The sequence below is a fragment of the Pseudomonas sp. BCRC 81390 genome, assembly GCF_030341915.1.
Taxonomy (GTDB): Bacteria; Pseudomonadota; Gammaproteobacteria; order Pseudomonadales; family Pseudomonadaceae; genus Aquipseudomonas.
The window spans coordinates 56,504-114,174 of the sequence record NZ_JATAAG010000083.1 but is presented as its reverse complement, the minus strand read 5'-3'; the positions used below and the strand labels follow the sequence as shown (position 1 = coordinate 114,174).

General features: G+C 64.3%; 42 protein-coding genes (1 of these 42 cut by a window edge). 26 read left to right on the top strand and 16 right to left on the bottom strand.

The window, feature by feature from the left end; genetic code table 11:
* Nucleotides 1-143: the 5' portion of a transcriptional regulator GnuR gene (gene gnuR, locus QSV36_RS23660; RefSeq protein WP_289135079.1), read on the bottom strand. 877 nt of this gene lie to the left of the window's left edge; the window shows 143 of its 1,020 coding nt (coding positions 1-143); the start codon lies at nt 141-143; its stop codon lies off the left edge, out of view.
* A gap of 205 nt (nt 144-348) precedes the next feature.
* On the opposite strand from gnuR, the gene QSV36_RS23655 reads away from it, so the two are divergent.
* From QSV36_RS23655 to QSV36_RS23645, 3 genes are all read left to right on the top strand, one after another.
* A complete protein-coding gene (locus tag QSV36_RS23655; protein ID WP_289135076.1) occupies nt 349-888 on the top strand; it encodes a gluconokinase in 540 nt (179 codons plus the stop codon).
* 108 nt (nt 889-996) lie between these two features.
* The gene (locus QSV36_RS23650; RefSeq protein WP_170030110.1) at nt 997-2,349 is read left to right on the top strand and encodes a GntP family permease; all 1,353 of its coding nucleotides are present in this window, start codon (nt 997-999) and stop codon (nt 2,347-2,349) included.
* Between the two features lie 84 nt (nt 2,350-2,433).
* Nucleotides 2,434-2,727 carry a hypothetical protein gene (locus tag QSV36_RS23645; protein ID WP_289135072.1) on the top strand — a complete coding sequence of 98 codons (294 nt, stop codon included), beginning with the start codon at nt 2,434-2,436 and terminating at the stop codon, nt 2,725-2,727.
* 38 nt (nt 2,728-2,765) lie between these two features.
* Here QSV36_RS23645 and QSV36_RS23640 read toward each other — a convergent pair whose 3' ends face one another.
* From QSV36_RS23640 to QSV36_RS23625, 4 genes are all read right to left on the bottom strand, one after another.
* The gene (locus QSV36_RS23640; protein ID WP_289135070.1) at nt 2,766-4,193 is read right to left on the bottom strand and encodes a sigma-54-dependent transcriptional regulator; all 1,428 of its coding nucleotides are present in this window, start codon (nt 4,191-4,193) and stop codon (nt 2,766-2,768) included.
* Nucleotides 4,162-5,655, bottom strand: a complete 1,494-nt coding sequence (locus QSV36_RS23635; RefSeq protein WP_289135067.1) for a sensor histidine kinase — start codon at nt 5,653-5,655, stop codon at nt 4,162-4,164. The genes QSV36_RS23640 and QSV36_RS23635 overlap by 32 nt, the downstream gene beginning before the upstream one ends.
* A 201-nt stretch (nt 5,656-5,856) precedes the next feature.
* The gene (locus QSV36_RS23630; protein ID WP_289135064.1) at nt 5,857-7,338 is read right to left on the bottom strand and encodes a sensor histidine kinase; all 1,482 of its coding nucleotides are present in this window, start codon (nt 7,336-7,338) and stop codon (nt 5,857-5,859) included.
* A gap of 144 nt (nt 7,339-7,482) precedes the next feature.
* Nucleotides 7,483-8,073: a lytic transglycosylase domain-containing protein gene (locus tag QSV36_RS23625; RefSeq protein ID WP_289135062.1), complete on the bottom strand. Its 591-nt coding sequence runs from the start codon at nt 8,071-8,073 to the stop codon at nt 7,483-7,485.
* Between the two features lie 186 nt (nt 8,074-8,259).
* Here QSV36_RS23625 and gspG point away from each other — a divergent pair, with 186 nt between their 5' ends.
* From gspG to QSV36_RS23590, 7 genes are all read left to right on the top strand, one after another.
* Complete coding sequence (gene gspG / locus QSV36_RS23620) at nt 8,260-8,685, top strand: type II secretion system major pseudopilin GspG (RefSeq protein ID WP_289135059.1); 426 nt, start codon at nt 8,260-8,262, stop codon at nt 8,683-8,685.
* Nucleotides 8,686-8,696: 11 nt separating this feature from the next.
* Nucleotides 8,697-9,887 (top strand): type II secretion system F family protein, encoded by a 1,191-nt coding sequence (locus QSV36_RS23615; protein WP_289135056.1) that lies wholly within the window; start codon nt 8,697-8,699, stop codon nt 9,885-9,887.
* A 191-nt stretch (nt 9,888-10,078) separates the two neighbouring features.
* The gene (gene mexE, locus QSV36_RS23610; RefSeq protein ID WP_289135053.1) at nt 10,079-11,320 is read left to right on the top strand and encodes a multidrug efflux RND transporter periplasmic adaptor subunit MexE; all 1,242 of its coding nucleotides are present in this window, start codon (nt 10,079-10,081) and stop codon (nt 11,318-11,320) included.
* 12 nt (nt 11,321-11,332) lie between these two features.
* Nucleotides 11,333-14,512 (top strand): efflux RND transporter permease subunit, encoded by a 3,180-nt coding sequence (locus QSV36_RS23605; RefSeq protein ID WP_289135051.1) that lies wholly within the window; start codon nt 11,333-11,335, stop codon nt 14,510-14,512.
* Complete coding sequence (locus tag QSV36_RS23600) at nt 14,509-15,924, top strand: efflux transporter outer membrane subunit (RefSeq protein WP_289135048.1); 1,416 nt, start codon at nt 14,509-14,511, stop codon at nt 15,922-15,924. Before QSV36_RS23605 ends, QSV36_RS23600 begins: the two co-directional genes overlap by 4 nt.
* 251 nt (nt 15,925-16,175) lie before the next feature.
* Nucleotides 16,176-17,231, top strand: a complete 1,056-nt coding sequence (locus QSV36_RS23595) for a tetratricopeptide repeat protein (RefSeq protein ID WP_289135045.1) — start codon at nt 16,176-16,178, stop codon at nt 17,229-17,231.
* Nucleotides 17,232-17,310: 79 nt separating this feature from the next.
* Nucleotides 17,311-18,927: a response regulator gene (locus tag QSV36_RS23590; protein ID WP_289135737.1), complete on the top strand. Its 1,617-nt coding sequence runs from the start codon at nt 17,311-17,313 to the stop codon at nt 18,925-18,927.
* Nucleotides 18,928-18,932: 5 nt separating this feature from the next.
* Here QSV36_RS23590 and QSV36_RS23585 read toward each other — a convergent pair whose 3' ends face one another.
* A complete protein-coding gene (locus QSV36_RS23585; protein WP_353853265.1) occupies nt 18,933-20,999 on the bottom strand; it encodes an ATP-binding protein in 2,067 nt (688 codons plus the stop codon).
* Nucleotides 21,000-21,194: 195 nt separating this feature from the next.
* On the opposite strand from QSV36_RS23585, the gene QSV36_RS23580 reads away from it, so the two are divergent.
* Both QSV36_RS23580 and QSV36_RS23575 read left to right on the top strand, forming a co-directional pair.
* Nucleotides 21,195-21,881 (top strand): type 1 glutamine amidotransferase domain-containing protein, encoded by a 687-nt coding sequence (locus QSV36_RS23580; protein ID WP_289135038.1) that lies wholly within the window; start codon nt 21,195-21,197, stop codon nt 21,879-21,881.
* Between the two features lie 132 nt (nt 21,882-22,013).
* Entirely contained in the window at nt 22,014-22,820 is an 807-nt protein-coding gene (locus QSV36_RS23575; RefSeq protein ID WP_289135035.1) for a CSS-motif domain-containing protein, read from the top strand.
* A gap of 19 nt (nt 22,821-22,839) precedes the next feature.
* Here the strand turns inward: QSV36_RS23575 and hppD are convergent, their stop codons facing one another.
* Complete coding sequence (hppD, locus tag QSV36_RS23570; RefSeq protein ID WP_289135033.1) at nt 22,840-23,916, bottom strand: 4-hydroxyphenylpyruvate dioxygenase; 1,077 nt, start codon at nt 23,914-23,916, stop codon at nt 22,840-22,842.
* 298 nt (nt 23,917-24,214) lie between these two features.
* Here hppD and QSV36_RS23565 point away from each other — a divergent pair, with 298 nt between their 5' ends.
* On the top strand, nt 24,215-25,801 hold the full coding sequence (locus QSV36_RS23565) for an EAL domain-containing protein (protein WP_289135030.1): 1,587 nt from the start codon (nt 24,215-24,217) through the stop codon (nt 25,799-25,801).
* A gap of 31 nt (nt 25,802-25,832) precedes the next feature.
* Nucleotides 25,833-26,720, top strand: a complete 888-nt coding sequence (rarD, locus tag QSV36_RS23560; RefSeq protein ID WP_289135027.1) for an EamA family transporter RarD — start codon at nt 25,833-25,835, stop codon at nt 26,718-26,720.
* On the opposite strand, the gene QSV36_RS23555 is transcribed toward rarD, so the two are convergent.
* Complete coding sequence (locus QSV36_RS23555) at nt 26,683-28,254, bottom strand: TerC family protein (RefSeq protein WP_289135025.1); 1,572 nt, start codon at nt 28,252-28,254, stop codon at nt 26,683-26,685. The two genes, rarD and QSV36_RS23555, sit on opposite strands and share 38 nt — an antisense overlap.
* A 279-nt stretch (nt 28,255-28,533) precedes the next feature.
* On the opposite strand from QSV36_RS23555, the gene QSV36_RS23550 reads away from it, so the two are divergent.
* Entirely contained in the window at nt 28,534-29,142 is a 609-nt protein-coding gene (locus tag QSV36_RS23550; protein ID WP_289135022.1) for a LysE family translocator, read from the top strand.
* Here the strand turns inward: QSV36_RS23550 and QSV36_RS23545 are convergent.
* The 3 genes from QSV36_RS23545 to QSV36_RS23535 form a co-directional block, all read right to left on the bottom strand.
* Nucleotides 29,118-29,906, bottom strand: coding sequence for an AraC family transcriptional regulator (locus tag QSV36_RS23545; protein ID WP_289135020.1), 789 nt, complete (start codon nt 29,904-29,906; stop codon nt 29,118-29,120). The genes QSV36_RS23550 and QSV36_RS23545 overlap by 25 nt on opposite strands.
* A 36-nt stretch (nt 29,907-29,942) precedes the next feature.
* Entirely contained in the window at nt 29,943-31,070 is a 1,128-nt protein-coding gene (locus tag QSV36_RS23540; RefSeq protein ID WP_289135017.1) for a glycosyltransferase family 61 protein, read from the bottom strand.
* Nucleotides 31,071-31,142: 72 nt separating this feature from the next.
* Nucleotides 31,143-32,297 carry a GNAT family N-acetyltransferase gene (locus QSV36_RS23535; protein WP_289135015.1) on the bottom strand — a complete coding sequence of 385 codons (1,155 nt, stop codon included), beginning with the start codon at nt 32,295-32,297 and terminating at the stop codon, nt 31,143-31,145.
* Nucleotides 32,298-32,602: 305 nt separating this feature from the next.
* Between QSV36_RS23535 and QSV36_RS23530 the strand changes: the two genes are divergently transcribed.
* From QSV36_RS23530 to QSV36_RS23515, 4 genes are all read left to right on the top strand, one after another.
* The gene (locus QSV36_RS23530; protein ID WP_289135013.1) at nt 32,603-36,430 is read left to right on the top strand and encodes a dermonecrotic toxin domain-containing protein; all 3,828 of its coding nucleotides are present in this window, start codon (nt 32,603-32,605) and stop codon (nt 36,428-36,430) included.
* A gap of 147 nt (nt 36,431-36,577) precedes the next feature.
* Nucleotides 36,578-38,197: an NADP-dependent glyceraldehyde-3-phosphate dehydrogenase gene (locus QSV36_RS23525; RefSeq protein WP_289135012.1), complete on the top strand. Its 1,620-nt coding sequence runs from the start codon at nt 36,578-36,580 to the stop codon at nt 38,195-38,197.
* Between the two features lie 111 nt (nt 38,198-38,308).
* Complete coding sequence (locus QSV36_RS23520; protein ID WP_289135009.1) at nt 38,309-38,776, top strand: VOC family protein; 468 nt, start codon at nt 38,309-38,311, stop codon at nt 38,774-38,776.
* 63 nt (nt 38,777-38,839) lie between these two features.
* Complete coding sequence (locus QSV36_RS23515; RefSeq protein WP_289135006.1) at nt 38,840-40,024, top strand: DUF8534 domain-containing protein; 1,185 nt, start codon at nt 38,840-38,842, stop codon at nt 40,022-40,024.
* A 180-nt stretch (nt 40,025-40,204) separates the two neighbouring features.
* Here QSV36_RS23515 and ilvA read toward each other — a convergent pair whose 3' ends face one another.
* Nucleotides 40,205-41,767, bottom strand: coding sequence for a threonine ammonia-lyase, biosynthetic (gene ilvA, locus QSV36_RS23510; protein WP_289135003.1), 1,563 nt, complete (start codon nt 41,765-41,767; stop codon nt 40,205-40,207).
* Between the two features lie 185 nt (nt 41,768-41,952).
* On the bottom strand, nt 41,953-42,384 hold the full coding sequence (locus QSV36_RS23505; RefSeq protein WP_225777614.1) for a PACE efflux transporter: 432 nt from the start codon (nt 42,382-42,384) through the stop codon (nt 41,953-41,955).
* 193 nt (nt 42,385-42,577) lie between these two features.
* Between QSV36_RS23505 and nfrB the strand changes: the two genes are divergently transcribed.
* The 4 genes from nfrB to QSV36_RS23485 are packed head-to-tail and all read left to right on the top strand — an operon-like array spanning nt 42,578 to nt 49,714.
* Complete coding sequence (nfrB, locus tag QSV36_RS23500; RefSeq protein ID WP_289135001.1) at nt 42,578-44,752, top strand: cyclic di-3',5'-guanylate-activated glycosyltransferase NfrB; 2,175 nt, start codon at nt 42,578-42,580, stop codon at nt 44,750-44,752.
* Nucleotides 44,749-47,754, top strand: a complete 3,006-nt coding sequence (locus QSV36_RS23495) for a phage receptor (protein ID WP_289134998.1) — start codon at nt 44,749-44,751, stop codon at nt 47,752-47,754. Before nfrB ends, QSV36_RS23495 begins: the two co-directional genes overlap by 4 nt.
* Nucleotides 47,754-48,593 (top strand): DUF4434 family protein, encoded by an 840-nt coding sequence (locus QSV36_RS23490; RefSeq protein WP_289134995.1) that lies wholly within the window; start codon nt 47,754-47,756, stop codon nt 48,591-48,593. Before QSV36_RS23495 ends, QSV36_RS23490 begins: the two co-directional genes overlap by 1 nt.
* Nucleotides 48,594-48,622: 29 nt before the next feature.
* Nucleotides 48,623-49,714 carry a GGDEF domain-containing protein gene (locus QSV36_RS23485; protein WP_289134993.1) on the top strand — a complete coding sequence of 364 codons (1,092 nt, stop codon included), beginning with the start codon at nt 48,623-48,625 and terminating at the stop codon, nt 49,712-49,714.
* 16 nt (nt 49,715-49,730) lie between these two features.
* On the opposite strand, the gene QSV36_RS23480 is transcribed toward QSV36_RS23485, so the two are convergent.
* On the bottom strand, nt 49,731-51,029 hold the full coding sequence (locus QSV36_RS23480; RefSeq protein ID WP_289134989.1) for an ATP-binding protein: 1,299 nt from the start codon (nt 51,027-51,029) through the stop codon (nt 49,731-49,733).
* Nucleotides 51,030-51,035: 6 nt separating this feature from the next.
* Nucleotides 51,036-51,737: a response regulator gene (locus tag QSV36_RS23475; RefSeq protein ID WP_225777608.1), complete on the bottom strand. Its 702-nt coding sequence runs from the start codon at nt 51,735-51,737 to the stop codon at nt 51,036-51,038.
* A 209-nt stretch (nt 51,738-51,946) separates the two neighbouring features.
* On the opposite strand from QSV36_RS23475, the gene QSV36_RS23470 reads away from it, so the two are divergent.
* Complete coding sequence (locus QSV36_RS23470) at nt 51,947-53,122, top strand: efflux RND transporter periplasmic adaptor subunit (protein ID WP_289134986.1); 1,176 nt, start codon at nt 51,947-51,949, stop codon at nt 53,120-53,122.
* 11 nt (nt 53,123-53,133) lie between these two features.
* Nucleotides 53,134-56,259: a multidrug efflux RND transporter permease subunit gene (locus QSV36_RS23465; protein ID WP_289134983.1), complete on the top strand. Its 3,126-nt coding sequence runs from the start codon at nt 53,134-53,136 to the stop codon at nt 56,257-56,259.
* A 76-nt stretch (nt 56,260-56,335) separates the two neighbouring features.
* Here the strand turns inward: QSV36_RS23465 and QSV36_RS23460 are convergent, their stop codons facing one another.
* Nucleotides 56,336-56,677 (bottom strand): HU family DNA-binding protein, encoded by a 342-nt coding sequence (locus QSV36_RS23460; protein WP_502945766.1) that lies wholly within the window; start codon nt 56,675-56,677, stop codon nt 56,336-56,338.
* 157 nt (nt 56,678-56,834) lie between these two features.
* Between QSV36_RS23460 and mobA the strand changes: the two genes are divergently transcribed.
* The gene (gene mobA, locus QSV36_RS23455; RefSeq protein WP_289134977.1) at nt 56,835-57,410 is read left to right on the top strand and encodes a molybdenum cofactor guanylyltransferase MobA; all 576 of its coding nucleotides are present in this window, start codon (nt 56,835-56,837) and stop codon (nt 57,408-57,410) included.
* The last annotated feature ends 261 nt before the right edge of the window (nt 57,411-57,671 follow it).

The window sequence follows — 57,671 nt, the reverse complement described above, 5'->3', positions numbered from 1 at the left end:
GCAACGACCTTTTCGACCAGTGCCGGGGCAACGGTGCTGACACCACGCAAGGCGCGCGATGCGGTGATCGGGGAAACCCCGGAATGCCTGGCAACTTCAGCCAGGGTAGGACGACCTGTGGTGCGCGAGCCGGTGCGGGACATGGATGTTGTAATTTTACTACTTGCAAGGAAGGGGAACGGCCACTAAGGTAGCGCTGTCTCAGGACGCAGGCAATGTAATCTTTGGTCGCAGCCACCGCCGGCTCGCCGCCGAGCGTCCATACTGCGTATGACAAGATCAATAACACCGGGGAGGTGACTGTTCGTCGACGACGAGACAGCGCTATCTCACCCGCAGGAGGTACAGATGAATTCTCCCCTGTCTGCCATCGTGGTGATGGGCGTGGCCGGTTGCGGCAAAAGCTGCATCGGCGCTGCCATCGCCGCCCGAAGCGGTGGCCGCCTGATCGAAGGTGACGCGTTCCACCCTGCCGAGAACATCCGCAAGATGAGCGCTGGCATCCCCCTGGACGACAGCGACCGCGCCGGCTGGCTGGTGCGCCTCGGCCAGGAATTGCAGGCAACCACCCAGGCCGGGGAGCGCCCGATCCTCACCTGCTCGGCACTCAAGCGGCGCTACCGCGAAACCCTGCGCGAGGCCATGCCCGGGCTGGTATTCGTGTTCCTCGAACTGTCGCCCGCCGAGGCGGTAAAACGCGTGCTGGCCCGTCCCGGGCATTTCATGCCGGCGAGCCTCATCGACAGCCAGTTCGCTGCGCTGGAATCGCCGCGTGGCGAACCCCTGACCCTGCCACTGGATGCTACCCAACCCATCGACGCGCTTGCCGAAGCGGTAGACAGCTGGCTAAAGCAGCGTGGTGAGCGGAGCCTGGCCCAAACCGCCTGACCCGGCGGCTTCATCGGCCTGGCAAAGACAGCGCTACCCGACCCGTACCTGCGGGCAAAGTTTCAAACATCTACGCCAAAACAACGATAAGACCGAGGCCTTCAAACCATGTTCGGACTGGCTACTGATACCTTCCTGCTGCTCGACGCGCTGGTTACCATCGTCGGGCTGATCCTGCTGATCACCCACTTCAAAGTCCACCCCTTCGTCGCCCTGACTCTCGCGGCCGGCTTCCTTGGCCTGACCTCCGGCATGCCGGTGGCCAAGGTAATGAAATCGTTCCAGGACGGCTTCGGTGGCGTACTGGGCTTTGTCGGCATCGTGCTCGCCCTAGGCACCATGCTCGGCAAGCTGATGGCCGACTCCGGTGGCGCCGACCAGATCGCACAAACGCTGATTCGCGCCTTCGGCAAGAAGAACGTGCACTGGGCAATGATGTTCGCCGCCTTCCTGGTGGGTATCCCGCTGTTCTTCGAGATCGGCTTCGTGCTGCTGATACCGCTGGTGTTCATCGTCGCCCGGCGCTCCGGCGTGTCGTTGATCAAGATCGGCATTCCGCTGCTGGCCGGGCTGTCGGTGGTGCACGGCCTGGTCCCGCCGCACCCGGGCCCGCTGCTGGCCATCGGCATCTTCCATGCCGACATCGGCAAGACCATCTTCTATGGCCTGATCGTGGCCCTGCCGACCGCCATCATCGCCGGCCCGCTGTTCGGTAACTTCATCTCCCGCTACATCCCCGGCAGCCCCTCGCAGGAGCTGATGGACCAGATCGCCAAGGAGTCCGACCAGGGCAACCTGCCGAGCTTCACCATCACCCTGGTCACCGTGCTGCTGCCAGTGGTACTGATGCTGCTGAAGACCTTCGCCGACGTGGTACTGCCCGCCGAGCACATCGTGCGCCAGTGGATGGACCTGATCGGCCACCCCATCACCGCGCTGCTCGCGGCCCTGCTGCTGGCTTTCTACACCTTCGGCGCGGCCCGTGGCTTCAACCGCCAGCAGATCATGAAAATGCTCGACCAGAGCCTGGCACCGACCGCCGCGATCGTGCTGATCGTCGGCGCCGGCGGTGGCTTCAAGCAGATGCTGGTGGACACCGGCGTGGGTAACGTGATCGGGCAGATGGCGGTGCAGGCCGAGATCTCGCCGATTCTGCTGGCCTGGCTGGTGGCCGCGGTGATCCGCATCGCCACCGGTTCCGCCACGGTCGCCACCATTACTGGCGCGGGCATCGTCGCGCCGGTGATTGACCTGGTTCCGGGGGTGAACCGTGAGCTGCTGGTACTGGCCACCGGTGCCGGCTCGCTGATCCTGTCGCATGTCAACGATGCCGGTTTCTGGCTGGTGAAGCAGTACTTCAACATGACCGTGGCGGAAACCTTCAAGACCTGGAGCATGATGGAGACCATCCTGTCGATCGTCGGCATCATCTTCATCCTGTTGCTGTCACTGGTGGTGTGACCGTTGATCGGGGTGATGGCACCCAGCAGCGCCGGGTGGGGCCGAAAGGAAGTATCAGCCCTACCCGAAGCCAAGGAGCCTGCCATGCCCCGTTCAAGCATCCTGCTGATCACCCTGTTCGCTGCGCCGCTGGCCCTGGCCGCCGGTACTGGCCCCACCTACCCCGACGACCCGCACAACCCGGCGCCCAAGCCGGGCGTGGACAGCACCCTCAACCCTATCGAGCAGCCCATGCCACGCGATACCGACCCGCGGATCAAGGGCAACGACCCCGACAGCCCGCCGGCCAAGCAAGATGACAACCGGGACTTGCCGGGAATGGATGGCAGCGGCTCGGAAGGAACCGGGCGCCAGGGTGGCGCCGACAACCAGCGTTGAGCCACAACCGGAAGCTGCCATCTACCTGTGGCAGCGCATCACCACTGGCGCTTGTCCGGCCTGGTCAGCCCCAGCTTCTCGATGCGGTAGCGCAGCATGTCCCGCGACAGGCCGAGCATGCGCGCAGACTTGGTCACGTTCCAGTCCGTGCGGTCCAGGGTCCTGCACACCAGGTCGCGCTCCATGTCCGGCAGGCTGGTCCCCGGCTCGGGCTCATGCCGGGGGATGTCGAACATCGCAGGTGCCGGTTGCTGCACCATTGGCTCGTCAATCAAGGTCAGGCACAGGTTCAGCTGGTGTGCCTGCACCACGTCGTTCGGAGCCAGCAGCACGGTCTGCTCCAGCATGTTGCGCAGTTCACGTACATTGCCCGGCCAGCTGTAGCCGAGCATCAGGTTTTCCGCTTCGGCGGAAAAGCGCAGGTTCGGTTTGCCATAACGCCTGCCATGGTGGGCCAGGAAGTGCCTCGCCAGCAGCAGCACATCCTGGCCACGGGCATACAGGCGCGGTACTTTCAGGGCGATGATGCGCAGGCGGAAGAACAGGTCGCGACGGAACTTGCCCTGCTGCACCATCTGTTCCAGGTTGCAGTTGGTGGCGCTGATCACCCGCAGGTCGACCTTGCGCTCCTTCACCGCACCAATGCGGCGGATGCTGCGGTCCTCCAGCAACTTGAGCAGCTTGGCCTGCAAGGTCAGGTCCATTTCGCCAATCTCGTCGAGGAACAGGGTGCCGCCATCGGCCGCCTCCACCAAGCCCACCCGGCGCTCCTTGGCATCGGTAAAAGCGCCCTTCTCGTGGCCGAACAGCTCCGCTTCCAGCAGGTTGGCCGGGATCGAGGCGCAGTTGAACTCGATGAACGGCCCTTTGCTGCGTGAACCGTCGAAATGCAGGGCCCGCGCCACCAGTTCCTTGCCGGTGCCGGTCTCGCCTTCGATCAGCACCGGCGGCAAGTCGTTGCTGGTCATGCGCCGCTCGGCGTCCAGCAGCTGGCGCAAAGTATGCTTGAGGGTCAGCATGCACGGCGATTCGCCGATCAACGCCTGCAAGCCGGACTTCTGCGCCTCGCGCTCCTGGTAGAACGACAACGTGCGCTCCATGCGTTCGGTGGCCAGGGCCTTGTCCAGGGTCAGCTTGAGTTCGGCCAGTACCACCGGCTTGGTCAGGTAATGGAACGCCCCCTCCTTCATGGCCTGTACCGCATCTTCGACATTGCCGTAACCGGTCATCATGATCACTTTCAGGTCCGGCACCTGTGCCACCAGGGTGCGCAGCAGGTCGTGCCCGCTCATGCCCGGCAGCGAGTTGTCGGTCAGCACTGCATCGGGTAGGGCCCGCTTGATGTGCTCCAGCGCCTGTTCCGCGCTGTCGCACAGGGTGACCTCGAAGCCCTTGAGGCTGAGGTAGGTACGGATGTTGTCGGCGAGGACTTCATCATCCTCGACGACCAGAATGCTGTGCTCCATGGGCCCCTCCCGCTGCAATGTTGAATGTGAGGCTGACGCGGGTTCCTTCCTGTTCACGGCTGCTCAGGCTGACCGAACCGCCAAAACGCTCCATGATGCGCTTGACCAGGGCCAGGCCTACGCCAAGGCCGCCCTGCTTGGTGGTGTAGAACGGCTTGAACACCATGCGTTCCTGTTGCTGGCTCATGCCCTTGCCGGTGTCGACCAGGACCAACTCGGCGCGCTGGCCATCCTGCACGCTGACCTGGGCGCACAGCAGGCCGCCCTCAGGCATGGCTTCCAGGGCATTGGAAAACAGGCTGTTGAGAATCTGCGTGAGCTGCAGCGGCTGGCTGTTCACCCACTGCAGAGCGGGGCCTTCGTAGCGGAAGCGTATGCCGTTGCGCTCGATCTGCTGGGCGAAAGCCAGCCGGGTATCCTCGATGGCCGCCACCAGGTCCACGGCTTCGGCCTCGTCGCTGGTGGGGCGCAGCGACACCAGAAAATCGCGTACCCAGCGCGACATGCGGTCGACCTGGCTGATGATGTCAGCGATGTTCTTTTGCGCCGCAGGGGCGGCGATTTCCTGAGCCAGCTCGGCGCTGGAGCGGATGTTCGCCAGCGGGTTGCGCAGGCTGTGCGCCACCGCAGATGACATCTCGCCCAAGGCGACATAGGTTTCATTGGCCACCAGCCGGTCCTGCTGCAGGTGCAGCAGCTGCGCGGCACGCCGCACGATCCAGAACAGGCCGAAGTAGATCAGCGCCCCACCCACCAAAGTCGAGGCCCAGATCAACACGTAGCCGCGCTGGATGCGCCGGGCCAGGTCCTGGGGCTCCTTGTAGATTTCAACCATGGCCAGCACCTGTTCGCCTTGGCTGTCGAACAGCGGAATGTAGTTTTCAATGAACAGCGAACGCGGTTCACGCTGGAACTTCTGCTCTTCGCGGTCATCGTTGGCCTGGTGGTAGCTGGCCGAGACAGCCTTGCGCGAGTGGAAAGCGCGGTCGAGGTCGCCATCGGCCTCGATGCGCTCGCCGATCAGCGCCGGGTTGGTTGACCAGATGATGGTGCGATCGCGGGCATAGACGTTGGCCAGCAATATGTCCGGCAGGTGCGCGACATGGTCGAGGAATTCCACCCGGGTCGATTCGGCAAGCGCCGGACTGAACTGCAAGTGCTGCTGGTCCAGGCGGGGATCGAGCAGCTCGCCCATGGTGCTGCCCGGCGGTAATTGCGAATGGCGCACCTCGGCTAGAGCGATGGCCTGGATGAACTGTGCGGTCAGCATGGCGTCGCGCTCGACACTGTCGCGCACCACGAAACGTGTCGACACATAACCCAGCCCACCCGCCACGGCGGTAATGATCAGCAGGCTGATCAGTGAGAACCAGCGCAGCAGGTTGAACTCGAGCATTGGCATGGCCAGACCGCGAGCGGTCGTAGTGGCCTTGCCTTGAACGTCGTTCTGCAACATCTGCATGTGCATCCACCCCGGCAGCCGCAGCTGCATACATTGTCGCGCTTCACCTAGCGGGCAGCAAAAATCCGGCCAGCCATTAAAAACACCTAACAATCTTTACGAATCAAGGAGTTAGCAAATTTTGTTAAGCCCCAGTAGAGGAAAAATCCCCACATTTGGGGCATTTCACCCAAATCACGCATTTCCTTTAGAAACAGCAGGTTATGAACGTTTTCTAATTTTTTCAGAAGCATTGAACAGACGAAAAGCTAACGAAACCCGGGTGCCAAGACCTTCGCGGCTGCTAAGCCGGACCGTGCCACCGAAGCGTTCCATGATGCGTTTCACCAGCACCAGCCCCACACCCAGCCCACCCTGCTTGGTGGTGAAGAAGGGCCGGAAGGCCATGCGCTGCTGCGCTTCGCTCATGCCCTTGCCGTTGTCGCAGAGGCGCAGGATCAGGCTCCGCCGGTCATGCCGTACCACCTCGACACGCAGCCGCCCACCCTGCTCCATCGCCTCCAGGGCGTTGGCGATCAGGCTGCTGAAAACCTGCCGCAGTAGCGCCGGGTGCCCCAGTATCTGCACTGCCGGCAATGCCTGCAGATCCAGGCTCACCCCGCCGCGCGCCAGCGGTACCGCATAGGCCTGCAGGCTATCCTGCAGCGCCTGCGGCAGGTCCACCGCCACCGCCTCATCGTCGATCGGGCGCAGCGATTGCAACATCTGGCGAATCCACTGCGACATGCGGTCGACCTGGCTGATGATTTCGTTGACGTTGCGCTGCGCCGGGCCATCGTCGAAGGCCTGCGCCAGTTCGGCGCTGGAGCGGATGTTGGCCAGTGGGTTACGCAGGCTGTGGGCCACCGCCGAAGACACCTCGCCCAGCGCCACATAGGTTTCGTTGTTGACCAGGCGTTTCTGCTGCACCGCCAGCAGCCGCGCGGCGCGGTGCATGATGCCGTACAGGCCGAAATAGACCAGGCCGGCGCCGACAGCGATCGCCAGCCAGATCAGGACTAGCCCACGCTCGATGCGCCCGATCAGGTCATGGGGCTCCTTGTAGATCTCGACCATCGCCGTGACCTGCTCACCATCAGCAGTGAACAGCGGAATGTAGTTCTCGATGAACAGCTGCTCGGGCGGGGCGACAAACTTCCGTTCGGCACGCACCTGGTCGACGCCCTGATAGCTGGCCGCGACCCGCATCCTGTAGTCGAAGGCCCGCTCCAGGTCAGCATCGCCTTCGATCAGCTTGCCGACCAGCGCCGGGTTGGTGGACCAGATCACCGTTCGGTCGGGCGCATAGATATTGACCAGCAGCATGTCGGGCAGGTGGGCGATATGGTCGAGGAACTCGCCCCGTGCCCTGCGCCGGGCGTCCGGGTCGAGGTCGAGCAGGTTGTTGCCATCATTGCGCGGGTCGAGAAGCTCACCCATGGTGCGCACATTGGGGATCGACACATGACGCACTTCGGCGTCGGCGATGGAGGTAATGAACTGAGCGGTGAGCAAGGCATCGCGCTCGACGCTTTCGTCGATGATGAAACGGCTGGATATCAGCCCCAGCCCGGCCGCCACCGAAACAATGATCGCCAGGCTGACCCAGGCGTACCAGCGCAGCAGGTCGAACGGTCTGCGCGAGGTGGCCAGCTCGCTACAGGCAGGCACTTCGATAGTGTCGGAACGAGGGGGGATGTCCATGGCGGACTCCACGGCTGGGCACCTTCAGAAGGTTAGCCCAGAGTCGGGGAAGCCATCGCTTCGGCCCGATGCTATCCGCCGAAGGGTATTGCCTGGTCCCGGCTGCCAGCGCGCGCCCGGTGGGCCTCGGCGCCTGCTGGTCGGTCACGGCCTGCTGTCTGTCAGGCCTTGCAACCTGCGGTATTCCCGCAACACATCGGGCACATAGCGCCGGGTCTCGGCGAACGGCGGTACCGCGCCGCGGCGTAGCACCGCCTCGGGGCCGGCGTTGTAGGCGGCTACCGCGAGGGTGATGTCGTTGTCGAACAGGTCGAGCATGCGCTTGAGGTAGCGCGCCCCACCCTGCACGTTGTCTTCCGGGTCCAGGCGGTCTTGCACGCCCATTTCACGGGCGGTGTCCGGCATCAGCTGCATCAACCCTACCGCGCCCGCCGGTGACCGCGCCTTGGGGTTGTAACCGGACTCGGTCTTGATCACCGCATGCAGCAGCGCCGGTGGAACATTGTGGGTGCGCGCTGCGGCGGCCACCAGCCTGGCGTAGGGGCGCCCGGTGATCAGCTGCGCGTTGGCCGGCCCGGCCTGGCCCTGCGGCTCGCTGATCACGGTTTCGTAAAGGCGCCCGGGCCGATGGACGTTGGTCAGTATGTAGCTGCCTTTGGCATCAATGGACACGTACACATCGGCCTGGGCAGCGCCTGCGGCGAGCCAGACCAAACCGAGAATGAGTCCACGCATGTCGGTCGCCTCTTCGTCGTGCCCCCAAACTGGGGGGAAATGCCCCGGAAAACCCAAGGTCGATGAGCACGACGCAAGCACTGTGCCGCTTCCGTTGCGGCATGGCGCAAGGCCCTGAGGCAGACGTGCACGGCTGTTGCATGGTGCCTGCACAACACGAGTCCCGATGCAGCGGAGGGCTTCACCATGCAGCGCAGAACCAACCCCCAGTGTGGCTTCACCCTGCTCGAACTGTTGGTCGTGCTGGTGGTGCTCGGCCTGTTGGCCGGCATCGTTGCGCCCAAGTACTTCAGCCAGCTCGGCCGTTCCGAAGCCAAGGTCGCGCGGGCGCAGATAGAGGGGCTGAGCAAGGCCCTGGATCTGTACCGGCTCGAAGTCGGCCATTACCCCAACAGTGAGCAAGGCCTGCAGGCACTGGTGGTCGCGCCCAGCGGCGAAACGCGCTGGACCGGCCCGTACCTGCAGAAGGCCGTGCCGCAAGACCCATGGGGCCGGCCGTACATCTACCGGCAACCCGGCGAGAACGGCGCTGAATACGACCTGCTGTCGATGGGCAAGGACGGCCAGCCGGGTGGCGACGGCGAGAACGCCGAAGTCACCAGCTGGCAGTAGGCAGCGCGGCCATGCGCTATGTCCTCAAGGCCCTGGGCAGGCAGGGCGTGGTGCAGCTGCAGATCGACGCCGAGGACCCCGAGCAGGCCCGCCGGCAGGCCAAGGACCAGGGCCTGCGTGTGCTCAGCCTGCATGGCCAGGGTGGCGCCCTGTGGCAGCTGGCCAGGCGCCGCCAGGCCAGCTTCGAGCTGGTGCTGTTCAGCCAGGAGCTGGCGACCCTGCTCGGCGCCGGCCTGCCGCTGATCGACGCGCTGGAAAGCCTGGCGGAAAAGTCCCCGGCAGGCGCGACGCGCAAGGTATTGAACGAGTTGGTCCGCCAGTTGTACGAGGGCCGTTCGCTGTCCCAGGCCCTGGCCGCGCAACCACGGGCGTTCCCGCCGCTTTACGTGGCGCTGGTGCAGTCCAGCGAGCGCACCGGTGCGCTGGCTGACGCCCTCACCCGCTACATCGGCTACCGCCAGCGCCTGGACCTGGTACGGCAGAAGCTGCTGGGCGCTTCGGTCTACCCCTTGCTGCTGTTGCTGGTTGGCGGTGGCGTAGTGTTGTTCCTGCTGGGCTACGTGGTGCCGCGTTTCAGCCAAGTGTTCGAGGGCATGGGCAGTGAGTTGCCCTGGCTTTCCCGCGGCCTCATGCAGGTCGGCCTGTTCCTGCACGCCTGGCAACTGCCGCTGGCACTGGGCGGCATCGGCTTGCTCACGCTGCTGTGGCTGCTACGCCGCCGGCCACGGGTGCGGCGCTGGGCCGCCCGCCAGTTGCGGCGTGTGCCGGCGCTGCACCAGCGCTTGCTGATGTACGAACTGGCACGCTTCTACCGCTCGCTGGGCATCCTCCTGCAGGGCGGCATTCCGGTCCTCAGCGCCATGGGCATGGCTCACGGACTCCTCGGCAGCGTCGCGGCCCAAGGCCTGGAGCAGGCCTGTCAGCGGGTCGGCGAGGGCCTGCCGCTGTCCGAAGCGCTGCAGGCCGGGCAACTGGTGACGCCGGTCTCGCTGCGCCTGCTGCGGGCCGGTGAGCAGTCCGGTAACCTCGGCGAGATGCTGGAGCGCTGCGCCGATTTTCACGACCAGGAGATCGGCCGCTGGGTGGAATGGTTCGTCAAACTGTTCGAACCGCTGCTGATGACGTTCATCGGCCTGCTGATCGGCCTGATCGTGGTCCTGATGTACATGCCGATCTTCGAGCTGGCGTCGAGCATTCACTAAGGCGTGGGCACCTGCGCCTGTACGCCGCGCGGCGCTCTGCAATGCGCCCCGACCGGCAAACCGAGGTTGGCGTCGATGATCGCTCCGCAGATATCATTCGGCGTGATAATGACCTTCGTCCCGTTCGATTCGTGCCTTGCGCGCAAGACACTCACACTCCGCCCACTACTCATATTCTGGCGGAGTTCTCCATGGAACAATCACTCAAACCCTTGCGCTTTCCCCTCGCTGCCCTGGCAGTGGTGGTGATCAGCGCTTGCGGCCGAACCCCCGACGCAGTGCAGGCTCCCACCGCGCCGAAGGTCAGTGTGGCCAAGGTAATCGAGCAACCGATCAATGAATGGGACGAGTTCACCGGCCGCCTCGAGGCCCCGGAAACCGTCGAAGTACGCCCGCGGGTGTCCGGCCAGATCGACCTGGTGGCATTCACCGAAGGCGCCCAGGTCAAGAAAGGCGACCTGCTGTTCCAGATCGACCCACGCCCGTTCCAGGCCGAGGTCCGCCGCCTCGAAGCGCAACTGCAGCAGGCCAAGGCCACTGCCATCCGCAGCGCCAACGAAGCGCGCCGCGGCGAACGCCTGCGTGACAGCAACGCAATCTCCGCAGAACTGGCCGAATCGCGCAGCAGCGCCGCCGCCGAAGCCCGCGCCGGGGTTGACGCGATCCAGGCCCAGCTTGACCTGGCCCGCCTCAACCTCAGCTTCACCCGTGTCACCGCGCCGATCAGCGGCCGGGTCAGCCGTGCCCAGTTCACTGCCGGCAACATCGTGACTGCCGATGTCACCCCGCTGACCAGCGTGGTGTCTACCGACAAGGTGTACGCCTACTTCGACGCCGACGAGCGCGTGTACCTCAAGTACACCCAGCTGGCCCGCGAAGGCCAGCGTGGCCAGAGCACCCCCGTGTACCTGGGCCTGACCAACGAAACCGGCAACCCGCACCTGGGGCAGATGAACTTCGTCGACAACCAGGTCAACCCGCGCACCGGCACCATCCGTGGCCGGGCGGTATTCGACAACAGCGACGGCCAGTTCACCCCCGGCCTGTACGCCCGCCTGAAGCTGGTCGGCAGCGCCCAGTACCACGCCGTGCTGATCAACGACGAAGCGGTGGGCACCGACCTGGGCAAGAAGTTCGTGCTGGTGATGGACAAGGACAACAAGGCCACTTACCGCGCCGTCGAACTGGGGCCGAAGCTGGAAGGCCTGCGCATCGTGCGCAGCGGCCTGGGCAAGGACGACCGCATCGTGGTCAAGGGCCTGCAGCGTGTACGCCCGGGTTCGCCGGTCACGCCGGAAGAGACCCCGATGGCCAGTGAACAGACCCTCGCCGCCCTCGCCCAGCAGCGCCAGGCCCTGGAGGCCAGCAACCCGGCGCCGAAGGTGGCGGGCAATAACGTGAAAGTCGCCAGCGCCCCGGCGCCACGCGGTTAAGGGACCCCACCGATGAACTTCTCGAAATTCTTCATTACCCGGCCGATCTTCGCCGCAGTGCTGTCGCTGGTGCTGCTGATCGCAGGCTCGATCTCGCTGTTCCAGCTGCCGATCAGCGAATACCCCGAAGTCGTGCCGCCGACCGTGGTGGTGCGCGCCAACTTCCCCGGCGCCAACCCCAAGGTCATCGGCGAGACCGTCGCGGCGCCGCTGGAGCAGGCCATCACCGGTGTGGAGAACATGCTGTACATGTCTTCGCAGTCCACCGCTGACGGCAAGCTGACGCTGACCATCACCTTCGCCCTGGGCACCGACCTGGACAACGCCCAGGTGCAGGTGCAGAACCGCGTCACCCGCACCCAGCCCAAGCTGCCCGAGGAAGTGACCCGTATCGGTATCACCGTCGACAAGGCCTCGCCCGACCTGACCATGGTCGTGCACCTGACCTCGCCTGACAACCGTTACGACATGCTGTACTTGTCCAACTACGCCATCCTCAACATCAAGGACGAGCTGGCGCGCCTGGGCGGCGTGGGCGACGTGCAACTGTTCGGCATGGGCGACTACTCGCTGCGCGTGTGGCTCGACCCGAACAAGACCGCTTCGCGCAACCTCACTGCCAGCGACGTAGTGGCCGCGATCCGCGAGCAGAACCGCCAGGTGGCTGCCGGCCAGCTGGGCGCCCCGCCCGCCCCGGGCTCGACCAGCTTCCAGCTGTCGATCAACACCCAGGGCCGCCTGGTCAACGAGGAAGAGTTCGAGAACATCATCATTCGTGCCGGTGCCGACGGTGAAATCACCCGCCTGAAGGACATCGCCCGGGTCGAGCTCGGCTCCAGCCAGTACGCCCTGCGCTCGCTGCTGAACAACCAGCCGGCGGTCGCCATCCCGATCTTCCAGCGCCCTGGCTCCAACGCCATCGAGATTTCCGACGAAGTGCGGGCGAAAATGGCCGAGCTGAAGAAGGACTTCCCCGAAGGCATGGACTACAGCATCGTCTATGACCCGACCGTGTTCGTCCGTGGCTCCATCGAAGCGGTGGTGCACACCCTGTTCGAAGCGCTGGTGCTGGTGGTGCTGGTAGTGATCCTGTTCCTGCAGACCTGGCGCGCCTCGATCATCCCGCTGCTGGCGGTGCCGGTCTCGCTGATCGGTACCTTCGCGGTCATGCACCTGTTCGGCTTCTCGCTCAACGCGCTGTCATTGTTCGGCCTGGTCCTGGCCATCGGTATCGTGGTGGACGACGCCATCGTGGTGGTGGAAAACGTCGAACGCAACATCGGCCTGGGCCTGAAACCGCTGGATGCCACGCAAAAAGCCATGAGCGAGGTGACCGGCCCGATCATCGCCACCGCCCTGGTACTGTGCGCCGTGTTCGTGCCTGCCGCATTCATCTCGGGCCTGACCGGGCAGTTCTACAAGCAGTTCGCCCTGACCATCGCGATCTCCACGGTGATCTCGGCCTTCAACTCGCTGACCCTGTCGCCGGCCCTGGCAGCGGTGCTGCTCAAGGACCACCATGCGCCCAAGGACCGTTTCTCGCGGTTCCTGGAAAAGCTGCTGGGTAGCTGGCTGTTCGCGCCGTTCAACCGCTTCTTCGACCGCGCTTCCAACCGCTACGTCGGTGGCGTGCGCCGGGTCATCCGCTCCAGCGGTATCGCCCTGTTCGTGTATGCCGGCCTGATGGGCCTGACCTACCTGGGCTTCTCGTCCACCCCGACCGGTTTCGTGCCGGCGCAGGACAAGCAGTACCTGGTAGCCTTCGCCCAGTTGCCTGACGCGGCCAGCCTCGACCGCACCGAGGCGGTGATCAAGCGCATGAGCGAAATCGCCCTGAAGCAGCCTGGCGTGGCCGATTCGGTAGCCTTCCCTGGCCTGTCGATCAACGGTTTCACCAACAGCCCGAACAGCGGCATCGTGTTCACCCCGCTCAAGCCGTTCGACGAGCGCAAGGACCCGAGCCAGTCGGCCGCTGCGATCGCGGCAGCGCTGAATGCCCAGTTCGCCGATATCCAGGACGCCTATATCGCGATCTTCCCGCCACCACCGGTACAAGGCCTGGGCACCATCGGCGGCTTCCGCCTGCAGATCGAGGACCGCGGCAACCTGGGCTACGAAGCGCTGTACAAGGAAACCCAGAACATCATCGCCAAGAGCCGCAACGTGCCGGAGCTGGCGGGCCTGTTCACCAGCTACCAGGTCAACGTGCCGCAGGTGGATGCGGCCATCGACCGGGAAAAGGCCAAGACCCACGGCGTGGCGATCACCGATATCTTCGATACCCTTCAGGTCTACCTGGGCTCGCTGTACACCAACGACTTCAACCGCTTTGGCCGCACCTACCAGGTCAATGTCCAGGCCGAGCAGCAGTTCCGCCTCGACGCCGAACAGATCGGCCAGCTGAAGGTACGCAACAACCTCGGCGAGATGATCCCGCTGGCGACCTTCCTCAAGGTCAGCGACACCTCCGGGCCGGACCGGGTCATGCACTACAACGGCTTCATCACCGCGGAAATCAACGGTGCTGCGGCCCCGGGCTACAGCTCTGGCCAGGCAGAAGCGGCAATGGAGAAGCTGCTGAAAGCGGAATTGCCCAATGGCATGACCTTCGAATGGACCGACCTGACCTACCAGCAGATCCTGGCGGGCAACACCGCGCTGTTCGTCTTCCCGCTGTGCGTGCTGCTGGCGTTCCTGGTGCTGGCTGCCCAGTACGAAAGCTGGAGCCTGCCGCTGGCGGTGATCCTGATCGTGCCGATGACCCTGCTGTCGGCGATTACCGGGGTGATCATTTCCGGTGGTGACAACAACATCTTCACCCAGATCGGCCTGATCGTGCTGGTGGGCCTGGCGTGCAAGAACGCGATCCTGATCGTCGAGTTTGCCAAGGACAAGCAGGCCGAAGGCCTCGACCCGCTGGCCGCAGTGCTGGAAGCCTGCCGTCTGCGTCTGCGACCGATCCTGATGACCTCGATCGCGTTCATCATGGGTGTTGTCCCGCTGGTGTTCTCCTCCGGTGCCGGCTCGGAAATGCGCCATGCGATGGGCGTGGCAGTGTTCTCGGGGATGATCGGGGTGACCGTGTTCGGCCTCTTCCTCACCCCAGTGTTCTTCTTCCTGATCCGCCGTTTCGTCGAACGCCGCCAGGCCCGCAAGGCCGAACGCGTGCACTCGCTGGAGAGCCATGCATGAACCTGCTCAAACCCTTGACCCCGAGCCTGCTGGCGCTGGCCTTGGCAGCCTGCGCGGTAGGCCCGGACTACCAGGCACCAGCCACAGAACCTGCGCAATTGGCCAGCGACGTACAGGCCAAGGCGTACGACCGTAGCCGCTTCGAAAGCCTGTGGTGGAAGCAGTTCGACGACCCGGTACTGAACCAGTTGGTGCAGGCTTCGCTGGATGGCAACCGTGACCTGCGCGTGGCCTTCGCCCGCCTGAAATCGGCCCGCTCGATCCGTGAAGACGCCGAGAACGATCAGTTCCCGGTAGTCACCAGCCGCGCCAGCAGTGATATCGGCAAGGGCCAGATCCCCGGCCAGACCACCCAGCGCGTGAACAGCGAGCGTTACGACCTGGGCCTGGACATGGCCTGGGAGCTTGACCTGTTTGGCCGCATCCAGCGCCAGATCGAAGCCAGCGAAGCCCAGGAAGCGGTGGCTGCGGCCGACCTGCAGCAGCTGCAGGTCAGCCTGATTGCCGAGCTGGTCGATGCCTATGGCCAGCTGCGTGGTGCACAGTTGCGCGAGAAGATCGCCCTGGCCAACCTCAAGACCCAGCAGGAATCGCGGGCCATCACTGAAACCCTGCGGGACGCTGGCGTCGGCAACGACCTCGATGTGGTGCGTGCTGATGCGCGCCTCGCCGGGGTCGAGGCCACGGTGCCACAGCTGCAGGCGGAACAGGCCCGTGCCCGGCACCGTATCGCAACCTTGCTTGGCCAGCGCCCCGAGGCGCTCAGTGTCGACCTGTCGCCCAAGGCCCTGCCGGCAATCGCCAAGGCGCTGCCGGTGGGAGACCCGGCAGAACTGCTGCGTCGTCGCCCGGACATCCGTAGTGCCGAGCGCCAGTTGGCGGCGGCCACGGCCAATGTCGGCGTGGCCACGGCTGACCTGTTTCCCCGCGTCAGCCTCAGTGGCTTCCTCGGCTTTACTGCCGCCCGCGGTTCGCAGATCGGTTCCTCGGCAGCCAACGCCTGGGCCCTCGGCCCGAGCATCACCTGGGCGGCCTTCGACCTGGGCAGCGTGAGGGCGCGCTTGCGCGGCGCCAAGGCCGATGCCGAAGGGGCGCTGGCCAACTATGAACAGCAGGTTTTGCTGGCCCTGGAAGAATCGGCCAATGCCTTCAGCGATTACGACAAGACCCAGCAGCGGTTGCTATCGCTGATGCGCCAGAGCGATGCCAGCCGCAAGGCAGCAGAGCTGGCTTCGGTTCGTTACCGCGAAGGTACGGTGGATTACCTGGTGCTGCTCGATGCCGAGCGTGAGCGGCTCAGTGCGGAAGATGCGCAAGCCCAGGGAGAGGTCGAGCTGTACCGCGGCATCGTCTCGATCTACAAGGCCCTGGGCGGCGGCTGGCAACCGGAAACCGTCGCCAGCGCCCGCTGATACGACCTGTTCCACGACTCCTTTGGTTGGCTCCTCCCCCAACCGTTTGCCCCGCAGGCGCAGGCCTGCGGGGCTTTTTTATGGACTGGGAGGTCTATTGGTGCGCGGGAGGGTAAGCCATGGGATGTGCATTGCCTGTAAGGCCGAGCGCCGCGCGCAAAACCCGAGCCAGGCACCTGACAGCCCCCACCCGGTTGCATTTACCCCCCACCTGCCCCAAGCTTTGCCTTCCCGCCGCCACGGATCGTCCGATGCCCAGACGCAACCGCTACCTGATCGCCCTGCTGCTGTTGATCGTGGTGTCGGCCCTGTTCGGCTACCTGTGGCGCGACGACCAGCCGCCGCCGCCAACCTTGCCTGCGCACAGCTACGCCAAGGCCTTGCGCCAGGCCCACGAAGGCCAGCCCGGCGCTGCGCGGGTGTTGTACCAGCAACTGCAACGCAACGACCTGCCTCCGGTTCGGCGTGCCGCCCTGTACGCCGAATTGCCCAATTACCCTTCACCGCAGGCGTTGAAACTCGCCCGCCAGGACCTCGAGCATGGCGACCCGCTTGTACGTCGGGCGGCCATCGCCAGCATCCGCCGCCTGCTGCCGGCGGCGCAGCGCAGCCTGGTGCTTGGCCCGCTGCTGGATGACCAGGAGCAAAGCGTGCGCTTTGCCGCCGTGGACGCCCTGCTGGGTCTCGACCCGGACGCCATCGGCCTGTATTTCGGCCCGCTGCAGGCAGCCCTCGAACAGTATCAACAGGCCTTGGAGCAACAACCCGGGGACACTGACGCCCAGGTCCACCTGGCGCGCCTGTACCTCCATGAAAACGACTACGACCAAGCCGCCGCCGCTCTGCAGCGTGCCTTGGCGATAGCCCCCGGCAACCTCGATGCCTTGGCCACCCAGGTACGCCTGCTGGAACGCCAGGGCCATCATGATGCCTCGCGGCAGGTACTGGCCAAGGCCCTGGCATTGAGTCCCGACTCGGCCTTCCTGCAGTACGAACTAGGCCTCTGGCTGAACCGTCATGAACAGCGCGAATACGCGCTGCTGGCCTTGTCCCGCGCTGTCGAGCTGGACCCGGACAACACCGACTACCGCTACACCCTGGCGGTCACCCTGCATGAGCTGGAACAGGTCGACGCCGCGCAAAAGCAGCTGGAAACCGTGCTCAATCGGCAACCGGCCAATCGCCGGGCGCGGGTGTTGCTGATCCAGTACTGGAAAGAGACCGGTCAGTTGCAGAACGTGCAGGTGCTGTTGGCGGAGCTGGAGCAGCAGAACCCGGACGACCCGGTGTTGCAACAAGGCCTGTAGGCAACGCTGTAATTCGGTTGAACCCCGCGGTCGTCTCCAAGGTCCAGTGGGTATCGGACCACCCTTGGGGGGAATCGTTTTGGTCAGTTCGTCGGCGCTGGAAGAACGTGCCTTGATCCTCGCGCCCTCGCCGTTAGCCGCAGATATCGCTCGGCTGCTCGCTTGCGCCGGCATCGACAGCCTGTGCGCGCCCGACCTGACCCGGCTACAGGCTTGTCTGGCGGAGGGCGCAGGCCTCGCGATCATTGCCGAGCAGGTATTCGACGCAGGTCCGAGCCCCTTGTTGCAGGCGTTCCTCGACCAGCAACCCGGCTGGTCGGACCTGCCTATCGTGCTGCTTGCCCAGGGTAATCGCCGCGTTACGGCTTCAGGTCACACGCCACTGGGCAATCTGATGTGGCTGGCGGTACCGTTCGAAAATGCCCAACTGCTGCAGATGGCCCAGTCCGCGCTGCGCAACCGACGCCGACAGTATCTGGTACGCGATCAGCTGCTGGATCTGCAGCTACGCCTGCAAGCGCAGGGCGTACCGCCTGGCGAGGCGCAGGAGCGCAGCGAGTTCGCCCGCTACCAGGCGCGTAAAATGGAGGCCATTGGCCAACTCGCCGGTGGGGTCGCACATGATTTCAACAACCTGCTCACCAGTATCGGCGGCAGTTTCGAGCTGATTGATCGGCGCCTGCAGCAGGGCCGTAGTGACGGCCTGGACACCATGCTGCGCATGGGCCGCGAAGCGGTGTCACGCGCCGCCCGGCTGACCCACCGCCTGCTGGCCTTCTCTTCCCGACAATCGTTGCACAGCCAGTGCATCGACCTGCACCAGTTGCTCCAGGCGAAGCGCCTGGTGGCCTGCGTGAAGCCGGCCGTGCACGTGCAGGTGGACCTTACCGAGGGGCTGTGGCCAGTAGAGGCCGATGGCCAGCAATTACAGGAGGCGCTCGACAACTTGCTGCTGAATGCCTGCGAAGCCATGCCCAGTGGTGGCCATTTGCGCATCGAGGCGACCAACCAGGCTATCGGTGCCGGGCATGTCACCGACGGCGCCCTGTGTTCCGGTGACTATGTTCGCCTGCGTATCATCGATGACGGCCAAGGCATGGCGCAAAGCACGCTGGAGCACGCTTTCGAGCCGTTCTTCAGTACCAAGGCCATCGGCCAGGGCATCGGCCTCGGCCTGTCGATGGTGTACGGTTTCAGCAAGCAGTCCCGCGGCCATGTCACCCTGCATAGCCAGATCGGCCAAGGGACCCAGGTGGAGCTGTACCTGCCGCGCCACCTGGGCCAGGCCCAGCCATCGCAGGAGCCGATATTAGCCGTGCAGGGTGGCCGGGGCCATCACGTGCTGGTGGTCGAGGACGATCCGGATGTACGCCAGTTGCTGTGCCAGGCCCTGCGCGAAGAGGGCTTTGCCTGCCACAGTGGCGCCGATGCCAATGACGGGCTGAAGGTACTGCGCTCGAACCAGCCCGTCGACCTGCTGCTCACGGATGTCGGCCTGCCCGGCATGAACGGCCGGCAACTGGCCGAGATTGCCCGCAGCCTGCGCCCGCGCTTGCCGGTTCTGTTCATTACCGGCTACGCGGAAACGGCCATGGTCCGCGACGGCTTCCTGGCCGCGGGCATGCACCTGCTGGGCAAGCCGTTCGAACTGCAGCAACTGCAGGCCCTGGTGACGCAGATTCTGGGCAGGCCCTGAGCCGTTCACTCGTCGAGCAGGCGAAGTGCCTCGTCCGCAAGGTCAACCAGCGGAAACGGTTTGTTCATCAATGCCGTGCCTGGCTGTTCGAGCAACTGCTCCTCGATCCGCTGGTCGGCGTAACCGGTGATGAACAGAATTCTCTGCTGCGGAAGCTGCATGCGCATGGCCTTGGCCACTTGTCGGCCGCTGAAACCACCCGGCAGGCCGATGTCGGTGATTACCAGGTCGAACGGGCCGTCATGGCGGAAGCGCTCCAGCGCGCTATTGGCGTCGCCCGCCTCAGTGACGTCGAAGCCACGTTCAGCCAGGTACTCGCGCATGACCGCACGCAAACCCAGCTCATCATCGACCAGCAGCAGACGCTCGCCGCATGCCATGCGCTGCGCGCGCTGGATCACCCGCGGCGCCTCGGGCAGCGGCTCATGGCACCTTGGAAAAAGCATGGAAACCCGGGTGCCCTGGTTCGGTGCCGATTCGATCCAGGCGTAGCCCCCCGACTGGCCGACGAAGCCATACACCATTGACAAGCCAAGCCCGGACCCACGCCCGATGGGTTTGCGGGTGAAGAAAGGTTCAAACGCCCTGGCAATGTCTGCTGCTGCCATGCCGTGGCCATCATCCTCGACCTGCAAGGCTACATAGTCGCCTGGCGGTAAGCCCCGCTCATCCGGGAACCAGGTCGTCAGCCGCTTATTGACGCTGCGTAACGTGACATTGCCCCGCTCAAGGCAGGCTTCGCGCGCATTGGTGCAAAGGTTGATCAAGGCATTCTCGAGCTGGACCACGTCCAGACATACCGCCCACGGTGTAACATCCAGCTGCCAGTGCAGACACATCTCTGCGCCCAATGCCCTGAGCAGCAAAGGCTCACTCAAGCGCAGCTGCCGGTTGAAATCCAGCACCTTCGGGGCCAGGGGCTGGTGGCGTGAAAACGCCAGCAGGCGATGGGTCAGCTCCATGGCGCGCTGCACCGAGTCGCGCGCTACTTCCAGATAGGCCTCGACCCGTTCCAGGCGCCCTTCCTGAAAGCGGCGCTGCAACAGTTCGAGGCTACCGCCAATACCGGACAGCAAATTGTTCATTTCGTGGCCCATGCCGCCGGCCAACTGCCCCACCACCTCCAGGCGTTGATGGTTGCGCATCAATGCTTCGGATTGACGAGCGGCTTCCTCACGGTCTTCGGTGATGTCGCGACCAACCGCGGTCAGCAGGCTGCCATCGAAACGCGCGCTCCAGCGAAACCAGTGGTAATGGCCATCGCGGTGACGCAGGCGGGTCTCGATCTGCTCGGTATTGTGGAACTGCAGGAACCCGCTGACGGCCACCTGTACTTCAGCACGGTCGGCCGGATGAACCAGGTCCAGCACCAGGGCATCGCGTACCTGCTCTTCCGTCCAGCCCAGGATGCGGTACCAGGCGGGGTTGGCGGCACACATCCTCAGTTCGGGGGTAACGGTCATCATCGCGTCACGCGACAATTGCCAGAACTGCTCGCGCTCAGCCATATGCCGTTCGATCTGCAATTCGAAACTACGTGCCTGTTCGCGCCAATGATTGTGGGCGTCGAGGTCGGCGCTGGTCTCGATCACGGTGTGCAGCAGCCCGGCAACGCTGCCCAGTTCATCGTGCAACGGGGCATACCCGAACGCGCACCAGAACGGCTGGGCATCTGCGCCGCAGGCGATACACAGCGGTGGGTCCTCGACAAAACTCGAGCGCCCCTCCAGCGCCTTGAACACCCACGGCCCCATGAGTGGCCAGACATCACTCCATAATGTATCGAAGGCCATGCCCAACGCGTCCGGAGCAACCGGTCGCAACGCCCGGTAGGCATCATTGTGCACCACGCTGAGATCGGCCCCCCAGACCACAGCACATGGGAATGGAGACAGGTGCATCATGTCGACCGCGATACGCAGCGATGCCGGCCAGCGCGGCCAAGGCCCGAGCGAAGTCCGCCCCCAGTCGAACTGCGCAATCCGTTCGGCCATCGTTTCGGCCGGCGGTGCAGCAGGTGGTTGCAGAGCCGCCTGCGACGCAGGCTCGTGCGGCGTACCGTTTGCGACCAATTATCCTCACCCCCGCTGTGCTCAAGGCTGATCATCGGCATCACCGCCCGCGGCGGGCTCGCCCATGAGTGCTGTTCAAGTTAGCACAACGCACACCAGGCGCTATGACGCACCAGCAGCGGACAGCTATGCTCATTAGGTTTTTCCCGGGCCAGGGAGCAACGGCCCATTCAGGTTGCCAATGGGAGCGTGGTCATGAGCAAGAAAATGCTGGTGGTGCTGACCAATACGGCCAAGTATCCGACCCTCAAGCGGCCAACCGGATTGTGGCTGGGGGAAGCCGTGCACTTTGTCGAACAGGTCGAAAAGGCTGGCTACACGGTCGATTATGTGAGCCCCCTGGGTGGATACGTGCCCATCGACCCGCACAGCCTGCAAATGGCCCCTGACCTGGACTGGCAGTGGTATGACGACAAACGCTTCATGACCCGCCTGGGTAACACCTTGAGCCCTGGCCAGGTGAAGGCCACCGAGTACAGCGTCATCTACTACACCGGCGGCCATGGAGTAATGTACGACTTTGCCGATAACCAGCCGCTGCAGGGGCTGGCGCGCCAGATATATGAGAACAGCGGGATTGTTGCTGCAGTCTGCCACGGTGTTGTCGGCCTGCTGAACGTCAAGCTCAGCGACCACCGACTGTTACTGAAGGAGCGCAAGGTGACGGGCTTTTCCAACACCGAGGAGAAGCTCGCCGAGCTGGACAACGTGGTCCCGTTTCTGACGGAGAACGAGCTGGTTGCCCGTGGCGGCCACTACAGCAAGCATGAGGACCCATGGATGCCCTACGTGGTCGCCGACGATCGGCTGATAACCGGGCAGAACCCGGCCTCCACCGCCCTGCTGGCCGAGCAGGTATTGGCGAAATTGAAGCAGAGGTGAAGCTGACAACGAGCTTCGACTTTTCTGTAAAGACGCAACACTTGTCGCCTACAGCCGAAGTGTCATCAAGCACATAGGATCACTGCTGACCTGTTTACCCCGAACAACAAAGGTCAACGGAGCGGCACGCCTATGGCAACTATCATGATTCAAACTATCAATTGGCGGAAACTGTTGCTGATTCTGGCCATCGGCGTCATACCCGTGCTATCCGGGTTGCTGATGATGGATTATCAACTGGAAAGGAAACTTGAAGAGAATGCCCAGGTTTCCGTTCAGGAGGCAGTTTTCAGCATCGACCAGGCGCTGGGCCGCATGGAGTCCAGCCTGGAGACAATCCTGCCGCTGGCCGGCAAGCCCTGCGCCGAAGTGCTGGATGCGTTGGACCAGAGCGTCGCCAGCGGCCCACACCTTCGCTCATTGGCGCTGACCCGTGGGAAACAAGCGTATTGTGCGACGGACATGGACCCCTTGGAGTACCTCTCCGCTTTTTCCGAGTCCGGACAGCAGGTGAAGCTGGCATTCGACGTCCCTTCGTCGCCCAACGCGGCAATCATCAAGCTCCAGAAACCGCACAGCGATCCCGGTGTCGTCGCAACAGCCTACGGTCGCTTGCTACGCGACGAACTTCGCGGGTTCCAGGACGGCCTGACCTTGTTGCTGGAATTCGACGACAAATACATCTGGAGCGACGGGGATAGCCGCGACGCACAACGCCCTTCGCAAGCCGAATACAACCAGCGAGCAGTATCGGAAAAATATGGCTACATGGTGATCGGTGGCTACGCCAAAGGCTATGCAGCGCAGGAGTTTCGCCTTTCCCTGCATCAGGTACTCCCCTCGCTGGTACTGGTCGGGGTCGCCAGCATGTTCTTTACATACCTGGGCCTGGCCAGAACGCGCAAGACAAAGGGTAACACCGCCGCCATCGATTCATGACGGCGGTTCCCTCGGGCTATCAGTCGGTAGTCAGTACACCACGGCGTACCTGGTCACGCTCGATGGATTCGAACAGCGCCTTGAAGTTGCCCTCACCAAAGCCATCATCGCCCTTGCGCTGGATGAACTCGAAGAACACAGGGCCGAGCAGTGTTTCCGAGAAGATCTGCAATAGCAGCCGTTTGTCTTCAGGTTGCGAAGCACCATCAAGCAAGATGCCCCGTGCTTGCAGCTCATCGACTGGCTCGCCATGGCCTGGCAGACGCTCTTCGAGCATTTCGTAATAAGTCTGCGGCGGTGCAGTCATGAAGCGCATGCCAAGGCCTTTCAGGGCATCCCAGGTCTTGAGCAGGTCGTCGGTCAGGAACGCCACGTGCTGGATGCCCTCGCCGTTGAACTGCATCAGGAACTCCTCGATCTGCCCGGCGCCCTTCGAAGACTCTTCATTGAGCGGGATGCGGATCATGCCATCCGGTGCGGTCATGGCCTTGGAGGTCAGCCCGGTGTATTCGCCCTTGATATCGAAGTAACGGATTTCACGGAAGTTGAACAGTTTTTCGTAGAAGCCGGCCCAGTACGCCATGCGCCCGCGATAGACGTTGTGCGTGAGGTGATCGATGATCTGCAGGCCGGCACCCACCGGGTTACGGTCCACACCTTCGATGAACTTGAAGTCGATATCGTAGATCGAGCTGCCCTCTTCGAAGCGGTCGATCAGGTACAACGGTGCACCACCGATACCCTTGATGGCCGGGAGGCGCAGCTCCATCGGCCCGGTTTCGATTTCCACCGGCTGGGCGCCCAGCTCCAGCGCACGGGCATAGGCCTCATGGGCGTTGCGCACGCGGAACGCCATGCCACACACCGAAGGGCCATGCTCGGCGGCGAAGTACGAGGCGATGCTCTTGGGTTCGTTGTTCAGGATCAGGTTGATGCCACCCTGGCGATACAGGTGCACATCCTTGGAGCGGTGGGTAGCCACCTTGGTGAAGCCGAGCATCTGGAATACCGGCTCGAGTACGCCAGGCGTCGGCGAAGCCAGTTCAATGAATTCGAAGCCCATCAGGCCCATTGGATTGTCGAAGATATCAGCCATGTTCGTGTCCTCATCTGCAGCGAAAATTTATAGGTTGCGCGGGATGTCGAACAGAAATGGCGGTGAGCAGGGAATTCCACGCACGCTGCGGGCGAGGAAGTCACCTATGATCAGCTTGAACCCATGATATGTCATATGGACCCATTCTCGGCGGGCTTGATCCTTCGGCATTGAAGGACCTTATTGTTGTATTCGTAAATCGATTCTACAGGGCGTAAAAACGTTTGTCGCGTTTTAGTTACTCGCGGGTGCCGACAAACGGCTATCCTCTCGTTATTGTTCCTGCAGATCAGTCAGTATGCCCCTTACCGCCAAACGCCGCGCCGGCCTTACCTGGCGCACCCTGCTGCCCTGGGTCGTCGGCGCGCTGCCGGTGATAGGCGGCCTGGCCGTGATGAACTGGCAGATCGAACGCGAAATGCAGGCCAGCAGCCAAGCCACCACCCATCTGGTGGTGGCGCATGTCGAACGTATTCTCGACAACCTGGCCAGCGCTGCCGATGCCCTGCTGCCGCTTGCCGGCAGCCCATGCCAGCAGGTCAAGCTCAGATTGCGCGCCGAGGTCACGCGCAACGCCTTTGTTCGCTCGACCAACCTGGTCAGGGACAACACCCTGTATTGTTCCTCGCTGTTCGGCGACTTCGACGAGCCGGTCAACGCCGGCGACTACGCCGACGGCAAGTTATGGCTGATGGATGGCAACTCGGTCACCCCGGGCCACCCGCTGCTGGTCTACCGCGTCAGCAAGGGGGACCAAGGCGCGATCAGCACGGTGGACGGTGAGCACCTGCTCACGGCGCTGCGCCTGATTGGCCCTGACGAAGTGCTGCAGCTTCGCGTGGGCAATGCCTGGCTGGGCAAGGATGGCATCGTACGCCAGGGCCAGCCACCTGCCGCGGCCAAGGCCAATGTGCAGTTTGGCTCGACACGCTACCCGTTCAGCGTGCAGGGTGGCTATGGCAGTGACAGGCAAGGCCAGCTCTGGCGCAGCCACTACCCCGCCCTGTTCGGCTTGCTGCTGGTGCTGGGTGCGGTTTCTGCGCTGGTGTGCCGCTGGCAGATACGCCGGATCACCTCGCCCCGTGCCGAACTGCGCCGTGCCTTGGAGGCCGACGAATTCCTGCCGTATTTCCAGCCGGTGGTACGCAAGGATGACTACCGTTGGGCCGGCGCCGAAGTGCTGATGCGCTGGAACCACCCCCAGGAAGGCCTGGTGAGACCCGACCTGTTCATCCCTTATGCCGAACACAGCGGGCAGATCGTCGCCATGACCCGCGCCCTGATGACCCACACTGCGCAGAGCCTGGCGCCCTATGCCGGGCTGCTGGACGACGGCTTTCATATCGGCATCAACATCACCGCCGACCATTGTCGCGACTTCAGCCTGCTGGACGACTGTCGTACCTTCCTCCAGCATTTCCCGCCTGGCCGGGTGGTGCTGACCCTGGAGCTGACCGAGCGCAAGCTGATCGAGGCCACTCCTGTGACGCTGGAACTGTTCGAAAAGCTGGACGCCATGGGGGTGAAAATTGCCCTTGACGACTTCGGTACCGGCCAGTCCAGCCTCAATTACCTGCGCCAGTTCAAGGTCGACTACCTGAAGATCGACCAGAGCTTCGTCGCCATGATCGGTGGTGACGCGCTGTCGGTGCATATCCTCGACACCATCGTCGAGCTGTCGGCCAAGCTGGGCCTGGGCATCGTCGCCGAGGGCGTGGAAACCGAAGCCCAGCGCGACTACCTGGCCCGTCACCAGGTGGACTACCAGCAGGGCTACCTGTACGCCAGGCCCATGCCGGCGGCCGCGTTCCTCGAAGCGCTGGCTGCCCATGCGAGCGCATCGCGGTTGCCGCAAGCTGCGCCCCCTGAGATCATGCGCGGCTGATCCAGTCGCTCAACTCCAATTCGAGGCATTCGTGTCAAAAGGCATTTTCTCGTCGGTCATGGCGTCCTGTCTGTTCGCCGTGATGTACTTCTATACCTCATTGCTGTCGCCACTCGATGGCGAAGAGATCTTCGGCTGGCGCACCCTGTTGACCCTGCCCTGCCTGACCCTGTTCATGCTTGTCTCGAAAGACTGGAAGCGGGTCGGTGAACTGCTTGCCCGGGTAAAGCGCACGCCGCTGCTGGCGCTGGGCATGCTAGGCACCTCGTGGCTCATGGGCGTGCAACTGTGGCTGTTTCTCTGGGCGCCCCTGCATGGGCGCAGCCTGGAAGTGTCGATGGGCTATTTCCTGCTGCCATTGGCCATGGTCCTGACCGGGCGACTGGTGTATGGCGAGCGGCTGTCGCGCCTGCAAAAGGTAGCGGTGGCCTGTGCCGCGCTGGGCGTGGGGCACGAACTGTTCCAGCATGGCAGTTTTGCCTGGGAAACCCTGGTGGTCACGATCGGCTACCCGATCTACTTCGTCTTGCGCCGGCGCTGCCGTACCGACCACCTGGGCGGCCTGTGGTGCGACATGTCCCTGCTGTTGCCCTGGGCGTTGTATTTCGTTATCCAGGGCCCGCTGTCCACAGCCGACTTGCAGGCCCACCCCGGCTTATATGCATTGATCCCGGTCCTTGGTGCAATCAGCGCCTCGGCGCTGATTGCCTACGTGCTGGCCAGCCGCTTGTTGCCCTTCAGCCTGTTCGGCCTGCTCAGCTATGTCGAACCGGTGCTCCTGGTAGGCGTGGCTTTGCTGCTCGGTGAAACCATCGGCCCGGACCAATGGTTGACCTACCTGCCAATCTGGGCCGCGGTGCTGGTGCTGGTCCTTGAAGGTATCAGGCACCTGCTGCGTCAACGTCGCCGTTCGGTGTAAGCCGGACCTGGCGCACGCGCCGTTCTTCCACCGCCTCCACGGTCAGCGTCCAGCCATTCCAGGCCAGGCGATCGCCAACCACCGGCAAGCGGTCAAGCAGGCTCATCACCAGGCCCGCGAGGGTCTGGTAGTCCTCGGTGGCGCGGGCGCTGAAACCGGTGCGCGCCTGCACCTGGCTCAGGTTCACTGCACCGCTGACCACGAAGCCCGCACCGTCCTCGACGATGCCCGGCCCTTCAACCTCGCTGGCATCGGGCAGTTCACCGGCAATCGACTCGAGGATATCGGTCATGGTCAGCAGGCCGGCAAAATCACCGAACTCGTTGACCACGAAGGCAATGTGCGTGGACTGGCCACGCATCTGTTCCAGCGCGTTGAGAATGCTGAAGCTCTCCAGCAGGTTCAACGGTGCCCGTGCCATGCCTTCCAGGTCCGGCTGCTTGCCCGACAGCAGCTCCTTGAGCAGTTCCTTCTTGTGCACGAAGCCCAGCGGCTCGTCCACCCGGCCATCACGGATCAACGGCAGGCGCGAGTACGGCGAGTTGGCCAGGGCCTGGGCAATGGCGTCGGCCGGCTGCGCCAGGTCGATCACAGCGACTTCGGCGCGGGCGGTCATCACCGTGCGGATCGGCCGCTCGGCCAGGTTCAGCACGCCGCTGATCATCACCCGCTCGCGGCGGTCGAACACGACCTGTTCCCCACTGCCGTCGACCAGATCGGCGATCTCCTCACCCACCTCGTCAGCCTCGACCCGGCGGCCACCCAGCAGGCGCAGCACGGCATGCGCAGTACGCTCGCGCAGCGGCCGATGCTGCTGCAGGCTGCGCTTGCGGCGGGCACGGGCCAGCTGGTTGAACAGCTCGATCAGGATGGAGAAGCCGATCGCCGCGTACAGGTAGCCTTTTGGAATGTGGAAGCCCAGACCTTCGGCGGTCAGGCTGAAACCGATCATCATCAGGAAGCCCAGGCACAGCATGATCACCGTGGGGTGGGCGTTGACGAAGCGGGTCAGCGGTTTGCTGGCGACAATCATGATGCCGATCGAGAAGACCACCGCGATCATCATCACCGACAGCTGTTCGACCATGCCCACAGCGGTGATCACCGCGTCCAGCGAAAACACCGCGTCGAGCACCACGATCTGCGCCACGATCGGCCAGAACGCGGCATGCCGTACCGCGCCGCTGGCCTGGGCCACATGGCCTTCCAGCCGTTCATGCAGCTCCATGGTGGCCTTGAACAGCAGGAACACACCGCCGAACAGCATGATCAGGTCACGGCCGGAGAAGCTCCTGTCGAACACCTCGAACAACGGCGCGGTCAAGGTGACCATCCAGGAAATGCTGGCCAACAGGCCCAGGCGCATGATCAGCGCCAGGCTCAGGCCGATCACCCGCGCGCGGTCGCGCTGATGCGGTGGCAGCTTGTCGGCGAGGATGGCAATGAACACCAGGTTGTCGATACCCAGCACCAGCTCGAGGACGATAAGCGTCAACAGGCCCAGCCAGGCCGTGGGGTCGGCTAGCCATTCCATTAGCGGATACTCATGTGGGCAGCGTCACGAGGACGGGGGAAGGGAGGCCGTGCAGGCCGGAAACTGGGGGGCTCCGCAAAGGTGCTCATATAGACCTTGATTGCAAGTAGGGAACAGGATCGTACAGCCTGAACCAGTCACCTCGATAACGGAAAACTATTACAAAACCTGTAACAAGCTCGCCGGCGCGAACGCACTGGGCACTGGGTACTTTTCTTCAATATCAACGCCTGTCGATAGCCGAGGATAACAGCCTCCCCCTAGCAAACGGAGCTCCACATGAGCCTGTCCCTGTCCATGGCCGCCTTCGTACTGGCAGCTTCGATTTCCCCTGGCCCGGTCAACATCGTCGCGCTGGGCAGCGGCGCCCGCCATGGCCTGCGCGCCAGCCTGGCGCATGTAGCCGGCGCCACGCTGGGCTTCTGCCTGCTGCTGGTACTGGTCGGCCTGGGTGTGCACCAATTGCTGTTGCGCTGGCCGCTGCTGGGCCTGCTGTTGCACTGGGGCGGTGTGGCGTTTCTGCTGTACATGGCGTGGAAGCTGGCCAGCGACGACGGGCAACTGGGCAGCACCCACCTGCTGCGGGCGCCTTCGGCGTGGCACGGTGCAGCGATGCAATGGCTCAACCCCAAAGCCTGGCTGGCAGCAGTGGCCGGCGTCGGCGCCTACACCGGCGATGAGCAACAGTTGCTGTGGCTGTTTGCCTGGATCTACGGACCGATCTGTTTCCTCTCGGTAGCCAGCTGGGCATGGGCTGGCAGCGTGATTCGGCAGTACCTGGGAGACCCTCGGCACCTGCGCCTGCTGAATCGGGGCCTGGCGGTGTTGCTGCTGGCCAGCGCGGTCTATCTGCTCATGCAAGGTCAGCAAGCGGCAGCCTTGCGGTAATGCCCGGGGGTCGTCGCCAGGTGCTGCTTGAAGGCCCGCTGCAGGTGCGCCTGGTCGGCAAACCCGGCCTCCTGCGCAACCTCGGCAATCGCCCGCCCTTGGCGCAACTGCGCCCTGGCCAGTTGCACGCGCTGGTCGAGCAAGTAGCCGTGCGGTGTCAGGCCGAAGCGCTGGCGGAACGCCCGGATCAGGTACGAGCGTGACAGGCCGCAGGCTGCACAGATGTCTTCCAGGCTCAGCGGGTCGCAGCGATGGGCCCGTATGAAGGCTGCCGCGGTGTCCAGCCGCGGGTTAGCTGCGTCGTGCACGTCGGCGCTACCAGCCTCGAGCAGCGACGGCAACGCGGCAAACAGCGTCGCCAGACGGTGTTCCCGGTCTGCCAGGCTGGCGTCGAAAAGGTCGGCGAACAGCTGCAACAGCCGTCGGTACAGCGCTGGCGAGCGGCTCCAGGCCTGGGCCGGCAAGGTAAAACCCTGTGCGTGCAGCCAGGGCAAATCGACGAACAGCATCAGGTACGACCACGGTTCCCCTGCAATGGGATTGCAGGCGTGCACCACGCCTGGGTTCATCAGCACCGTGGTACCGGCCTCCACCTCGATGTGCCGGTCGCCGTTCCGGTAGGTACTGCGCCCTCCGGTGATCACCCCGAGGGAAAAGCTCTCGTGGGAATGCGCGGCATAGCACACCTGGCGCCCGTCCCCTACCCGTCGGGCTTCGACGAAGGGCAACGCCGGATCGCGCCAGAACCTTGATACTTCGATCATCCCCCGCCTCGCTCGCCGCTGTCATGCATCCGGATACTACACACTTTGCCGGGGGAACAGGTCGAGCGTCCGTTCCACTTCGCCGATATCGATGGTGAAACCATCGCCTTCCGGGGTCCCGACCACAAAGCCGAAATGCTGGCCGTCACGGTCCGTCAGGTATTTGTAGTAGCTGACGAACCGGTTCGGCGGCTGCAAAGTCAGCAGACAACCGCCGGGTTGCAGTACGTTCACGCCATGCACCAGCTGGCTACCCTCCACCCCCATCACCACCCTCGCCCCGGCGCAAGCCGCCACGATACCGGGTACATCGCACTTCAGCGGATTGACGATGCGGAAGCCGCGACTGGCCCGCAAGTGCTCGGCCAACGCCAGCTCATTGCGCAACAGGCGCAAGTCGCCATCCCCCCCGCGCAACAGGAACACCCCAGGGTGCGGGGCATGCGCCACGTGCGCCAGCAATTTGTCGCCTATGGCCCGGTAGCGGGCACTTCGATTGCGGTTGTTGGCCTGGTCTTCGAATAGGACCAGTTCACGCAAGAATGCGCTGCGCAGGCGCAGCGGTTTCATCTCCAGCCAGTCTTCATAGGCCGGTGCCTGGGTATACAACGGGAACCTCGCCGAAGGCGCGGTGGTCACCGGTACGCCCTCGTTACAGGCCAGTGCATAGGTCGGGCAGTCTTCGGTCAGCCAGTTGCCGAACCAGGTATTGCCGTTCTGCGTGCAGTAGATCGCCGCGCGATCGACTTCGTGGTCCACGCTGATGGTCGGAAAGGTGCTTGGCTTCAGCGACAACCAGTGGCTGGCCCGGCCCTTGTATAATGCCCCTTCGACCAGCCACACATCCTTGATCAGGTAACCGCGGGTAGGCGCTTGCTGCAGGCTGATGCCGCCCTGCATGGTCGGCCCCGGATGCACGTACGGATAAAAGCGCTTGCCCTCCCAGCCGGTCACCCGCTCCAGCTGGCCTGGCAGGTAGAAGGCCGATGGAGAGACCGTAAGCTCACCAGGAGCGATCTCCCAGCTCTTGGCCGCCACGCTCCTGAGGTCGATGTTGCTGCGCCTGCCCAGCCGTTTACGCAGCATGTAGCGGTAGGCAGCCAGGGTCCAGGTGTGTTGCCGGGCGAGCGGCGATGCACTGAACTGCGAGATGTCGCTCTCCATGAAGCGTCCTCCCTTGGTGACGAAGCCATAAGCCTGGCACGGCGCGGCCGCTCACCGCAGCCTCGGCAGCTTTCAGCTGCACATGACCCGCTCCAGGGTAGGCGGTGACTGCAGAACGGCGTAACGATTGCGCAAGATTTCCAGGAATGATTCGCCCGCGCCGTTACTGCCATAGAGATAGATCTTGTGCACGCCGCCAAACACCATTTCCTGATAGCGGCTTGCCACTTCCTCGTCACTCGGGCCGTCGGGCAACCCCAGGTGCAAGGTGAGCTTGTCACCTTCCACCGCAAACATCGGTGTGTCCCAGAGGAACTTCGCCGTGCCGGTCCTGGGCAAGCGGACAAACAGATAGGCATGGTTGCCCAGCGAATCGATATCGCCGCCGCGACGGCGCTTCCATTTCAGCAAACCGTCATCCGGGCGCGCCAGGCAAAGGCCGATGTCGTAGTAATCAAACCCCTGCTGCAGTGCCCACTCCAGTGCCATGAACGTGGTGATGGAGTTCACCTCGCGCAACGTGCGCGCGTCGGAGAACACCGCCTGGCAGTAACCGAAACGCAATGTGCTCCAGTAACGTTTGCCAGCACGCACTACTTCGCAGCCCAGATGGCAACCAATCACCTCGTCACCGCAGGTGATCAGATCGAGCCGGCCGACGCTTTTGGCGATACGAAATACTTCCGCCGTGGGGAACTGTGCCGCATGAATACCCTGCCTGGCGCTGGCATACGGGCGCAGAAGATCACGGTCGGCCATGGCGATCTCCTCGTCCGTCAAGGCCTGGCGCATGCGGTATCGCGGGCGATGCTTGCGAATGCTCCGCCTGAGTTCGCTGTCGTAACGCGCCGTGATGTCCTCCAGTGCACGGCCCAGCGGCACCACTGCGCTCAGGTAGTGCGGTACTGACAATGCCCCTGCGGTGGGCATTTCGCTGACCACCACCACATGACTGGCCGGCGTCGTCGCGCTTGTACTGTCAACGATGCCGGCACTGCCCTGGCCCTTGCCGGCGATCAGCAGCTTGGCCATCTCCCTTTGCTGCTTGCGGCCGACATAGACAATTTCGTACGGGCTTTCCTGCTGCAGGCGGAACCTGGCGACTTCCCAGCGCCAGAAACAGGCACGCGCCAGCACTTCACGCACTTGGCTGGCCAAGTGTCTCATTTTGTAGCGTATCGAGGGCGACAGGTGTTTTCGCGCCAATGCCGTCAAGGTCGCTTTCATTTTTTGTTCGACGTCCTTTGAAGTGCACTTGGTCCATCGGAAAAGAACAATTGTTGTTACCGGATACGCGCGCTTTATTCACAAAGCCGGCTATCGATTCAATTTAAGGTGCGCATAAACCGTTTCGCAAGCAGCACCCGATTGCATTTCCTGACACCTGTCCACGCGCCTGCAACAGTTCATGGCGCCAAATTTCCTGCCGCGGTGATCGCTCCTGGATACCTGCCGCTCACGCGTTATTCCGCTACCACCTAGCAATCGAGAAATAACGTTTGATGCCTTCTTTGCCTAGAAGGAGCATCGTCATGCGCGCCAGCAACCCCCATCAATCCATGCTCGAAGCGCAACTGCCGCGCTGGGCCCACCAGGCGACAGCCGAGCAGTGGGCCGCGTTACAACTGACCCAGGTCTCCCCGTGGCAGGCACAGGACTGGTTCGCCAATTCTCCCCCAGACCTGCGCCAGGCCGTGCACGCCAGCAGCACGCGCCTGCTGCGAGCGCAAGCGGCCCTGGCCCACTCACTGAAAGGCTTGAAACAGATCACTGAATTCGCTGAACCCTTGCTCCAGGACCGCCTGGCCGAACAAGGCATTCACGCCCCCCCGCGCACCGCCGAGCTACTGCGGGTCGAGCGCAGCTGGCATTGGGTTGGCCTGCGCTATCTCTATCATCATCAGCGCCATAACCTGCTCCAGGCCGCCCTGCAGAACTTCGCCGACGACGAGGCGTTCACCCCCGAGAGTGCCATTGCCCTGAGCGGCAACATCCAGGTAACGACGGTTGAAGTGCAAGGTTCGGTAACATTGGGCATGCAGGTACCCGCGGCCCGCTTTCCGCTACAGTCCGAGCGCTACCGGGTGGAGCGCCTGCCGCTGGTACCCGCCGCCTTCGCCACACTGTGCCGTGAACTGGACCTGGGCGGTGCGTACCAGGCCCACCTGGAACACTGCTTCGCCCGGCCCGCTACGCGCGCGCTGGCCATCCAGGTGCAAAAGAACCGCTTGCGCCTGGCCGCCGACCTTGCCTACCTGCGGCATCTGGTCGATGGCAGCACGCGTGATCAGGTCGAGCGGCTGTTGCAGGGCGGCGAGGTGAAGTGCTGGCAGCTGGCGCTGTTCGGCACCACCCTGCACGACGTCATGTTGATCGACGCAGGCCGCGCGGGGCTGGCGCTGTACCTGCCCGGCCATGACCCGGCACTGCGGCAATGCCACAACCTGGACGCGGTGCACGAGGCACTGGCGACCTTGCTGCTGGAAGCCGATGCCCGCCAGGCTTTCACGGCCTACATCAGCCAGGACCAGCGCGCGCACTTTCTCGACCTGCTGCAGCAGAACCTCGACGCTGCCGGCAACACAGCCTTCGACCGCACCTGGCAGCGGGCCGCGCACGCAGACCTGCGCCCCACACGCCTGGCCTTGGCGGCCGAGCCTTTCGGCCACTGCCAGGACCTGCACCTGGCCCGCCTCAAGCACGAAGCCAGCCTGCTGGCGGTGCCGACCGCCGCAGCCGATGCCAACGCGCGGGCCAGACGCCTGGAGGAATGGGCAAGCCTTGGCCTGGATGTACTGAACATTGCCGGGTTCTTCATTCCGTCAGTCGGTACCCTGATGCTGGCCGTTACGGCCTGCCAACTGCTTGGCGAAGCCTTCGAGGGCTACGAGGCCTGGCAGGAAGGCGACCGCCACCTGGCACTGCGCCACCTGGAGGCGGTCGGGCTGAACCTGGCCCTGCTCGGCGGCTTCGCGGCAGTGGCCAAGGGCGTACCCAAGCTGTTCAACAGCCCATTGATGGAAAGCCTCCAGCAGGTACGCGGCAGCGATGGACGCTACCGGCTCTGGAATGAAGACCTCACCCCCTACCGCAGTGCCGTGCTGCTGCCGGAAAACCTGCGGCCCAATCCACTTGGCCAATATCGCTACGAGGGTCGCCATTTCATCCGTATGGATGGCCATCTCTTCGAACAACGGTTCGACAACGACTTGCAGCAATGGCGGGTCGTTCACCCGCAGACGCCGGACGCCTGGCAGCCACCACTGACGCACAACACCGAAGGTGCCTGGCGCGGCCAGCATGAACAACCCGGCCAGTGGCCATTCGCGAAGCTGGCGCGCCGTCTTGGCGAGGCCTACGCCGCCTTCACCCCGGGCCAGTTGACGCAGGCTGGGCGGCTTTGCGGCATCGACGCCGCGCTCTTGCGCCGTGTGCACCTGGAAGGCTTGCCCACGCCCCCGCTGTTGCTCGATACCCTGCAACGCATGGCGGCACAGGCCGAAGTCGCCGCTTTGGCGGACAACGCCCCGCCGGGCCTGTTCGAGCTGCTTTACAACGGCAGCACCCCGCCCATCCCGTCAACGCAGAAACTGCTCGACGCCTACCCGCGGCTTTCCCCTGCCCTGGCCAGGCGCCTGCTGGCACCGCTGGACGAAGCCGAAATGCTCGCCTGGCAACAGAGCAGCCAGCTACCTGCGCGGGTTCGCCAGACTCTGGAGCAGGTGCACAGCGAGCTGCCGCTGGTACGCGCGCTGGAAGGCGTGCTGCAGCCGGCCCACGCCAGCAGCGACAGCGAGCGCCTGCTGTTCAGCGCACTGGATGCGATGCCCGGCTGGCCTGAGCAGCTGCGCCTGGAGTTGCGTGGCGCCAGCCCAACAGGCCCTCTCCTGGATCAGGTCGGCAGCGACCAAGCCCCCACCCTGTGCCGGGTGATCAAGACAGCCGACGGTTATGAGGCCAACCTGGGCGAGCACCCAGCGGCTGCTGCGCGCGACCCAGACCTGTGCCGCGCGGTAGAACAGGCCCTGCCGCGCTCGCAACGCCGGACGCTGGGTTTCCCCACCGACGATGGCAGCACGCTACGCCAGCGGGTGCTGGCTTGGGCCGAACAGCACAGGGCGACACTGGCGCAGCGCTTGTGGGGGCACCGGGCGTTGCTGCGCAGGCCCAAGGGTGGCTTGTACGGCGGCCGGCCACTTGCCCCCGAACCGCATCAGCCACGCCTGGCAGGCTCGCTGATCGGGGCCTATCGCCGCCTGTACCCCGACGCCACCGACCAGGAATTCGAAGCCTGGCTCGGCAACGACGAAGACAACCCGTACCTCGATGACCTTCGCTCCCCCACACAGCGGCTGCGCGACCTGCAGCAGCGTCTGGACACCCTGCGTCGCGACCTGCAGGAATGGGCCCGGCCCGACCCGCAGCGCGCCCACCAGCGACACCGGGCCATCCGCCCGGTTCTCAACGCCTGGCAGCGGCTGTCGAGCGTAGCGCTGGAAGGCGGTGGCCGCCTGTACAGCCTGGACCTGTCCGGCCTGGAGCTGGACAACCAGGCCCTGGCCAGCCTGCCCTTGCCCGATGACTTCGCCCATGTGGAGCACCTGTCATTGAGCGACAACCGTTCCCTCAGCCAGTTGCCGGCCAGATTCTACCAACGCTTTCCCAACCTCAAGCGCCTGCTGCTGACCGATTGCCGGTTCGACACATTGCCCCGCCTGGGCGACCCTGCCCAACTCAGCTGGTTGGATATGGAAGGCAACCGCATCACCTGGGACGCCCAGGCCCAGCAAGCGCTGGACAGCTGCTTGGGCCTTGCGGTCCTCGACCTGTCGGGCAACCCCTTGCTACACGCCCCGGACCTGCGTGGGCTGGCCTTGCTGAAAACGCTGTTCCTGAACAACTGTGCGCTCAGCGAATTGCCCCAAGGCCTGGAGCTGGTAACCGAGCCGATCATTCTCGACATTAGCGACAATCAGCTGCTGCGGCTGCCAGAAGGTTTCAACGTGCCCCGGCCAGTCGCAGACGCCTTGCGCCTGGAAAGCGACTGGCTGGGTGCTCCGGTACTTGCCCAGATCGAAACCTACAACGCCATGCACCAGGTGGACCTACTGGTGTGCGAAGGTGACTACCTGGAGTTCTTCGAGCAGACCGGCCCGGCCGAATCGGCGCTGTGGCAGCGATTACCGCTGCAGTACCGCCGCGATCTCAGGCCCTTGCTTGAACGTGAACCGTTCCTGTCGCACCCGCGCCAGGCCCGTGCAGAGTTCTGGCGACGCCTGGCCCTGCTCGACGCAGCCCCCGCCCTGCGCCAGCAATGGTTGACGCACCCGACGTACGACCTGTTCAACCTGCCGCTTTGACATGGCCCGGGTGCCTGCCTGAGCAACAGGCAGGCACTTGCGGCCAGGTTGGGCCAGACTGGTGTTTTTCCGGCAGCCGGTGCATGCTCGCAGCTGAAGCGTTTCACCCGGCTCTAAACCCGCCCAGCAATGTGAGGTGCAGTACCCATGGACCGTCTGCTCGATTCACTTTTCCCCAATGCCGAAAACATCCCGGAAACCTGGCGCCTGGGGGCTCCCCTGGAACAACGCGAATACCTGGTGAACGGCGAGCTCAGGCGCTGGGACGGCCCCCTGGCCACGGTGCGCAGCCCTGTGTGGCTCAAGCAAGGCAGTGAAGAGCAGCAAGTGGTGCTGGGTAGCGCTCCGCTGCTCGATGCCGACACCGCGCTCACCGCCCTCGATGCCGCCGTGCAGGCCTATGACAAAGGCCGTGGCGCCTGGCCGACCCTGCGCGTGGCCGAGCGCATCCAGCATGTGGAAAGCTTCCTGGCGCGCATGCGTGAGCAGCGCCAGGCAGTGGTCAAGCTGCTGATGTGGGAGATCGGCAAGAACCTCAAGGACTCGGAAAAGGAGTTCGACCGTACCTGCGACTACATCGTCGACACCATCAATGCGCTCAAGGACCTCGACCGCCGCTCCAGTCGCTTCGAGCTGGAACAGGGCACACTCGGGCAGATCCGCCGCGCGCCGCTGGGCGTGGCCCTGTGCATGGGGCCTTACAACTACCCGCTCAACGAAACCTTCACCACCTTGATCCCGGCGCTGATCATGGGCAACACCGTGGTGTTCAAACCGGCCAAGTTCGGTGTGCTGCTGATCCGCCCGCTGCTCGAAGCGTTCCGCGACAGCTTCCCGCCAGGCGTGATCAACGTCATCTATGGCCGGGGCCGGGAGACGGTCAGCGCGCTGATGGCCAGCGGCAAGGTCGATGTGTTCGCCTTCATTGGCACGCACAAAGCTGCCAGCGACCTGAAGAAACTCCACCCACGCCCACACCGTCTGCGCGCTGCGCTGGGGCTGGATGCCAAGAACCCGGGCATCGTCCTGCCGCAGGTCGACCTGGACAACGCCGTCGAGGAAGCCGTCACTGGTGCGCTGTCGTTCAATGGCCAGCGCTGCACGGCGCTGAAGATCCTGTTCGTCCACGAGGACGTGGTCGAGGCGTTCCTCGACAAATTCCAGCGCAAGCTGGCCGCACTGAAGCCCGGCATGCCCTGGGAGCCTGGCGTAGCGTTGACGCCACTGCCAGAGCCCGGCAAGGTCGATTACCTCGACGGCCTGGTGGCCGATGCCAAGGCCAAGGGCGCACGGGTACTCAACGAAGGTGGCGGGCACAGCCGCGGCTCGTTCTTCTACCCGGCCGTGCTGTACCCGGTAAAGCCCGACATGCGCGTATACCACGAGGAGCAATTCGGCCCGCTGGTGCCGGTGGTGCCCTACCGCGACCTGCAGACGGTGGTCGACTATGTCCTCGACTCCGACTACGGCCAGCAACTGAGCCTGTTCGGCAACGACCCGGCAACCATCGGCAGCCTGGTCGACACCTTCGCCAACCAGGTCGGCCGTATCAACATCAACGCGCAATGCCAGCGCGGCCCTGACACCTACCCGTTCAACGGCCGCAAGAACAGCGCCGAAGGTACCCTGTCGGTGCATGACGCCCTGCGTGTGTTCTCGATCCGCACGCTGGTGGCAACGCGCTTCCAGGCAGCCAACAAGGAGCTTATCAGCGAGATCATCCGCAACCGGCAGTCGAGTTTCCTGACGACCGACTACATCTTCTGAGCAGCGCGCTTATAGACAAACGATCTACCAGGATGGTCGATTTTCCATCTGCACAAACGACTCTAAGCAACAGGGCGCCCGCCGGCGCCCAATTGCAAAGGAGAGTCGAACATGGCAGCCAGACCCATTCCTGAAGGCCAGCACAGCATCACCCCGTACCTGGCCATCAATGATGCCGCCAAGGCCATCGAGTTCTACAAGAAGGCCTTCGGTGCCGTCGAGATGTTCCGCCTCGACGCCCCGGGTGGCCGCGTTGGCCATGCCGAACTGAAGATCGGTGACTCGTCACTGATGCTTGGCGACCCCTGCGACATGGAAGGCGGCCTTACCGCCAGCCAGAAGCTCGGCGGCGCAGGCGTCGGCTTGCACCTGTATGTCGAGGACAGCGACAAGGTCTACGCCCAGGCCCTGGCAGCCGGCGCCACCCAGCTGAACGCAGTGACGGACCAGTTCTACGGCGACCGCAGCGGCACCCTCAAAGACCCGTTCGGTAATATCTGGTTCGTCTCCACCCACAAGGAGGACCTGACCCCTGACGAAATTCGCACCCGCGCCGCGAAGCTGTTCGGCGGCAACTGAGCGGCAGGTTGAAAGCGTCGCGACTTTGCCTGAAGCTTGGCGCTCGTAGCCTGGAGCCGCTTCATGCGAATCATCGACAAAACCGCCGCACAGGTGCGCAGCCTGACCCCCGCGGAAGAGGAGCTGCTGGTCGGCTTTGCCAGCGGCACCCTCGTCGGCCCGCGCCTGCTGCAAGCCAACCAGATGCTGATGAAAGTGCGCAGCGCCAACCAGTGGCTGGCCTGCGACTGCCGCAGCGATGCCTTGCCGGTGCTCAATGTCACCCTCAATGGCAACACTGGCACACTGTTTCTCAAAAACAACCCGGGTACAGCCGAGCACGCGCCCGGCTGCCCGTTCACCAAGGAGGAGCGGGAAGCTGCCGAGCGCGAAAGCCAGCCCACGCCGCCTGCGGCCTGGCTACCTCCGGATACGCCCTTGCGCCTGATCGGCGATTTCCGCAGTGGCAGCGCTCCAGGTGCCATCGGCGACAACCATGAGCGGCGCGAACAGCAGCGCCTGCTGGCGCTGTTACTGACCTGGATCGAAACCAGCGGCCTCAACCTGTATGCCACTCACCTGAAAAAGGACCTGACCGGGCAGTTTGCCGAATTGCGCAGCGTGGCCAGCCGCTACCCGCTGCTGGAGCGCGTGCCGGCCAGCAACTACCTGGAAACCCGCCTGGACATGAAGCACATGATGATGCTCAAGGCCCGCCTGCGCGAAGCCACGGTGTTCGGCAACCATCGCCGCCACGGCCTGCTACTGGACTGCGTGGACCAGGTCAAAGGGCGCAAGCTGTTCAATCACGGCAATGCAGACGGTTTTGATTTCCAGGGGCATCACCTGTACTGGGGCGGCAACCGCACCGCAGGGCCGTTGCTGGCCCTGGCGCTGTATTCGCCAACCAGCGCTGGCAGCCATTTCTACGAACTGATCCATGTGGCCAGCGTACCGGTACTTTCGCGCGCACACCTGTTCCCGGTCTATCGCGCTGAAGAGCGCGAACCGCTCAAGGCCCTGGTGTCACTGATCGACTGGATGGCCAGCAAGGGCGTGAAAGTGCAGATGCGCCGCCCGGTGGTCGGCGGCGAAGTGATGGATGAACTGGTACTGACCTCCGACCAGGACCGGGTGCTGTCGGTATCGCTGCTGGAGCAGCCGATCGGACCCGAGCCGGATACCGACAACTTCAAGCGCTACGCTGACTTCAAGAGCCCGGAAACCTTCCGCAAATACGTTGCGGGGTTCTTCATGCGAGAGCGTTGAACGACATTTTCCGTCCACCATGGAACCTTGTGCGGGCCTTGACGCGGTGGATGGCACCGGCTTTGCCGGAGATCGCGGCTGAAGCCGCTCCTACAGGTGCAGCGTCGAGTCAAAACCGTGGGTAGGAGCGGATTTATCCGCGAAACAGGCAACGCGGTGCAGGCCCCGGCCTTTACCTGGTCAGCCAAGAAACAGCTGGTACGCCGGGTTGTCGGTCTCGTCCCAATAGCGGTACCCCATCTCATCCAGTGCCAGCGGCAGGCCTGCCAGTTCCTCACTCGGCACTTCCAGCGCCGCGAATACCCGTGCCTCCGCCGCCCCATGGTTGCGGTAGTGGAACAGGCTGATGTTCCACTGCTTGCCCAATCGCTCCAGGAAGCCCAGCAAGGCCCCCGGGCGCTCCGGGAACTCGAAGCGCAGCACCCGCTCGTCAGCACCCGGTGCGGCGTGGCCACCCACGGTATGGCGCACATGCAGCTTGGCCAGTTCGTTGTCGGTCAGGTCCAGTACGCTGTAGCCCTGCTCGCGCAAGCTGGCCAGCAATCGTTCGCGCGGGTCGTGCAGCGGGTGGGTCTGTACCCCCACGAACAGGCGCGCCTCCTTGCCAGGATAGTAGCGGTAGTTGAACTCAGTGATCTGCCGCTTGCCCAGCGCCTGGCAGAAGGCCCGGAAGCTACCGGGCTGCTCGGGAATGGTCACCGCGATGATCGCCTCGCGCTGTTCACCCAGCTCGGCGCGCTCGGCCACATGGCGCAGGCGGTCAAAATTGACGTTGGCCCCGGAGTCTACCGCCACCAGGGTCTGCCCCTGCACGCCATGGCGCGCCACGTACTTCTTGATTCCGGCCACCGCCAGGGCTCCGGATGGTTCGGTGATGGAACGGGTGTCGTCGTAGATGTCCTTGATCGCCGCGCACAGCTCATCGCTGCTCACGGTCAGGACCTCATCGACGAAATGCCGGCACAGCTCGAAGCAATGGGCTCCCACCTGCGCCACCGCCACCCCGTCGGCGAAGCTGCCGACCTGCGGCAGGACCACCCGTTCGCCAGCGGCCATGGCGGCCTGCAGGCAGTTGGAATCTTCCGGCTCGACGCCAATCACCTGCACTTCCGGGCGCAGGTACTTCACATAGGCGGCAATGCCAGCGATCAGCCCGCCACCGCCAACCGGGACGAAGATCGCGTCCAGCGCACCCGGGTGCTGGCGGAGGATTTCCATGGCCACGGTGCCTTGCCCGGCAATCACATCCGGGTCATCGAACGGCGGCACGAAGGTGGCGCCCTCGTTGTCTGCCAGTTTCAGCGCATGGGCCAGGGCATGTGGGAAGCTCTCACCGTGCAGCACCACATGCCCGCCGCGCGAACGCACCCCTTCCACCTTCAGTGACGGTGTGGTGGTAGGCATGACGATGGTAGCCTTCAGGCCCAGGTGCGCGGCCGCCAGGGCTACACCCTGCGCATGGTTGCCCGCCGACGCGGTGATCACCCCGCGTTCGCGCTGTACTGGGCTCAGACGCGAAAGACGCGTGTAGGCACCGCGGATCTTGAACGAGAAGGTCGGTTGCAGGTCTTCACGCTTGAGCAGCACCTGGTTGCCAAGGCTCGCCGACAACGCAGGGGCGGCCTGCAAAGGCGTCTCGATGGCCAGGTCGTACACGGGCGCGGACAAGATACGGCGCACCTGCTCCGACAGCAGTTGCTGCACACTGGACGAGGTACGAGGGCTGACGTTGAGGCTGGTCATCGATGGCAACTCCTTGGCTTTTATTCACATTGCCCAGGAGTCAGAGAGAAGAAACCCGCCTCCAGGGCGGGTTCGGTGCACGTACGCGCTAGCCCGCCAAGCTGATAATGGCGGTAATAATAATGGCGTGGGCGTGCGGGAAAGTTCTCATGGGGTAGAAACTTAGCCGCTAGTGCGGCTTGAAGTCAACACTTGGCCTGCTGCGCCGAAAGCGGCACATCGAATACCTTGTCGAAGCCCCACTGGAAGACAAACGCATAGACGAAGAAAAACACGAACAACGCCAGGTTGGTCAGCAGCGCCGCCCACAGGCTGACATCCAGCCAGTAGGCCACCAGCGGCAGCAGAATCAGCACCAACCCGCCTTCGAAGCCCAGGGCGTGCAGCAGGCGCCGCAGGAAGGTGCGCTCACGCCGGCGCTGGCGCGCCTCCCAGCGCTCGAACACCCAGTTGTAGGCCATGTTCCAGCTCATCGCGATGGCCGACATCAGCACCGAGAGCACGGTCGACTGTGCCATGCCGGCGCCGAACGCCAGTTCCAGCGCGGGCGCCACGCAGGCGACGGCGATGGCTTCGTAGAGGATGGCCTGGACGATCTTGCGTGCCTTGCCTTGCATGTTCCTGCTCCCTGGGTAAACGACCTGTAAACTACAAGAAGTGGCTTGTAAGAAAAAGCCTGAAATTTGGACAACCCTGGATTCGGCTGCTTGTATCTATCCAGTACAAAGGCCGAATGTCGTACAACTTCGTCCAAGGACCCGAACGAGGATTAAAGACAATGGCTAACGCCTTTCTGCCGGTGGCCGGCACATGAGCCTGGCATTCATCGACTTTCTGACCTACGTGCTGTTCGGCCTGAAGATTCTCGCGATCGTTCTGGCCTCGCTGATGTTCCTGCTCGGCCTGGATGACCTGTTCATCGACCTGTGCTTCTGGGGCCGCAAGCTGATCCGGCGCTTTCGTATCTATGACAAATACGAAAAGGCTGATGAGAAGCGCCTGTTCGAAGTACCGGAAAAACCCTTGGCCATCATGGTCCCGGCCTGGAATGAAGTGGGCGTTGTAGGAGAAATGGCGCGCCTTGCCGCCTCGACCATCGACTACGAGAATTACCAGATCTTCGTCGGCACCTACCCCAATGACCCGCAAACCCAGGCCGATGTCGACGCGGTGTGCCTGCACTACCCCAACGTCCACAAGGTGGTCTGCGCGCGCCCCGGCCCCACCAGCAAGGCTGACTGCCTGAACAACATCATCGACGCCCTGCTGCGCTTCCAGCAGGATGCCGGCATCGAGTTCGCCGGTTTCATCCTGCACGACGCCGAAGACGTGATCTCGCCCATGGAACTGCGCCTGTTCAACTACCTGCTGCCGAACAAGGACATGATCCAGATCCCGGTGTACCCCTATGCACCGGAATGGAAAGGCTTCACCGCTGGCCACTATGTCGACGAGTTTGCCGAGAATCATGGCAAGGACGTGATCGTGCGCGAAGCCCTGACCGGCCAGGTACCGAGTGCCGGCGTGGGTACCTGTTTCAGCCGCCGCGCCATCGCCGCGCTGCTCGAGGATGGCGACGGCATCGCCTTCGACGTGCAGAGCCTCACCGAAGACTACGATATCGGCTTTCGCCTGAAGCAAAAGGGCATGAAGTGCATTTTCGCCCGCTACTCCATCACTGACCCGAGCCTGACCTTGAAGCAGGAGTGGCGCCCGGGCATGAGCCGCGAATTCTCGCAGGTGATCTGCGTCCGCGAGCACTTCCCGCGCGACTGGCAACATGCCATTCGGCAGAAGTCGCGGTGGATCGTCGGCATCGTGTTCCAGGGCACCAGCAACCTTGGCTGGAGCCGCAAGGGCGCCCTCAACTACTTCCTCTGGCGTGACCGCCGCGGGCTGTTCGCCTACCTGCTGAGCTTCCTGGTCAACCTGTTGCTGCTGGTGCTGCTGGCCATGTGGCTGGTCACGGTGATCGCGCCAGAGTCATGGCGCTTCATGTCCATCCTCGATGACAGCCCGCTGTTGGCCGCCTTGCTGTGGCTGAACGGACTGCTGCTGGTCAACCGCCTGTTCCAGCGCGCCTGGTTCGTCACCCGTTTCTATGGTATCGGCGAGGGTCTGCTGTCGGCGCCGCGGATGATGTGGAGCAACTTCGTCAACTTCTTCGCCAACTTGCGCGCCTTGCGCCAGGTGATGGAAATGGGCGACTCGCGGCGCGTGGCCTGGGACAAGACCACCCACGAATTTCCTGCCATTGCCGCGCCGGCCCGCACCCCGCTGGGCCAACGCCTGGTAGCCAAGGGCCTGATCAGCGATGAACAGCTGCAACAGGCGATCACCAGCCCGGTACGCCGGCGACTGGGCCGCGAGCTGCTGCTGCGCGGCTGGCTGGACAGCGAACAGCTGGTAGCGACATTGGCCGAACAACTCGACCTGCCCTGGGCACCGCTCAACCCGTTCAAGCTTGACCCGCAACTGATCGCCAAACTGCCACGCAAGCTGGCGACCCACTATGGCGTGCTACCGGTGGACGAAGACGGCAACACGCTGATCCTGGCCAGCGAAAGCCCGGTCAGCCAGGTGTCGCTGGGGGTCATAAGCCGCCAACTGAAACGCCCGGTCAGCGCCCGCCTGGCGCCACAGGGCCGGGTCACCCTGGGCCTGCGCTATCACTACCCGAGCCCCTGGCAGAAGCCGGAAACCCGCGAGATGCTGGCCGTACTGGAGCGCAACCAGGACGACGAAGCGCTGCTGGAGCGGGTCAGCCAGCACCAGGTGATGCTGGGTGCCCTGCTGCAGGTGCGCGGCATGGTACCGGTCACCCTGTTCAACCAGGCGCTGATCGATTTCAACCCCGAACAGCAAAGCCTCGGCGAATACCTGATCACCCGCGGCATCATCACCGAGCAGGTGCTGCAACAGGCCCTGAGCGAACAGGCCAGCGAACAGCAGGCCGCCTTTGACCTGACCCGGGAGGTGGCATGAAGCCGCGCTTTACCCTCACTTTCACTGGCCTGTTGCTGTGCTCCGCCGCCCTGCCCACCGCTGCCTCAACGCCGATGACCGACTTCCAGCGGTTCACCAGCTACCCATTCATGGAACGCAGCTACCGCGAGGCGAAGAAGGACAACTGGGCCGAGGTCGAGCGCCTGACCCGTCATGTGCTCGCTCGGGTACCGAACAATGACGAAGCCCGCTCGCTGTTGGTGGAGGCCCTGGCCCATCAACGCCGCTACCGGGAGGCCGAAGCGCTGGCCGAACAGCTGGGCGACAGCCCGGCGCATGCCGACGCCTTGCTCGAACTGCGCCTGACCTGGATCGAGCAGGACCCACCCCCGGCCAGCGAGGTGGAGCGCTGGCTGGCCAGCAGCGCGGGTGCCCAGCGTGTCCGTCTGTGGCAGGCCTATGGCTTGAGCCTGGCCAAGTCCGGCGGGGCCGCCCGGGCGCTGGATTGGCTCAATCATCTGCCGCCGCAGGACGATGGCCAGGTCCTGCGCCTGGCCAGGGCCAACTTCGCCGAACAGCTGCGTGACTGGAAGGAAACCATCGAACAGCTGCAGCCACTGGCCGCCCAGCGCCAGCTGCCTGCCCAGGACTGGCAGCGCCTGGCCAATGCCTATGTCCAGCAGCTGGACGAAAACGGCTTGAACGCCTTGCTGCCCAGCGCCCCATCCGCCGAAGCCGCCAACCAGGCCCGCCTGGCCATGGCCAACCGAGCCATCGCCGTCGGCCAGAACCAGCAGGCCCAGCGTTGGCTGCAAGCGCTGCCGGCCGAGCAGCTGGACCAGCCGCTGCAGCGCCAGCAGCTGTGGGAACTGGCTCGCCAAGGCCAGGACGCCGCGTTGGTGCAACGCCTGAGCAACGAACTGCAACGCCCCTGCCTGGAAACCGTCGACTGGCTGTCGCGCCGTGACCCGGCGCTGGCGCGCGAGCAGTTCAAGGGCTGCAATGCCAGCACCGATCCAAGGGCCTACGCCGTGCTCAGGCAACGTCTGTACGGCGACCCACCCCAGCCACCGCAACCACGCACAGCCGCCGAATGGGAGATGCGCTACCGGCAAAGCGGCGACCTGGCCGCACTGGAACAAGCCACCTTCCTGCTCACGCAGCAAGGCCAAACCGATCATGCCCGCCAATTGCTGGAGCAGGCCTACGACCGCCGCCAGGGCCGTCTCGCCCCGTCGCTGCTGCAGCGCCTGGGCAACCTGTATGCACGCAACGATGGCCCGTTGCAGCCCCAGCGCATGCTTGGCCTGGTTCCCCAGGTCGATGCCAGTACCCGCGCCCAGTTGCTCGGCCGCCTGGCCGAGGCCGGCCACTGCGACACCGTGCGCCAGGCCATACCGGCCACCCCCAGCGAGCCCGGCCAGTACCGCGCACTGGGCCGCTGCGCCATGCCCGACCAGCCCGGAGAAGCGGTCGTCTACTACCAGGCCGCCGAGCGCCTGGGTGACCGCGGCAGTCGCCTGCCACTGGCCTATGCCCTCGAGGCCGCAGGCGATTCCGGGGCTGCCCTGACCATCTGGCGCAGCTTGCCAGACAGTGCCTGGACCGAAAACGCCCGCCTCACCGCTGCCCGTGGCGCGCTGAACGCCGGCGACCCGCAGGCGGCACGGCGCTATTGGGACGCCGCCAGGCACCACAGCGCCGACGATTGGGCGCTGGGTGCCGCCATCGCCCAACAGCAAGGCGATTATCAAGCCGCGCTGGGCTTGCAGCGCCAGGCCCTGACGCATGACCCGCGCGCCGAGCATTACTACGCTGCCGCCAGCACCGCCCAACTGGCCGGCGACAGCGCGCAAACCACTGCCTGGCTGGCCGAAGCCGTGCGCCTGGCCCCGGAGCAGCCGCGCTATCGCGCCGACTACGGCATGCGCCTGGCCGGCTCGGCCGACAAAGCCCAGCGCCGCCAGTCAATCCCGTTGCTGGAACGCGCCACCCGCGATTTCCCCGAGGACTACCGCCTGGGCGAGACGCTGGCCCTGCGCTACGACGAAGTCGAAGACAGCGCCGCCGCACGTCGCCAGCTGCGCCGGGTGCTGGATGTGGAGCAGGACCTGGTCGACGGCGGCGATGAATATGGCAGCCTGGAAGCGCGCAAGTATCGCCAGCGCCGGGCCCATGAAAGCCTGTCGCGGCGCGACACCATCACCCTCGCCAGCACCTGGTCGCCGGCGGGGACCTCGACCAACGACAAGTTCCTCGACGACGGTCAGCGCAGTGGCACTTCACGCCGGGCGCAATCACAGAACGTGCAGCTGGCCATGTGGGACCATGCCCTGGGCGCAGAACCCAGCCGCAACGGCAGCACCCTGTCGGTGTATGGCCGGGTGCTGTTCGGCGGGCAAAGCCGGACCGATTACGCACAAAGCATGGGCACCGGCGTCGGCCTGCGCTACAAGCCGCTCGGCCAGGCCAACCTCAACCTGTATGCCGAGCTGTACCACCAGCGGCAGATCGACGAAGCGCACGACAGCGGCCTGAGCCTGGGCCAGTTGCTGAGCCCGGCCAAGGTCGGCGGCAACTGGGGCGACCTGCGTCACCACGCCGAATCGAGCAATGACCTGTTATTGCGCGCTACCGCCTCGTTCCTCGACCAGGGCGCCTGGCGCAATGACTGGCGGGTCGATGAAGACCACTGGAACGAGCGTTTCCTCTACCTCGACGCCGCCTGGTGGACACGTGCCGGTGACCATGCCTGGCTGTCGCGCTACCAGCAGGGCCACGCCTGGAAGCTGCCGGGCAGTTCACCGCAAACCCTCATGCCGTACGGCTTCGTCGAGTTCTCCAGCCAGGACCCGAGCAATGACTGGCGCCAGGACGCGCGGGCCGGGGTCGGCCTGCGCTGGCAATGGTGGTTCGACGACGACCGCTACAACGCCTATCGCGGTTCGCTGAAAGTGCGTGCCGAATACCAGCAGTCGCTGGGTGGCAATCTATACCAGCGCGCCAACGGCGTGCTGGTCGGTGCGGAGATGACGTTCTGATGCGTACGTTCCTGGCCCTCTGCCTGCTCGCCCTGTGCCTGCCGGCCAGCGCCGACCAGCGCCTGTTCTACCAGCCCCTCAACCGCGACGCCGGCGTCCCCCCCAGCCAATGGCAGCAGCTATGGCGGGCCACCGTGGCCCAGGGCGGCAAGACCCTGATCGTGCAATGGAGCGCCTATGGCGACAGCGATTTCGGCGGTGCCCACGGCTGGCTGGCCAACAGCCTGCGCAGCGCCCAGGCCGAAGGCTTGCAGCTGGTGCTCGGGCTGTACCTGGACCCGGCCTATTACCAGCGCCTCGACGAGCTGGATGGCGACGGCCTGAACAGCTACTGGAAGGCGCAGCTGGGGCGCTCGCTCAACCAGTACCGGCAACTGCGCCAGAGCTGGCAATTGCCGGTGGCGGGCTGGTACCTGCCGATGGAGCTGGACGACCTGCATTTCCGTGACGCTGAGCGGCGCGATGCGCTATATGGCCAGTTGCAGGCGTTCAACCGCCAGCTCGACAAGCCGCTGCACATCAGTGCGTTCAGTGCGGGCAAACTGTCGCCCCGGGTCAATGGCGCATGGCTGGATCAACTGGCCGGCCTGGGCTTGACCGTGTGGTGGCAGGACGGCACCGGCACCGGGCGTTTGCCCGCACTGGTGCGCCAGGGCTATGAGCAGGCCTTGCCGTGCCGGGTAGGCGTGGTGCGCGAGGCGTTCCGCCAGGTGAGCGCACCAGGGCAGGCGTTCCGCGCCGAGCCCGCCGAACCGCAGTTAGGCGGCGGCTGCCATGCCGAGGCGGTGTTCGACCTGCGTTACCGACCCTGGGCCCGGGGTGTTCTGCCCGAAAACTGAGTCGCCAGGGCCGGCCTGGGGAGCCACGAATGTTCAAGACCATCGAAGCGCATGTACGCAAACAGGTCGCTCCGGCCGCCCTGCGCGCCGAGTTCCGCCAGCACGAATTCGAGACCATGCGCCCGTTCTGCATGCTGGTGTTCTGCGTCAGCATCCTGATCTGGCTGGTCTTCGACCTGATCGTCAGCTTCCTCGGCGGCCAGGGCTTCACCTGGCTTTCCGGGCTGTTCATCGCCCTGCTCGGCTGCCTCACCCTGGTGCTGCGGTTCACCCGCCGCAGCCAACACTTCGATGTGCTCAACCTGTTGTTCATCAGCGTGATCACCCTGGGCATGCGCCTGGTGATCGAAGGCATCCCGGTGGCCCAGCGCCCGGTGTGGCTGGTACTCGGCGTGTCCACCGTGCTGTATGCCGTGTCGGTGCTACCGGTCCGGCGCTGGTCGTTCTTCTGCGCCATGCTCATCACCTGGGTGGTGCTCAACCCGTTCTATCACACCCGTATCGACGCGGATGAGCTCGAAGGCGCCATGCTGCTCAGCTATGCGGTGTTCCTCAGCGGCCTGGTGATCTACAGCTACCTGCAGATGCGCAAGGCCAAGCTGCACAACTTCTATCTGTCCAAGGTGCTGCTGGAACAGGCCTATGTCGACGCCCTGACCGAAATCCCCAACCGCCGCTCGTTCATGACCCAGGCCGACCGCCAACTGCGCATGGCCACGTCCGAGCGCTACCTGGCGATGATCGACATCGACAACTTCAAGCGGGTGAATGACCGCTTCGGCCACGATGTCGGCGATGAGGTGCTCAAGCGCGTGGCCACGCATATCAAGGCGAGCATGAGCGGTTTCGAGTATGCGCGGCTGGGCGGTGAGGAGTTCGCGATCGTGTTCCACGGGCTGGACCAGCAAGCGGCCGAGCAACGGGTGGCAGCGTTGTGCCAACGGGTACGCGAGGACGTTGGCGAGCATCCGGTGACCGTCAGCATCGGCCTGGCCCGAGTGGACCGGGGCGACAGCCTGACCACGGCGCTGATGCGCGCCGACCAGGCACTGTACGCGGCCAAGCACAGTGGCAAGGACCGCTTTGTGCTGTGGTCGGCCCGGCTGGCAGGCAGCGAATAGCAGGCCAGGCGACGCCTCAACCGGCAGGCAGGCGAATCCGGAACTGCGCGCCGCCCAGCGCCGACTGGGCCACGGTCAAGGTCCCGCCCTGCCCCTCGATCGCCCGCCGGCTGATCGCCAGCCCCAGGCCAAACCCGCCAGTATTGCGGTCGCGGCTACGGTCCAGCCGATAGAACGGCTGGAAGATCCGCTCACGCTCTTCTACCGGAATGCCTATGCCGTCATCCTCCACCGTCACCAGACAGCTGCCATCTTCTTCGCGGCGTAGACGCAGCAACAGGCTTTCATCGCAATAACGCATGGCGTTGCGCACCAGGTTCTGCACCGCCCGTGCCGTCAGCCTGGGGTCGAGGACAAATCGTGGCAGATCACCTTCGGCCCGCACTTCCCACTTGATGCCGCGGCCATCGAGCTCCTCGGCAAAGCCGCCGAGCACGCTGTCGACCAGCTCCAGCAACGACACCTCGACCCGCTCGCGCGCCTGGTCGGCGTTGTACAGGCGGCTATAGGACAGCAATTCCAGCACCAGCTCATCCAGCTCGCGCACATGCCCCACCAACTCCAGCAGGCGTTTGCGGCTGGCCGGTGGGACTTCGTCGAACAGCAGCACCAGGCCGAAATCCAGCCGGGTCAGCGGCGTGCGCAACTCGTGCGACACCGCATTGAGCAGCTCGCGCTGCTGGTTGACGTGGCGTTCCAGGTCGCCAGCCATGGTGTCGAACACCCCGGCCAGCTCACCGATGTTGGAATGCGGCGAGATGTGCGTGCGCTCGGCCATCTGCCCTTGGCCCAGGCGCCGGGCGGTTTCTTTCAAACGCTCCAGGTCGCGCCAGTGCGGCCATACCCAGAGCAGCAGGCAGCCGAGCATGACCGCACCGATCAGTACGGTCACCCCCCACGACAGCACGTTGATGTCCAGCGGGTCGGGGGGCGAGTGCAGGCGCACCAGCCACTCCTTGTCCAGCGGTGCCAGCACCGTCTCGTAGTAGCCCCACTCGGCGATGCGCACCACATGCAGGCCATGCTCCAGGCGCGCCTGCTCGGCCTCGCTCAAGCCGGCCTGGTCCATGCGCAGCAGCTGCAACTGCAGCGGCGCGAAATCCCTGGCCAGCTCCTGTTCCACCGCCGGCCACTGCTCGTGCGGGGCCTGGCGGAACTGGCGCACGATCAGCGCCTGCACACCCTTGGCCTGGTCCAGGTTGTAGGCCATGAAGCGCTCCTGGAACAGCCCGACGATGGTGTCCGGGATGAACAGCAGCGCGCCGGCATAGGCGACGATGATGACCAGGTACAGGCGCACCAGGATCTTGAGCATGGCCGATCAGCACTCCCACTCGACGCGGCTGAACAGGTAGCCCTTGCCCCATACAGTCTTGATCTTGCGTGCTTCGCCAGCGTTGTCGTCGAACTTGCGCCGCAGCTTGGAAATGGCCACGTCCACAGAACGGTCGGTGCCATTGAATTCGATGCCGCGCAACTGCTGCAGGATTCGGTCGCGGTTCATTACCTCGCCGGCGTTGCGCGCCAGTACCACCAGCAGGTTGTACTCCCCGCTGGACAGCTCGACCTCCTCGCCGCGCCAGCTCACCGTGCGTTCGGCCAGGTCGATGCGCAGGCCGCCGATCAGGATCAGCTCGTTGTCCAGGCGCGGTTCGTGGATGCTGCTGCGGCGCAGCAGGGTGCGTACGCGGGCCAGTAGCACGCGCGGCTCGCAGGGTTTGGTCACATAGTCGTCGGCCCCCATTTCCAGGCCCAGTACCTGGTCATGGCTGTCATCGCGGGCGGTCAGCATCAGGATCGGCAGGCTCTGCGATTCCTGGCGCAACAGGCGGCACAGCTGCAGCCCATCGATGCCCGGCAGCATCAGGTCGAGGATGACCAGGTCCGGCTTTTGCCGACGGTACTCGTCCAGCACGTGGTCGCCACGGGCGATCACCTGGACATGGAAGTCGTTGCGTTGCAGGTAGCTGGCGATCAACTCGGACAGGGCGCTGTCGTCTTCGACCAGGAAAATGTTCGGCATAGGCGGTTGGGCATCTAGGGGTGGTAGACCTTACCGGGCTGTTTGCGGATAAACTCGCGAACAGCCCGGTACAGATGTACGCAGAATATAGAACCCGACAGCACCACAGGATTGTTCTTCACACTTTTTCACACTCGTCCTACAGGTATTAACAGCCACCCAGGCAGCGCCTGCCTTAGCATATGGGCGGTCATCATCGGAAGATCCGTATGTCTACTACCCTCCCCCAATGCCTGCGCCCCGTGGCGCTTCTGGCGTTTCTGAGCCTGTCCCTGGCTGGCTGCGGCGACAGCGCCGAGCAAGATGAACAGGCCACCACCCCGCAAGTACGGGTGGAAACCCTGCAGCTGCAGCCACTGGCCATCAGCAGCGAACTCAGCGGTCGCATCCTGGCGCCGCGCACCGCCGAGGTCCGCGCCCGGGTTGCCGGTGTGGTGCTCAAGCGGGTGTACCGCGAAGGCAGCGACGTCAAGCAGGGCGATGTGCTGTTCCTGATCGACCCGGCACCGTTCAAGGCCGACCATGACAGCGCCCGGGCCGCCCTGGCCAAGGCCGAGGCCACGCTGTACCAGGCCCGTCTGCAAGAGCAGCGCTACCGCGAGCTGGTCGATGACAAGGCCGTCAGCCGCCAGGAATACGACAACGCCAAGGCCGCTTTCCTGCAGGCCGACGCCGCCGTCGCCGAAGCCCGGGCCGCCCTGGAGCGCGCGCGTCTGAACCTAGGCTACGCCACCGTGACCGCGCCGATTTCCGGCCGTATCGGTCGCGCCCTGGTCACGGAAGGTGCGCTGGTCGGGCAGAACGAGAGCACGCCGCTGGCGACCATCCAGCAGCTCGACCCGATCCACGCCGACGTCACCCAGTCGACCCGTGAGCTCAACGCCCTGCGCCGCGCCCTGCGGGCAGGCGAGTTGCAACAGGTTGGCGAGGGCCAGGCCCGCGCCACGCTGATCCAGGATGATGGCAGCGCCTATCCGTTGCCCGGCAAGCTGCTGTTCTCCGACATCAGCGTCGACCCCAGCACCAACCAGATCACCCTGCGCAGCGAGTTCCCCAACCCGGACCTCGACCTGCTGCCCGGCAGCTACGTGCGCGTGCGCCTGGAACAGGCCGTGCAGCCCCAAGGCCTGAGCGTGCCGCAGCGCGCCATCCTGCGCGACAGCGCCGGCGTGCCCAAGGTGCTGGTGGTCGACCCACAGGCGCGGATCAGCGAGCGCCAGGTGGTCCTGGGCAGCGTCCAAGGCGACCGCTGGATGGTCAGCGAAGGCCTGACGCCCGGCGAGCGGGTGGTGGTCGAGGGCCTGCAACACGTCAAGGCCGGTGACCAGGTGCAGGTCGACAACGCATCCGGGGCACCGCCCATCGCACAGCACACTGGCCAGTGAGGGCCTGATTCATGCCGCAATTCTTCATCGACCGCCCGGTATTTGCCTGGGTGGTCGCACTGTTCATCCTGCTCGCCGGTGCGCTGGCCATCCCGCAGCTGCCGGTGGCCCAGTACCCCAACGTGGCTCCGCCGCAGGTGGAGATCTACGCCGTGTACCCGGGCGCCTCGGCGGCGACCATGGACGAAAGCGTGGTCAGCCTGATCGAGCAGGAGCTCAACGGCGCCGACAACCTGCTGTACTTCGAGTCGCAAAGCAGCCTGGGCAGCGCCACCATCACCGCCACGTTCGCCCCGGGCACCAACCCGGACCTGGCCCAGGTCGACGTGCAGAACCGCTTGAAGGTGGTCGAGTCGCGTCTGCCACGCCCGGTCACCCAGCAGGGGCTGCAGGTGGAGAAGGTGTCCACCGGCTTCCTGCTGCTGGCCACGCTCACCTCCGAGGACAGCAAGCTCGACGAAACCGCCCTGTCGGATATTCTCGCGCGCAACGTGATGGATGAGATCCGCCGCCTCAAGGGCGTCGGCAAGGCCCAGCTGTACGGCTCGGAGCGCGCCATGCGCATCTGGATCGACCCGCGCAAGCTGATCGGCTTCAACCTCACGCCCAACGACGTGGCTGCGGCTGTCGCGGCGCAGAACATCCAGGTTGCGCCTGGCAGCATCGGCGACCTGCCCGGCCGCAGCACCCAGGAAATCACCGCCAACGTGGTGGTCAAGGGCCAGTTGAGCACCCCCGAGGAATTCGCTGCCATTGTCCTGCGCGCCAACCCGGACGGTTCCAGCGTTACCATCGGTGATGTCGCCCGGGTCGAGATCGGCGCCCAGGAGTACCAGTACGGCACCCGCCTGAACGGCAAGCCGGCCACCGCCTTCAGCGTGCAGCTGGCACCGGGTGCCAACGCCATGGAAACCGCCACGCTGGTGCGGACGAAGATGCAGGACCTGGCGCGCTACTTCCCTGAAGGCGTCAAGTGGGACATCCCCTACGACACCTCGCCGTTCGTCAAGGTGTCGATCCAGCAGGTGATCAGCACCCTGTTCGAGGCCATGCTGCTGGTGTTCGCAGTGATGTTCCTGTTCCTGCAGAACCTGCGCTACACGCTGATCCCGACCCTGGTGGTGCCGGTGGCGCTGATGGGCACCTTTGCCGTGATGCTGGCCATGGGCTTCTCGGTCAACGTGCTGACCCTGTTCGGCATGGTGCTGGCCATCGGCATCCTGGTCGACGATGCCATCGTGGTGGTGGAAAACGTCGAGCGGATCATGGCCGAGGAAGGCCTGCCGCCCAAGGCCGCCACGCGCAAGGCCATGGGCCAGATCAGTGGCGCGATCATCGGCATCACCCTGGTGCTGGTCGCGGTATTCCTGCCCATGGCCTTCATGCCCGGTTCGGTGGGCGTGATCTACCAGCAGTTCTCGCTGTCGATGGCGGTGTCGATCCTGTTCTCGGCGTTTCTTGCCCTCAGCCTCACACCAGCGCTGTGCGCCACCCTGCTCAAGCCAGTGGCCAAGGGTGAGCAGCATGAGCGCAACGGCTTCTTCGGCTGGTTCAACCGCCGCTTCGAGCGCGTGAGCAACGGCTACCAACGCTGGGTGATGCAGGCGCTCAAGCGCAGCGGCCGTTATCTGCTGGTGTACGCGGTGCTGCTGGCGGTGCTGGGCTATGGTTTCAGCCAGCTGCCGACGGCGTTCCTGCCCACCGAGGACCAGGGCTACACCATCACCGACATCCAGCTGCCACCCGGCGCCAGCCGCATGCGCACCGAACAGGTGGCGGCCCAGATCGAGGCGCACAACGCCGAGGAGCCGGGCGTAGGCAACACCACGCTGATTCTGGGCTTCAGCTTCTCGGGCAGCGGGCAGAACGCGGCACTGGCCTTCACCACGCTCAAGGACTGGTCCGAACGCGGTGCCGACGACAGCGCCCAGTCGATTGCCGACCGTGCCACCCTGGCCTTTACCCAGCTCAAGGATGCCGTGGCGTTCTCCGTGTTGCCGCCACCGATCGATGGCCTCGGCGAGTCGACCGGCTTCGAGTTCCGCCTGCAGGACCGCGGCGGCATGGGCCACGCCGCGCTGATGGCGGCCCGTGACGAGCTGCTGGCCAACGCCGGCAAGAGCAAGGTGCTGGCCAACGTACGCGAAGCCTCGCTGGCGGAAAGCCCACAGATCCAGCTGGAAATCGACCGCCGCCAGGCCAACGCCCTTGGCGTGTCGTTCGCCGACATCGGCACGGTGCTGGATGTGGCCGTTGGCTCCAGCTACGTCAACGACTTCCCCAACCAGGGCCGCATGCAGCGGGTGGTGGTGCAGGCCGAAGGCGACCAGCGCAGCCAGGTCGAAGACCTGCTGAAGATCCACGTGCGCAACGACAGCGGCAAGATGGTGCCGTTGGGTGCATTCGTCGAGGCCAGGTGGGTCAGTGGCCCGGTGCAACTGACCCGCTACAACGGCTATCCGGCAGTGTCGGTTTCCGGCGAACCGGCAGCCGGCTACAGCTCGGGCGAAGCCATGGCCGAGATCGAGCGCCTGGTAGCTCAGCTACCAGCCGGTTCCGGCCTGGAGTGGACCGGCCTGTCGCTGCAGGAGCGGCTGTCCGGCAGCCAGGCACCACTGTTGATGGCGCTGTCATTGCTGGTGGTGTTCCTGTGCCTGGCGGCGCTGTACGAAAGCTGGTCGATCCCGACCGCAGTGCTGCTGGTGGTACCGCTTGGCGTACTCGGCGCGGTGCTGGCCGTAACCCTGCGCGGCATGCCCAACGACGTGTTCTTCAAGGTTGGCCTGATCACCCTGATCGGCCTGTCGGCAAAGAACGCCATTCTCATCATCGAGTTCGCCAAGAGCCTGGTCGACCAGGGTGTCGATGCCGTCGACGCGGCCGTGCAGGCCGCCCGCCTGCGCCTGCGGCCGATCGTCATGACTTCGCTGGCGTTCATCCTCGGTGTGGTGCCGTTGGCCATTGCCAGCGGCGCCAGCTCGGCCAGCCAGCAGGCGATCGGCACCGGGGTGATCGGCGGCATGCTCAGCGCCACCCTGGCGGTGGTGTTCGTGCCGGTGTTCTTCGTGGTGGTGATGCGCCTGGCGGGCAGGGGCAAAGCCGAAACCGCGAGTGCGGCGCTGCCCAACGGCAATTGATGACCGCGAGCAAGGGGCTGCTGCGCAGCCCCGGACGGCTTGACTGATTGGCGTCAGGCACCGCCTCGCTTTGCGGTCATCGACGTGGTTTGGCCTTGTGGCCAACTTGCTCGTCGAGTTTCACGGCCTCTTTCAGCTTTTTGCCGGCAATGAACTTGGCATTGATCGCTGCGGCAATCTCCAGCGCGTTGCCCGTTCGCGGGTTTCTGCCGATCCGCGCTTTCCTTTCTGCAGTAGAAAAGGTGCCAAAACCCACCAGCGCCACATTCTCACGCGCGCCTAGCGATTTCTTGACTGCATCGATAAAGGCATCGACCACCTTTTGTGCCATTGCCTTGCTCAGGTCGGCGCGTTGCGCCACGTCAGCTACCAGTTCCGATTTGTTCAAGTGCCTTCTCCTTGTTATTGCCCCCAGCACCGTCGCAATGCCAAGGTTGCAGCCGTATTGAAGGAAGTACGCGCTATCGGCACAACTGGCAAAAATGCCAGGTCGGTTCAACTCGGGCTCAGGCTTGCTGGACAACGGTTGCGGGCCGTGGGAGGGTTGTCCTTTTCACCAACCTGGAACTGCAATCATGACCAGCCCCTTGCCCGCCAGCTCAGCCCTGATTCTCGCCGGGGGCCGCGGTCGGCGCATGGGCGGGCGGGACAAGGGCCTGATCAACTGGCAGGGCGAACCGCTGGTTGCCCATGTGCATCGAGTGCTGCGCCCGTTGACCGACAACCTGGTGATTTCCTGCAATCGCAACCAGGATGCCTACCGGGCATATGCCGACCAGTTGGTGGGCGATGTCGAGGCTGGTTTCCCCGGGCCATTGGCGGGGGTGATTGCCGGGCTCAAGGTGGCGCGACACGAATGGGTGATCCTGCTGGCCTGCGATGCACCGCTAGTTGACCAGGGGTTGGTCGAGGATCTGCTGCGACTGGCAGTGACCTGTGACAGTGCCGCCATGGTGCGCCAGGGTGGCTACTGGCAACCGATGTTCAGCGTGCTGCCACGTCGGCTGTTGCCGGTGCTGGAGCAGGCCTGGGCAGCGGGTGAGCGGAGTTTGCAGAAGGCCTTGCTGCGGGAGTCGGTGCAGGGGCTGGAATGTGCCGACGATGATCGCAGGTTGAGCAACTTCAACAGCCCGCAGTTTTGGCAAGACTGAGATCATCTACTGCCTGTGCTGACCTCTTCGCGGGTAAACCCGCTCCCACAGGTTCTCCACTGCCCTTGAGGCCTGTGCAGTATCTTTGGGAGCAACTGTCTTGCTCAAATGTTCAAAGCGGGCGTTATCCCTGTAGGAGCGGGCTTGCCCCGCGAACACGGGCGAAGCCTGTGCCATCCACCGCGTCGCCTGCTTCGCGGCACAAGGCCGCTCCCACAGGTACCGTGCTGGCTTCGAGTTGACACGACACCTGGACTGCCC

Excerpts from the sequence above, each read along its gene's own strand:
- QSV36_RS23655 (WP_289135076.1), top strand. The coding sequence starts at position 349 with ATGAATTCTCCCCTGTCTGCCATCGTGGTGATGGGCGTGGCCGGTTGC.
- QSV36_RS23650 (WP_170030110.1), top strand. The coding sequence starts at position 997 with ATGTTCGGACTGGCTACTGATACCTTCCTGCTGCTCGACGCGCTGGTT.
- QSV36_RS23645 (WP_289135072.1), top strand. The coding sequence starts at position 2,434 with ATGCCCCGTTCAAGCATCCTGCTGATCACCCTGTTCGCTGCGCCGCTG.
- QSV36_RS23640 (WP_289135070.1), bottom strand. The coding sequence starts at position 4,193 with ATGGAGCACAGCATTCTGGTCGTCGAGGATGATGAAGTCCTCGCCGAC.
- QSV36_RS23635 (WP_289135067.1), bottom strand. The coding sequence starts at position 5,655 with ATGCAGATGTTGCAGAACGACGTTCAAGGCAAGGCCACTACGACCGCT.
- QSV36_RS23630 (WP_289135064.1), bottom strand. The coding sequence starts at position 7,338 with ATGGACATCCCCCCTCGTTCCGACACTATCGAAGTGCCTGCCTGTAGC.
- QSV36_RS23625 (WP_289135062.1), bottom strand. The coding sequence starts at position 8,073 with ATGCGTGGACTCATTCTCGGTTTGGTCTGGCTCGCCGCAGGCGCTGCC.
- gspG (WP_289135059.1), top strand. The coding sequence starts at position 8,260 with ATGCAGCGCAGAACCAACCCCCAGTGTGGCTTCACCCTGCTCGAACTG.
- QSV36_RS23615 (WP_289135056.1), top strand. The coding sequence starts at position 8,697 with ATGCGCTATGTCCTCAAGGCCCTGGGCAGGCAGGGCGTGGTGCAGCTG.
- mexE (WP_289135053.1), top strand. The coding sequence starts at position 10,079 with ATGGAACAATCACTCAAACCCTTGCGCTTTCCCCTCGCTGCCCTGGCA.
- QSV36_RS23605 (WP_289135051.1), top strand. The coding sequence starts at position 11,333 with ATGAACTTCTCGAAATTCTTCATTACCCGGCCGATCTTCGCCGCAGTG.
- QSV36_RS23600 (WP_289135048.1), top strand. The coding sequence starts at position 14,509 with ATGAACCTGCTCAAACCCTTGACCCCGAGCCTGCTGGCGCTGGCCTTG.
- QSV36_RS23595 (WP_289135045.1), top strand. The coding sequence starts at position 16,176 with ATGCCCAGACGCAACCGCTACCTGATCGCCCTGCTGCTGTTGATCGTG.
- QSV36_RS23580 (WP_289135038.1), top strand. The coding sequence starts at position 21,195 with ATGAGCAAGAAAATGCTGGTGGTGCTGACCAATACGGCCAAGTATCCG.
- QSV36_RS23575 (WP_289135035.1), top strand. The coding sequence starts at position 22,014 with ATGGCAACTATCATGATTCAAACTATCAATTGGCGGAAACTGTTGCTG.
- hppD (WP_289135033.1), bottom strand. The coding sequence starts at position 23,916 with ATGGCTGATATCTTCGACAATCCAATGGGCCTGATGGGCTTCGAATTC.
- QSV36_RS23565 (WP_289135030.1), top strand. The coding sequence starts at position 24,215 with ATGCCCCTTACCGCCAAACGCCGCGCCGGCCTTACCTGGCGCACCCTG.
- QSV36_RS23555 (WP_289135025.1), bottom strand. The coding sequence starts at position 28,254 with ATGGAATGGCTAGCCGACCCCACGGCCTGGCTGGGCCTGTTGACGCTT.
- QSV36_RS23550 (WP_289135022.1), top strand. The coding sequence starts at position 28,534 with ATGAGCCTGTCCCTGTCCATGGCCGCCTTCGTACTGGCAGCTTCGATT.
- QSV36_RS23545 (WP_289135020.1), bottom strand. The coding sequence starts at position 29,906 with ATGATCGAAGTATCAAGGTTCTGGCGCGATCCGGCGTTGCCCTTCGTC.
- QSV36_RS23540 (WP_289135017.1), bottom strand. The coding sequence starts at position 31,070 with ATGGAGAGCGACATCTCGCAGTTCAGTGCATCGCCGCTCGCCCGGCAA.
- QSV36_RS23535 (WP_289135015.1), bottom strand. The coding sequence starts at position 32,297 with ATGAAAGCGACCTTGACGGCATTGGCGCGAAAACACCTGTCGCCCTCG.
- QSV36_RS23530 (WP_289135013.1), top strand. The coding sequence starts at position 32,603 with ATGCGCGCCAGCAACCCCCATCAATCCATGCTCGAAGCGCAACTGCCG.
- QSV36_RS23525 (WP_289135012.1), top strand. The coding sequence starts at position 36,578 with ATGGACCGTCTGCTCGATTCACTTTTCCCCAATGCCGAAAACATCCCG.
- QSV36_RS23520 (WP_289135009.1), top strand. The coding sequence starts at position 38,309 with ATGGCAGCCAGACCCATTCCTGAAGGCCAGCACAGCATCACCCCGTAC.
- QSV36_RS23515 (WP_289135006.1), top strand. The coding sequence starts at position 38,840 with ATGCGAATCATCGACAAAACCGCCGCACAGGTGCGCAGCCTGACCCCC.
- ilvA (WP_289135003.1), bottom strand. The coding sequence starts at position 41,767 with ATGACCAGCCTCAACGTCAGCCCTCGTACCTCGTCCAGTGTGCAGCAA.
- QSV36_RS23505 (WP_225777614.1), bottom strand. The coding sequence starts at position 42,384 with ATGCAAGGCAAGGCACGCAAGATCGTCCAGGCCATCCTCTACGAAGCC.
- nfrB (WP_289135001.1), top strand. The coding sequence starts at position 42,578 with ATGAGCCTGGCATTCATCGACTTTCTGACCTACGTGCTGTTCGGCCTG.
- QSV36_RS23495 (WP_289134998.1), top strand. The coding sequence starts at position 44,749 with ATGAAGCCGCGCTTTACCCTCACTTTCACTGGCCTGTTGCTGTGCTCC.
- QSV36_RS23490 (WP_289134995.1), top strand. The coding sequence starts at position 47,754 with ATGCGTACGTTCCTGGCCCTCTGCCTGCTCGCCCTGTGCCTGCCGGCC.
- QSV36_RS23485 (WP_289134993.1), top strand. The coding sequence starts at position 48,623 with ATGTTCAAGACCATCGAAGCGCATGTACGCAAACAGGTCGCTCCGGCC.
- QSV36_RS23480 (WP_289134989.1), bottom strand. The coding sequence starts at position 51,029 with ATGCTCAAGATCCTGGTGCGCCTGTACCTGGTCATCATCGTCGCCTAT.
- QSV36_RS23475 (WP_225777608.1), bottom strand. The coding sequence starts at position 51,737 with ATGCCGAACATTTTCCTGGTCGAAGACGACAGCGCCCTGTCCGAGTTG.
- QSV36_RS23470 (WP_289134986.1), top strand. The coding sequence starts at position 51,947 with ATGTCTACTACCCTCCCCCAATGCCTGCGCCCCGTGGCGCTTCTGGCG.
- QSV36_RS23465 (WP_289134983.1), top strand. The coding sequence starts at position 53,134 with ATGCCGCAATTCTTCATCGACCGCCCGGTATTTGCCTGGGTGGTCGCA.
- mobA (WP_289134977.1), top strand. The coding sequence starts at position 56,835 with ATGACCAGCCCCTTGCCCGCCAGCTCAGCCCTGATTCTCGCCGGGGGC.